This is a genomic window from Streptomyces gilvus (assembly GCF_022513565.1).
GTDB classification, from domain to species: domain Bacteria; phylum Actinomycetota; class Actinomycetes; order Streptomycetales; family Streptomycetaceae; genus Streptomyces; species Streptomyces gilvus.
Window position 1 is genome coordinate 1 of record NZ_JAKWBE010000005.1, and the last position, 56,195, is coordinate 56,195.

The window sequence follows — 56,195 nt, forward strand, 5'->3', positions numbered from 1 at the left end:
CACCACGGGGCCCTTGACGGTCTTGAGCTGTGCCTCGACGTAGGCGCTGTCGAAGGCCAGACCGCGCAGCGGGGTGTCGATCGCGTAGACCGGGTAGCCGTGCCCCCGCAGGTAGCCGATCTCGCTGTTCCAGCTGGAGGAGTCGGCGAACGCCCCGTGGACCAGGACCACCGTCGGCTTCGCGCGGTGCGCCGGCTGCGAGGTGACGGTGTGGTCGTTCGTCCGGGGCGTGACGGCGCTCGCGTTCGTCACGGCCAGTGAAGCCACGACCGCGGCACTCACCAGTCCGGCAGCCGCGAGTGTTCTGGTGCGGGCGGTGGATTTCATGGGGGTTCTTCCTCTCGAGCCGTTCTGTCGAATCTTCGTGACAACGACTCTGGCGGACGTGTCTTTCGGTCCGCCAATGCCGATCCTGCTGCCCTCCATGCCGATCCGGAATGAGGGGGCTGACCCTCGTGGTTCTTCATGCCCGATCGGCATGACGGGTGAGGGAATCGGCATTGGCGTGTCGAGTGCGGGGCCGCGATGATCTGCGGAGACGGAACTGTGCGATGTAATTTGAAGAGGTCTCAGAACATGCCGAGCACTCAGTGGCGTGAAGTACTCCTGCCGGACGAGAGCAGCCAGCACGCGGAACAGATACACGTTTTCAGTGAACTGCAGCGCAAGCGGCTGAAAAAGCATGGCCCTGGGAGAGCGCTGCACCGCAGTCAAGTGGCTGCCCTGAAGGCGGCGTTGGTGGTGGAAGAGGAGCTTCCCGATTATGCGAGGCAGGGAATCTTCGCCTCTCCGGCTGTTTTTGAGGCTCTTGTACGGCTGTCCAACGGAAACTTCTCCGTCGACCGGGCTCCTGACATCCGCGGTTTCGCGATCAAGGTGCTCGGGGCCTCCACGCCGACGTCCGCCGATGTCGAGCAGAACTTCACGCTGGTCAGTCAGGAGACCTTGAGGGTCAGCGGCAGCGCGGACGTCGTCGGAATCGTCGAACTCTCCACGAGCGGGCCGGGAGCCGCTCTCCGTAAGGCCGCGACCAATCCGCGGCTCACCCGCAGCGCTGTCGCGAACGTCCGGGACATGGTGAAGCCGTTCAGCGGATTCGCCACGCATGACTTCTTCAGCATCATGCCCATCACCTTCGGTGACCACGCGGCCCGGCTGAAGCTGTGCGCCGCCTCGACGGCGATCAACAGGCAAGCCCGCAAGGACCTGGCCGCCGACATCTACGGGCGACTCGGGGACGACGATCTGGAGTTCCGTCTCCAGGCCCAGTTCTTCGAGGACGAGAGCCGTACGCCGATCGAGGACTCCGCGGTCCGCTGGGACGCACCGTGGCTCACCGTGGCGCGGCTGCGTCTGCCCCGGCAGGCCCCGGACGAGGAACTGGCCGAGACCGTCGAGAAGAGCAGCTTCAACCCCTGGATCGCGGCAACGGAGCATCGGCCCCTCGGAGAGTTGATGCGCGCCCGCCGGGCGGCCTACGAGCTGAGCCGGCGCAACCGGGAGGGTGCTCCCTGACCTCCTGTCCGGCTGTGCGCCGCCGCTACGATGAGCCTCATGGATCTCGACTTACGCCGGGTGCGCTACTTCGTGGCCGTGGCCGAGGAGTGCAGCTTCGTGCGGGCGGCGAGCCGCCTCTACATGACCCAGCCGGCGCTCAGCCGTCAGATCCGGGCGCTGGAGGAGGACCTGGGCGTGGTCCTCTTCCTGCGGGACCGGCAGGGCACCGTACTGACGCGGGCGGGACACCAGTTGCTGGAGGACGCCCGGCCGATGCTGGCGATGTCACAGGCGGTGCAGCAGCGGGTGCGGACGGCGCACCGGGAGGTGAACCAGTTCACCATCGGCTTCATGCCGGGTGTCGTCGTCACCCCCATCGTGCGGGAGTTCGCCCGGATGGCGCCGCAGCTCGACATCGAGGTCGTGCACACGTCCATCACCGACCAGGTCGACTTCCTGATCGACGGGCGGGTCGACGTCTGCTACGTCCGGCTGCCGCTGCCCGAGGGCATGTTCGAGGTGGTTCCGCTCTTCCCGGAGCCCCGCGTGGTGGCGTTGCCCAGTGAGCATCCGCTCGCGGAACTCAAGGCGGTGCACGTCGAGGACCTGCGGGACATGGCCCTGCTGCAGGATCCGCGGGACGTACCGGAGTGGCGCGGGCGTGTCCCGCGCGATCCGCTGGCGGCGCCGGGAGAAGGCGTACGGTTCCCCGCGACGATCGAGGAATGCCTGGAGGCCGTGGCCTTCGGGTCCGGCTGCTATGTCATGCCGGCCGGCATGGCCGGGTTCTACCGTCGGGACGATGTCGTCCACCTGACGTTGGAGGGCGTCGCTCCCCGCATGGTCGCGCTGGCCTACTCCAAGCACCGGACCATGCCGGAGCTGCTCCAGTTCGCCGAGCTCTCGCGCCGCATGCTCGGCCCCGGCCCGGCCTGACGCCCGCCGTCGGCCACGACGACATCGGCCGCCGGCACCGAATCGGACCAGCTTGGTGCCGTATCGGCGTGGTGACTGGCCCCGTGCACGGCGCCGAGCTGGTGGCGCGGCTGCTCGCCCGCCCCGGCCGGGTGGTGTCGGTGGCGTGGCTCAACGCGCGCCCCCGGGCCGCGTCGAACTGGGCCGCCGCGTCGGCCGTGGTGAGCCTGGTGGTGGACAACGGGAGGTTCACCCGGTCCACGCCGTGACGACCCCGGAGAAGCTGACACGGCTCGACGGAACCGGCCGAACTGGCCAGGTGACTGCGGGCGTGAACGGCGGGGCTGGCCGGATGCGCCGGCGTGAACGGCGGGGGTAGCCAGGCGGGCGCCCGTGTGAACGGCTGGCCGGGCGGGTCCGGCGCGAACAGCGGAGGTAGGTGGGTGCCCGTGTGAACGGCGGAGGTGGCCGGGCAGGTCCCCGCGCGAATGGCGGGAGTTGGCCAGGTGGGCGCCCGCGCGAATGGCGGTGGTGCCGGGCGGGTCCGGCGCGAACAGCGGAGGTAGGTGGGTGCCCGTGTGAACGGCGGAGGTGGCCGGGCAGGTCCCCGCGCGAATGGCGGGAGTTGGCCAGGTGGGTGCCCGCGCGAATGGCGGTGGTGCCGGGCGGGTCCGGCGCGAACAGCGGAGGTAGGTGGGTGCCCGCGCGAACGGCGGGGGGTGGCCGGGCGGGTGCCCGCGCGAATGGTCGAGTTGGTCAGGTAGGTGCCCGTACAGAAGCCCGGGCCGGTCCTTTCGGGCCGGCCCGGGCTTCTGTGGGCTACCGCGGGATCAGGCGATGTCGAAGCGGTCCGCGTTCGAGACCTTCACCCAGGCCGACACGAAGTCCTGCACGAACTTCTCCTTCGCGTCGTCGCTCGCGTAGACCTCGGCGATTGCGCGCAGCTCGGAGTTCGAGCCGAAGACCAGGTCGGCGCGGCTGCCCGCCCACTTGAGCTCGCCCGTGACGTCGTCGCGGCCCTCGAAGGTGTTCTGGTCCTCCGAGGTCGCCCGCCAGGTGGTGCCCAGGTCGAGCAGGTTGACGAAGAAGTCGTTCGTCAGCGCACCCGGGGTGCCGGTGAGGACACCGAGCTGCGAGTTCTGGTAGTTCGCGCCGAGGACCCGCAGACCGCCGACGAGGACGGTCGTCTCGGGCGCGCTCAGGCCCAGCAGGTTCGCCTTGTCCAGCAGCAGGTACTCGGCCGGCAGGCGGTTGCCCTTGCCCTGGTAGTTGCGGAAGCCGTCCGCGGTGGGCTCCAGCGCCTCGAAGGACTCGGCGTCGGTGTGCTCCTCCGTGGCGTCCACCCGGCCCGGGGTGAAGGGCACCTCGATCTCGTAACCGCCGTCCTTGGCGGCCTTCTCGATCGCGGCGGCACCGCCGAGGACGATCAGGTCGGCCAGGGAGACCTTCTTCGCGCCGGAGTTCGCGTTGAACTCCTGCTGGACGCCCTCGAGGACGCGCAGCACCTGCGCCAGCTCGTTGGGGTCGTTGACCTCCCAGCCCGCCTGCGGCTGCAGACGGATCCGGGCGCCGTTGGCACCGCCGCGCTTGTCGCTGTTGCGGAAGGTGGAGGCGGAGGCCCACGCGGTGGACACGAGCTGCGCCACGGACAGACCCGAGTCGAGCAGCTTGGCCTTCAGGGCCGAGACGTCGGCGGCGTCGATGAGCTCGCCCTCGCGCTCCGGCAGCGGGTCCTGCCAGATCAGCGTCTCCGCCGGGACCTCCGGGCCGAGGTACAGCGACTTCGGGCCCATGTCACGGTGGGTCAGCTTGTACCAGGCACGGGCGAAGACGTCCGCGAACTCCGCGGGGTTCTCCAGGAAGCGGCGCGAGATCGGCCCGTAGATCGGGTCGAAGCGCAGCGACAGGTCGGTGGTGAGCATCGTCGGGCGGTGCTTCTTCGACGGGTCGTGCGCGTCCGGGACGATGGCCTCGGCGTCCTTGGCCACCCACTGCTTGGCGCCGGCGGGGGAATCGGTCAGCTCCCACTCGTAGCCGAAGAGGATCTCGAAGAACCTGTTGCTCCACTCGGTGGGCTTGTCGGTCCAGGTGACCTCCAGGCCGGAGGTGATGGTGTCCCCGCCCTTGCCGGTGCCGTAGGTGCTCTTCCAGCCCAGGCCCTGCTGCTCGATCGGGGCGGCCTCGGGGTCGGCGCCGACGTGGTCCGCCGGGCCGGCGCCGTGGGTCTTGCCGAACGTGTGACCACCGGCGATCAGCGCGACGGTCTCCTCGTCGTTCATCGCCATGCGGCGGAACGTCTCGCGGATGTCGCGGGCCGCGGCGACCGGGTCCGGGTTGCCGTTCGGGCCCTCGGGGTTGACGTAGATGAGGCCCATCTGGACCGCGCCGAGCGGGCTCTCCAGCTCACGGTCGCCGGTGTAGCGCTGGTCGTCCAGCCAGACCTTCTCGGGACCCCAGTACACGTCCTCCTCGGACTCCCAGACGTCCTCGCGGCCGCCGCCGAAGCCGAAGGTCTCGAAGCCCATGGACTCCAGGGCGACGTTGCCGGCGAGGATCATCAGGTCGGCCCAGGACAGGCTCTTGCCGTACTTCTTCTTCACGGGCCACAGCAGACGGCGGGCCTTGTCCAGGTTGCCGTTGTCCGGCCAGCTGTTGAGCGGCGCGAAGCGCTGCTGACCGGCGCCGGCGCCACCGCGGCCGTCGCTGATGCGGTAGGTGCCCGCGCTGTGCCAGGCCATACGGACCATGAACGGGCCGTAGTTGCCGAAGTCGGCCGGCCACCAGTCCTGGGACTCCGTGAGCAGTTCGGCGATGTCCTGTTTCACGGCGGCGAGGTCGAGGGCCTGGAACGCCTCGGCGTAGTCGAAGTCCTCACCGAGCGGGTTGGCCACTGCGGGGTTCTTGGCGAGGATCTTCAGGTTGAGCTTCTCCGGCCACCACTGGCGGTTTCCACCGCCCTGGGTGGGGTGCAGGGCGCGGTCGTGCGCCACCGGGCACTTCGCCTCTGCGGCGGGGGTGTTCTCGGACATGTGAATCCTTCCGGGTGTTCGGTGCTCAGGCCGTGCGTGCGGTGGAACAGTCGGGACACAGGCCCCAGTAGATGACCTCGGCCTCGTCGATCGCGAAACCGCGGTCGTCGGCCGCGGTGAGGCAGGGTGCGTGACCCACCGCGCAGTCGACGTCGAAGACCGCGCCGCAGGACCGGCACACCAGATGGTGGTGGTTGTCGCCGACCCTGCCCTCGTACCGGGCGGGGCTGCCCGGCGGTTCGATGCGGCGTACGAGGCCCGCCGTGGTGAGCGCGTTGAGGGCGTCGTACACGGCTTGCAGTGATATGTGGCCGACCCGGTCGCGCACGCCCGAGGCGATGGCCTCGGCGTCGAGATGGTCACCGTCCCGGACGGTCTCGAGCAGTGCGACGCGGGCGGCCGTCACCCGCAGGCCGGCACCGCGCAGCTCATCGGCGGTGGACGCTGGCTGGGGTGTGGTCATGGCGGCCAACCTACCCCCACAAACACGAACGCTTCAAGAAAACGAAGAGTACAAGTTTGGTGTCGCCCGGATGACCTCCGGCTCCACGCGCCGGCCGGTCTCCGCGCATCCCCGCAGATCAAGGGGTTCGCCCCACTGTTCACGCCTACGGGTGAATCCGGGAATGGATGTCCGGTCTGCGCCCGGCGTGTGCGCTGTGCTGGACCGCGTGACTGTCTTCGTTCTGTGCGCGTGGCTGCTGACGGCGGGCCTCGGCGGCTATCTGGCCTCGGTGTGGATCCGCCACGGCGGCCTGCGGCAGCGCGCGTCAGGGGTGACGCGGCTGCCGCTGTGGCTCGTCCTGGGACATGTCCTGCTCGCCGTCGGCGGTCTGGCCTCCTGGACCGCCTATGTGGCGGGCGGAGTGCGCGGCACGGCCTGGGCGGCCTGCGCCGTGGTGCTGATCGTGGCGGCCTTCGGCTTCATGATGCTGCTGCGCTGGCTGCCCAGCTCCGGCCGGCACTCCCACGGCCGCCGGACCGCCGAGCGCCACTTCCCGCTCACCGCGGTCGTCGCCCACGGCATGTGCGCGGGAGCCACGGTGCTGCTGGTCGTGCTGGTGGTCCTGGGACAGGCGTGACGTCAGCCGGCCTCGGGCTCCTCCCCGCGCGTCGCGGCCGCACGGAAGCCGACCAGGAGCAGACCGAGCACGGCGACACCGGCGACGACGCCGGTGAGCAGCAGCAGCGGGTCGAGGGGCCGAGTGGCCGACGCGGCCGTGCGCTGGGTGTCCGGGACGGGGGTGTCCGGGACGGGCGTGGCCGGGGCGGCGGACGTGGCCTGCGGCGACGCGGGGGCGGCGGCCTCCCCGGCGGCCTGCCGGGACGGGGCCATGGTCATCGACGACATGCCGGACGACTCGGCCGACGCGGTGGCCCGACGGCTGGGTACGGCCGCCGGGGCCGGGGCCGGGGGCGGGTGCCGGTGGAGGGGCGTGTGCGGGGCGGGAGCGGCGGCCGGCTGGGACGCGGGTGCGGAGGGCGAGGTGGTCCGCGAGGCCGGGATGAGCAGGCTGTCCAGCAGGCCGGTCACCGGGTGGCGACCCCGTTCAACAGCGGTCCCACCAGCCGGACCTCGCCTTCCGCGCAGGTGTCCGAGGCGGATGGAGCCGGAGCCGAGGTCGGTGTGGGTCTCGGGAGGAGGGAGCGGGCGTGGACCCCCGTCCCCCGCCGCCGGTTCCGCCCGTGTCGTGATCGTGGCCGCCTCAACGGTCGGTGTGCAGCTCGACGCAGCACATGCCCGGGCGGGGGGTGAGCACGGCCGTGGTGTCGGCGTTGCCGGAGGCGGCCAGGCAGCCGGAGAGAAAGGCGTGGTTCATCCCGCAGATCAGGTCGGGGGCCTGGGCGGCGACCGGGTGGAACGGGCAGTTGTACAGCACCGTGCGGCCGGAACCGGCGTCGGCCGGGTCGAACCCGAGGGATTCCAGGATCGCCGTGACGTCCCCGCCGCGGGTCTGCGCGCCCAGGGCCTCGCCCCGCTCCCGGGCGACCCGGAGCGACGCCTCCCGGGCGCTCTCGCCGGGCCGCTGTGCCGTCAGTGCCTCGGTCAGCAGGGAGGCCAGCAGGTCGTGGCGGCGCGGCGGGAGGCTCAGGGAGAGGGTCTCGGGGCTGGGCTCGTACACCTTCGGGGCGCGGCCGACCCGGCGCGGGCCGTGGCCTCCGTGGCGTGCCTGCAGCAGGCCCGACGCGACCAGCTTGTCCAGGTGGAAGGCGGCCAGCTTGCGGGAGATCCCCACCGCCGCGGACGCCTCTTCCCTGGTCACCGGGTGCCTGGCCCGCCGGACGTAGTCGAGCAGCCGACGCCGGGACTCGTCGCCGAGGACGGCGAGTGCGGCGGCCGTGGCATCGGGGTTCACCGCATCACCGTAACTCCGTCGAGTGGACTTGCTTGACCTCTCGCCGAATAAGACCAACACTTGTTGGTGAAATACCTCATAGGCGAGGTGGGACCATGACGGTCGACAGTGCGCTCAGGCAGGCGAAGCAGCCGGTCAGCGGTGCGTTGGCGGGGCCGTACGGGCACCCGTTCCATCCGATCCTGGTGACCGTGCCGATCGGGGCCTGGGTGTGCAGCCTGGTCTTCGACATCGCCTCCAAGACCGTCGGCCGGCCGGGTTTCCTGACCCACGGCTCGGCCTGGCTGATCGCGATCGGGGTGCTCGGGGCCCTGGCCGCGGCCTGCGTCGGCTTCCTCGACCTGTTCGCCATCCCCACCGGCACGCCCGCATTCCGTACGGGCCTGGTGCACATGGGGCTGAACCTCGCCGTGACCGCCGCCTACGCGGCCGGTTTCCTCTGGCGCCGGAGCGACGGCTACGCGGGAGGGCAGAGCGTCGGCAACGGGCAGCTGACGCTCTCCGCCGTCGCTCTGGCCATCCTCGGCGTCTCCGGCTACCTCGGCGGCAAGCTCGCCTACCGCTACGGCGTCCGCGTGGCCGCCGAGTCCGTGCAGGCCGAGGGCTACCGCAGTAGCCGTACGACCCCCTGACGAGAAACCCCACCGGAGCCGGACATGGACATCGCCGCCCTCGTCGCCTGGATCGTCACCGCCCTCGGCGGATTCGTCCTCCTCGGCCGCTGGATCTCCGGCGGCGGTCTGCGCCAGCAGCAGTCGAGGACCGCGCGCTTCCCGGCGCCGCTCGTCTTCGGGCACTTCCTGCTCGCGGCGGCCGGGCTGGTCGTCTGGATCGTCTATGTGGCCGCCGACAAGAGCGGCCTGGCGTGGACCGCCTTCGGTCTGCTCGTCGCGGTCGCGCTGCTCGGCTTCACCATGTTCGCCCGCTGGATCCCCGTCCGGGGCACAACCCCGGCGACCGCCGGCGAGCCCACCCCCGCCGAACGCCACCTCCCCGTCCCGGTGGTCGCCGCCCACGGCCTCGTCGCCGCGGCGACCCTGGTCCTCGTCCTGCTGGCGGCACTGGGCGTCGGCGGGAGTTGAACGCCCTCTCACAGTGCGGCTCGTCCCCCTGTGCGGCTCGTGTAACCGCTGATGAACCGCTCATGAGACACCCGTGTAATGGGCATTTCGTACCGTCGCGGAAGCTCCACCCGTACGGGACGATCATGAGAGGCAGGGGGTGCCCGTGGCCGCGCCGGACTCGCGGAACGCCGACACGAGGAAGGTGCGGACGGTCTGCTCGTACTGCGGTGTGGGCTGCGGTCTCGTCCTCGACGTCGGCCTCGGCCCTGACGGGCGCCGTACGGTCCTGAAGGCCTCCGGCGACAAGGAGCACCCGGCGAACCTCGGCCGGCTGTGCACCAAGGGCGCGACCACCGCCGACCTGCTCGCCGCACCGGGACGGCTCACCACGGCCCTGCTCAGGCCCGAGCGGGGAGAGGAGCCCGTGCCGACCGGGGTCGCCGCGGCCGTCACCGAGACGGCCCGGCGGCTGCGGGCGATCGTCGACGAGCACGGCCCGGACGCGGTCGCCCTCTACGTCTCGGGGCAGATGAGCCTGGAGGCGCAGTACCTGGCCAACAAGCTGGCCAAGGGGTTCGTGCGGACCAACCAGATCGAGTCCAACTCGCGGCTGTGCATGGCCAGCGCGGGCACGGGTTACAAGCTGTCGCTCGGCGCCGACGGGCCCCCGGGGTCGTACGAGGATCTCGACCGGGCCGATCTGTTCCTCGTCATCGGCTCCAACATGGCCGACTGCCACCCCATCCTCTTCCTGCGGATGATGGACCGGGTGAAGTCGGCCGGCGCCAGACTGATCGTCGTCGACCCGCGCCGCACCGCCACCGCCGACAAGGCCGACCTGTTCCTGCAGATCAAGCCCGGCACCGATCTCGCCCTGCTCAACGGCCTGCTGCACCTGCTGCACGAGAACGGGCACACGGACGCCGACTTCATCGCCCGCCACACCGAGGGCTGGGAGGAGATGCCCGCCTTCCTCGCCGACTACCCGCCCGCCACCGTCGCCGAGATCACCGGCATCCCCGAGGCGGACATCCGCGAGGCGGCCCGGCTGATCGGCGAGGCCGGGGAGTGGACCAGCTGCTGGACCATGGGACTCAACCAGTCCACGCACGGCACCTGGAACACCAACGCCCTGGTCAACCTGCATCTGGCGACGGGCGCCATCTGCCGTCCCGGCAGCGGCCCCTTCTCCCTCACCGGCCAGCCCAACGCCATGGGCGGACGCGAGATGGGGTACATGGGCCCCGGCCTGCCCGGACAGCGGTCCGTGCTCGTCGCCGAGGAGCGGGCGCTCGTCGAGGAGTTGTGGGAGCTGGAGCCCGGGACCCTGCGCGCCGACGGCGTGGGCAGGGGCACCGTCGAGATGTTCCAGAAGATGGCCGACGGCGAGATCAAGGCCTGCTGGATCATCTGCACCAACCCGGTCGCCTCCGTCGGCAACCGCAGAACCGTCATCGAGGGGCTGGAGGCCGCGGAGTTCGTCGTCACCCAGGACGTGTTCGCCGACACCGAGACCAACGCCTACGCCGACGTCGTCCTGCCGGCCGCCCTGTGGACCGAGACCGAGGGCGTCCTCGTCAACAGCGAACGCAACCTCACCCTCGCCGCTCCCGCCGCCGACCCGCCGGGCGAGGCCATGGCCGACTGGCGGATCATCGCGGCCGTCGCCCGCGAGATGGGGTACGAGGAGGGGTTCTCGTACGACAGTGCCGAGGAGGTCTTCGAGGAGATCAAGCGGTTCTGGAACCCGAAGACCGGCTGGGACCTGCGCGGGGTGACCTACGAGCGGCTGCGGGAGACGCCCGTGCAGTGGCCGGCCGGCCGCCCGGGCGGGCCCGACCGCAACCCCGTGCGGTACGTGGACGAGGACGGCTCCCTCACCTTCCCCACCTTGAGCGGCCGCGCCGTCTTCCACGCCCGTCCGCACATCCCGGCCGCCGAGATGCCCGACGACGACTACCCGTTCGTCCTCAACACCGGCCGGCTGCAGCACCAGTGGCACACCCTCACCAAGACGGCGAAGGTGCCCAAGCTGAACAAGCTCAACCCCGGACCCTTCGTGGAGCTGCATCCGCAGGACGCCGCCGGACTCGACGTCCGCGACGGCGACTCGGTGGAGGTCGCCTCGCGGCGCGGCCGGGCCGTGCTGCCGGCGGTGGTCACCGACCGTGTGCGGCAGGGGAGTTGCTTCGCGCCCTTCCACTGGAACGACCTGTTCGGCGAGTACCTCAGCGTCAACGCCGTGACCAGCGACGCCGTCGATCCGCTGTCCTTCCAGCCCGAGTTGAAGGTGTGCGCCGTGTCGTTGACCAAGGTGTCGACGCCGGTCGAGCTGCGGACTCCGGTGCCGGACAAGGCCGTTGAGGCCCTGTCTCCCACGGCCGTGGGCGTCTTGTCTCCCTCGGCCGTCGGCGGCGCCCTGTCTCCCACCGCCGTCGTGCCCGCCGCCGACCCCTTCGGTCTCGAACCCGCCCCGCCGCCGGTGCTCACCGCACAGGAACGCCAGTACCTGGTCGGATTCCTCGCCGGCATCCCGTCCGGCGCCCCGGGCGTCCCGGTGCTGCCGCCCTCGGCGCCGTTCAGCCCGGACCACGCGCTGTGGGTCAACGGCGTGCTGGCGGGCATGTACTCCCGGGGCGCCACGGCCCCGGCTCCGGCGTCCTCCGCGCCCGGCCGTGAGGTCGTCGTCCTGTGGGCCTCGCAGACCGGCAACGCCGAGGACTTCGCGGCCGCCACCGCCGAGCGGCTCAAGACGGTCGGACACGCGCCGTCCCTGCTCGGCATGGACGAGGCCGACCTCGCCACCCTGCCCGCCGGGGCCGATCTGCTGCTGATCAGCAGCACCTTCGGCGACGGCGACGCCCCGGACAACGGCGCCGGCTTCTGGGAGACCCTGCACACCCCCGACACCCCGCGCCTGGAGGGCCGGCGGTACGCGGTCCTCGCCTTCGGCGACTCGTCGTACGACGACTTCTGCGGCCACGGCCGCCGCCTGGACCAGCGCCTGGACGAGCTGGGCGCGCTGCGGCTCGCCCCGCGCACCGACTGCGAACCGGACTACGAGGACGCGGCGCACGCCTGGCTCGACCAGATCCTCACGGCCCTGTCCGACACCCCGCAACCGGCCGTGACGCCGACGACCGCCGCGCCGGCCCTCGCCGCACCGGTCACCGGGGTCACCGGAATCGCCCCCGCGCCCACCCCCCGCTCGCGCAAGCCCGCCCCCGTCACCGCCCGTCTCACCGGCAACCGTCTGCTCAGCCTGCCCGGCGCCGGCAAGGAGGTCCGGCGCTTCACCTTCGACACCCGCGACAGCGAGACCCCGCTGCTGTACGAGGCGGGCGACGCGCTAGGCGTCCAGCCGCTCAACTCCCCTGCCCTGGTGGAGGAGTGGCTGGCCGTCACCGGCCTGGACGCGGACACCGGCGTCGAGGTGACCGGCACCGGCGAAGTCCCTTTCGCCGAAGCCCTTTTGCGGCACCTCGACATCACCCGCGTCACCCCTGCCCTCCTGCGCTTCGCCGCCGAACGCGCCCGCGACCCACGCGAGTTGAAGAAGCTGCTGCGGCCCGACAACAAGGGCGAGCTGGCGAAGTGGTCCTGGGGGCGGCAGGCCGTCGACGTGGTCGCCGAGTACGCGGTGCGGGCCGGTGCGCGGGAGTGGGCCGAGGTGCTGGGACGGCTGCAGCCGCGCCTGTACTCCATATCGTCCAGCCCGCTGACCGACCCCCACCTGGTCTCGCTCACCGTCTCCGTCGTCCGGTACGAGAACCTGCGCGGGCGCCCCCGGCAGGGCGTCTGCTCCCCGTTCCTGGCCGACGCCGAGCCCGGCACCCCGGTCCCGGTGCACGTTCAGCGCGCCGCGCACTTCCGCCCGCCCGCGGACGGGGCCACCCCGATGGTCATGATCGGCCCCGGTACCGGTGTCGCCCCCTTCCTCGGCTTCCTGGAGCAGCGCCGCGCCCTCGGCCACCGCGGCCCCAACTGGCTGTTCTTCGGCGAGCAGCACCGGGCCAGCGACTTCTACTACGAGCGGGAGCTGACCGGGTTCCTCGCCGACGGCACCCTCGACCGCCTGGACACCGCCTTCTCCCGCGACCAGCGCGCCAAGGTCTACGTCCAGGACCGGATGCGCGAGCACGGCCCGCAGCTGTGGTCCTGGCTCCAGGACGGCGCCCACTTCTACGTCTGCGGCGACGCCTCCCGCATGGCCAAGGACGTCGACCGGGCGCTGAGGGACATCGCCGTGGTGCACGGGGGACTCGACGAGGCCGGGGCGGCGGCGTACGTGAAGCAGCTGGCGACGGACAAGAGGTACGTGCGGGACGTGTACTGACTACGCTGGGTGCATGCGAGACCTGGCGGACACGGCACGACAGTGGGCGGCCGAAGGCCGAGCGGCCGTACTCGCGCGGCCGCTCACCGAGCGCGGGTTCGGGGCGCGGCAGCCGGCCGACGCGATGCTGATCGACGCGGACGGGCAGTACCACGGGCGGCTGTACCGGGGCGCCTTCGACCAGCGGCTCGTCGCCGAGGCCTGTGCGGTGCCGCCCGGGCACACGGCGCGCGTGTGCGAGGTGGCCGTGCACCAGGAGGGCGTGGCGGAGGCGGGGCTGACCTGCGGGGGACAGGCCGAGATCCTGATGCAGCCGCTGGGCGCCGTACCGGCCCGCTGGTGGGAACTGCTCGGGGCGGGGGCCGATGTCGCGCTCGTCACCTGGCTGGACGAGGGGCGGACGCACGCGGTCAGCACCGTGGTGACGCCGGACGAGGCCGGGGACGGGCCGGACGTGCCGCCGCAGGCCGCCGTGCAGGCGCGTTCCCTGCTTGCCCGCTACCGGGCCGGACGCGAGGTGCACGCGGCCGACGCCGGGCTCGTCCTGATCGAGACCTGCCCCTCCGTGCCGCACCTCGTCGTCGTCGGCGGTGGCGAACTCGCCGAACTCCTCGTCGCCCAGGCCGGGTTGCTGGGCTGGCTGGCCACGGTGACGAGGACCGCGCAGGACGCCGCCGAGCTGCTCGCCGAGCATCCGGCCGCCGCCTGTCTGATCATGCTGAGCCATGAGCCCGACGTGGACGTCCCCACCCTGCGCACCGCCCTGACCTCGGGCATCCCGTACGTCGGCGCCCTCGGCTCCCGCCACACCCAGGCACGCCGCGCCGCCGCCCTGCTGGAGACGGGCCTGACCGAAGCGGCCCTGGCCCGCGTCCACGGCCCCATCGGCCTGGACATCGGCGCCCGCACCCCGGCGGAGACGGCGCTCGCGATCTGCGCCGAGGTGCTGACGGCGCTGGACGGTCCGGAGTGAGCGCGACGAGGGGCCGGCGCGGACGCCGGCCCCTGCGGGCGGTCAGCTCTTGCCGAGGAGCTTGTTCATCTCGGTGATCTCGGCGGTCTGCCCCTTGACGATGTCGCCGGCCATGGACTTCGCCGGACCGTAGGAGCCCTTGCCCTGCTCCGTCCCGGCCATCTTCACGGCGCCCTCGTGGTGCTCGACCATCATGGTCAGGAACATGGTGTCGAAGTCCTTGCCGGACGCCTTCTCCAGCATGGTCATGTCCTTGGGATCCATCATCCCGGCCATGCCGGAACCCGAGCCGTGGTCCATGCCGGGCATGGACTCCATCGAGTCCGTGGAGGCCCCGGAGGAGGGCACCTTCTCGTCCCAGGCCGTCAGCCAGCCGGACATCGTCCTGATCTCCGGGTCCTGCGCCTTCTCGATGCGCGCGGCGAGGTCCTTGACCTGCGCGGACGAGGCCCGTCCGGCGGCGAGCCGGGCCATCTCCAGGGCCTGCTGGTGGTGCGGGATCATGCCCTGCGCGAAGGAGACGTCCTGGGCGTTGTGCGCGCCGGCGCCGGCCTCGGCGCCGGCGGACGAGGAGGCGGAGGAGGACGCGGAGGCGGCCGCCTGGCCGCCGCTGTCGCTCCCGCCGTCGTTGCCGCAGGCGGCGAGGGTGACGGCCGCGGTGAGGGCGGTCACCGTCAGGGCGGTACGGCGGACGAGGGACGTACGGGTGTTGCGCATGCTGGAACTCCTGCTGATGCGTGTCGCGCTGTCGCGCGTGAGGGGATCTGGACGTGCCGGAGCGCACCGCGGGCGCGGTGCCGCGTGGTGTCTAGATCCGCAGGAGTTGGAGTTCCGCCAGGGAGGGCGGGGCGCGGGCGCCGTCCGGGGCCGTGCCGGCGTACGGGCAGGGGATGTCGGCACGTGCGGGGACGGTCACCGGGTCGGGTGCCAGGGCCGGCAGGGTCGGTCCGCCGCTCACCGCGGCCGACGCGCAGGTCTGGTCGGCGTGCTTGAGGTGGCCGCCGCCGCAGTCGTCGCCCGAGCAGCCGCCGTGCGGTCCGGCCACCGTCGTCGTGTGCCGGGCGGCGGAGTGCGTCTCCATGCCGCCGCCGGGAGCCAGGGCGTGCATGCCCAGCAGCCCCGCCAGCAGTCCGAGCACAACAAGCGCCCGCCACCCCACGGAGGGGGGCGCACCGCGTTCCTGTGCACGAGCTGTCATGGCGCCTCATGGTACGCAGACGACCCGGCCGCCGTTCACCCCGGCCCGGCCGTCCAGGTGATCCGCGGCGGCACCACCCGCGCGCACAGGGGCAGCCCCCGCTCGTCGGACAGCCCGAGCCTGCCCACCAGCAGCCCCTCGCGCACGGCGGCGTCCAGTACCTCGGCGGGCACGGCGTCCAGCATCAGCTTGGCCCGCCGGAACAGGGTGAACGTTCCGGAGCCGTCGCCCGTACCCCAGGACAGATACACGAACCTGCCCCCGGAACGACCTTGAACACAGGGCCCTTTGACATCCGTACCGGCCGCCGAGGCCACCGCGGTGCACTCCAGCGTCCAGCTCACCGACCGGGCGTCACCGGGCTGCACCCCGAGCAGTTCGGCGGGCCGGTCGCGGCGCTGCACCGCGACATGGACGTCCCGGTACGCCGTGTCGCCGCCATCGGGGCCGCAGGTGCGGCCGGGCAGGTCGAAGCCCTCGATGCGGATGCGCAGACCGGCCGCCATGCCGTCACCACCCCGGTTCATCGGCTGTGGATGTCCAGTCTGCGCCTGTGGACCGGGGGATCCACCCGTCGGAGCGTCCCCGTCGCATGGCAGGATCGGGCGCCATGACGGCGTCTGCTTCGGTACGCGCGCTGCGCGCGGCGGTGTTCGCCGCGCTGTGCGTGCTGCTCGCGGCCGGGGGACACGTCCTCGCGACCGGCATGGCGCCGCCGGTGTGGGTGCAGGCCGTCGGCTTCGTGCCCCTCTTCGGCGCCGGGTGTCTGCTGGGCGGCCGGGAGCGGTCCCTGGCCGCCATCGGCGCCGGCACGCTCACCGCGCAGGGCGGACTGCACCTCGCCTTCGGCGCGCTGCGGCCGCACCCGACGATGCTCATGCACGGCATGCACATGGGCCACACCCACGCCGTGACCCCGCACGCCACCGCCGCGCACGTCGCCGCGGCCCTCGTGCTCACCTGGTGGCTCAGGCGCGGCGAGGCCGCCCTGTGGTCGCTGCTGCGCCGGGCCGCCGCCCTGGTGCCGGGCCTGCTGGCCTGGTGGCGGGTGAGCGGCGGGGCGCCGCTGGTGCCGGACGCGCGCGCGGCCGTACGGCTGTGCGCCGACGGCCCGCGGCCGCTGCGGCGGCTCCTGCTGCGGCACGCGGTGCAGCGGCGTGGACCGCCGCCCGGGACTCCGTACCCCGAGCGACCCCAACACACCTTTCCCGTACGGAGATTCACCCACCCATGTCCCGAGTACGCATCACGCTGCGCCGCGTCGGCGCCGTCACCGCCCTGACCGCCGCCGGGCTCCTCGCCGCGGCCGGCGCCGCCTCCGCGCACGTCACCGTCCACCCCGAGAGCTACGCCAAGGGCGCCACGGACGGACTGCTGACCTTCCGGGTCCCCAACGAGGAGGACACGGCGTCCACCACCAAGGTGCAGGTCTTCCTGCCCACCGACCATCCCGTCCTGGGCGTCCTCGTCTCCCCGCAGGACGGCTGGACCCCCAAGGTCACCACCACCAAGCTGAAGACGCCGGTGAAGACCGACGACGGCACCATCACCGACGCCGTCTCGGAGATCACCTGGACCGGCGGGAAGGTCGCGCCCGGCCAGTACGAGGACTTCAACGTCGCCTTCGGGCAACTTCCGGACGACACCGACCAGTTGACCTTCAAGGCGCTGCAGACGTATTCCGACGGCAAGACGGTCCGCTGGATCGAGGCGCCGTCCTCCGGCGACGAGGAGCCGGAGAACCCGGCGCCGGTGCTGAAGCTGACCGCCAAGGGCGCGGACGAGGGTGCCGGCAGCGCGACGCCCCTGCCGGCCACCTCGAAGACCTCCACCGGCACCAAGTCGACGGCGTCGAGCAGTGACTCCACCGCACGCGGGCTGGGCATCGCCGGGCTGGTCGTCGGTGTGCTGGGGCTCGGCGCGGCGGGGTTCGCGCTGGCCCGCGGCCGTAACGGCGGAACGTCGGCCGAGTAGCGAATGCGCGGGGGCGGGGGTCCACAGGCCCCCCGCCCCACGCGCGGCTCTCTCAGCGCCGCAGCCCGCGGACCAGCCCCGCCGCGACGCCCGCGAAGCCGACCCCCGCGCCGGCCAGCGCCAGCGCCTTGCCCGCCCGGCCGGGCGCGGCCGGCCGGACGTCCTGCCCCACTCCGTACGCGCTCCCGAACGCCCCTCCGGGCAGCGCGGACGCCAGCAACTCGGCGACGTGCACCGCCTCATGGCCGCCGCTGTCGAGTTCGTGCACCTGGGTGCGGCAGCTGAAGCCGTCCGCGAGCACCACGGTGGACGCGTCCTCCTCCCGCAGCCGGGGCAGCAGCACCCGCTCGGCGCAGGCCTCGCTCACCTCCAGGTGCCCCCGCTCGAAGCCGAAGTTGCCGGCCAGCCCGCAGCACCCCGACTCCAGCTGCTCGACGTCGACCCCGGCCCGCCGCAGCAGCTCCTGGTCGGCCTCCCAGCCCAGCACCGCGTGCTGATGGCAGTGCACCTGCGCCACGGCCCGCGCCGACCGGTCCGGTACGTGCGGCGGCTCGTAGCCGGGGGAGTGCTCGGTCAGCAGCTCGGCCAGCGTCACCGTCTGGTCGCTCAGCCGCCGCACGTCGCGGTCGCCGGGGAACAGCTCGCCCATGTCGGACCGGAACACGGTGGTACAGCTCGGCTCCAGCCCGACCACCAGCCCGCCCGCCCGGACATGCCCGGCCAGATGCCGCACAGTACGGCTCAACACCCGCTCGGCGACGTCGAGTTGACCGGTGGAGATCCAGGTCAGCCCGCAGCACAGTGGTTCCTTCGGCAGCTCGACCCGCCAGCCCGCGCGCTCCAGCAGCTCCACGGCCGCCTGACCGATGTGCGGGTGGAAGAAGTTGGTGAAGGTGTCCGGCCACAGCATGACGCTGCCGCGCGCACCGTCGCCGTACGTCTCCCGGCGTCCCGCGAACCACTGCTGCAGGGTCCGGCCCGCGAACAGCGGAAGTTCGCGGTCCTCGACCCCGGCGAGCGCGACGGTCGCCTTCGACAGCGGCGGGGTGTGCGTGAGGGCGTTGACGACCGGTCCGAGCCGGGTGCGGCCGACGACCTGGGCGAGGGCCGGCAGCCAGCCCATGGAGAGATCGGAGCGCGGCCGCCGCCAGGGCCGGCCCTCGTAGTGGTGGGAGAGGAACTCCGCCTTGTAGGTGGCCATGTCGACGTCGGCCGGGCAGTCCTTCTTGCAGCCCTTGCAGGCCAGGCACAGATCGAGCGCGTCGTGCACCGCCTCCGACCGCCAGCCGTCCCGCAGCGCGCTGTCGCCGTGCCCGTCGAGCATCTCGAACAGCAGCCGCGCCCGTCCGCGCGTGGAGTGCTCCTCCTCCCGGGTGACCTGGTAGGAGGGGCACATCACCGACCCGCCCTGGTTGCTCAGCTGCCGGCACTTGCCCACGCCCACGCACCGGTTGGCGGCCTCGGCGAAGGAGTTGCCGTCGTCGGGGAAGCGGAAGTGCAGCTCCCGAGGGTCGTACGGGGCCCAGTGACTGCCCAGACGCAGGTTCTCGTCGAGCTTGTACGGCGCCACGACCTTCCCGGGGTTCATCCGGTCCAGCGGGTCGAAGACGGCCTTCAACTGCCCGAAGGCGGCGACCAGTTCGTCCCCGAACATGCGCGGCAGCAGCTCGCCCCGGCTCTGCCCGTCCCCGTGCTCACCGGAGAGCGAACCGCCGAACTCCACGACCAGGTCGGCCGCCCGCTCCATGAACCGGCGGTAGGCGGCCACCCCGTCCGCGGTGTACAGGTCGAAGGGGATACGGGTGTGCACGCAGCCCTGCCCGAAGTGCCCGTACAGACTGGGTCCGACGTCGCTGAGGTAGCCGAACTCGTCGAACAGGCGCCGCAGTCGGCGCAGGTACTCACCGAGCCGGTCCGTCGGCACCGCCGAGTCCTCCCAGCCCTCGAAGGTGTCGGGGTGCTCGGGGACGTGCGCCGTGGCACCGAGTCCGGCCTCGCGCACCTGCCACAACTGGTCCTCGTGCGTGGGGTCGTCGAGGAAGGCGACGTCTGCGTCGTGCTCGGACTCGTGCAGCCCGTCCAGCATCCGGTGTGCCTGCTCGTCGGCCTCCTCATGGGTGTCGGCGCCGAACTGCACCATCAAGTAGGCGTTGCCCTGGGGGAGTTCGGCGAGGGCCTTCTGGTTGAGGCCCTTGATCCGCTCGTCCTTGATCAGCCGCGCGTCGACACCCTCCAGCGCGATCGGCTCGTACGGCAGGATCGCCGGGACGGCGTCGGCGGCCACGGAGATCTCCGGGAACCCGAGCACCACCAGCGTGCGTTCCTTCACCACGGGCACCAGTTCCAGCTCTGCCCGCAGGACGGTGACCAGGGTCGACTCGCTGCCGACGAGCAGGCCGGCGACGTCGAAGCCGTACTCGGGCAGCAGCGAGTCCAGGTTGTAGCCGGAGACCCGGCGCGGGATGTCCGGGAAGCGTCGGCGGATCTCGTCGCCGTAGCGGTCGCGCAGCGCGCGCAGCTGCCGGTAGACCGCGGCCCGCAGATCGCCCTGCCGCTCGATCTCGGCGTACTCCTCGTCACTGGTCTCGCCGCACCAGAAGCGGGTGCCGTCGTAGAGCAGCACCTCCAGACGGGCGATGTTGTCGACGACCTTGCCGTGCGCCTGCGCGGTGGCGCCGCAGGAGTTGTTGCCGATCATGCCGCCGAGGGTGCAGTTGGCGTGGGTGGCGGGCTCGGGGCCGTAGCGCAGGCCGGTCGGGGCGAGTTGCCGGTTGAGCTCGTCGAGGACGATGCCGGGCTGGACGACACAGGTGCGGGCGTCCGCGTCGACGGACTCCAGACGGTTGCAGTACTTTGTCCAGTCGATCACCACGGCCGTGTTGGTGCACTGCCCGGCGAGGCTCGTCCCGCCGCCGCGCGACAGCACGGGCGCGTCGTGCTCGCGCGCCACGGCCACCGCCTCGGCGGCCGCCTCGGGGGTACGGGGCACCACCACGCCGATCGGGGTCTGCCGGAAGTTGGAGGCGTCGGTGGCGTAGGCGGCGCGGCTGCCGGCGTCGAAGCGGACCTCTCCGTCGACCCGCTCTCGCAGCGCGGCCTCGAGCTTCGGCGCGTCGACCGGCGGTGCCGCGCCTGAGCGACGTACGACAGGTTCGGGCAGGTCCAACGCGGCCATGGAGCCCTCCTTCGCTCGGCCCGGCGGCAGGTGACGGGACCGCCGGGTACCCAGGCGGTGGCGCGGTCACCCGCGTGCGGGACGATCCGGAAGGCGCTTTTACGGTGTCTTGGGCTCCTCGGCGAGTTCCGGCATCAGCCCGCACATCGCGTCCCGCTGGTCCGGGCCCATGACGTGGGTGAGGGCCCGGGCGACCGTCGAGGCGAGCACGCCGGAAGCGTCCTCCAGCAGACCGCGCGCCTTCTCGGTGAGGGCCACCTCGATGCCCCGCTTGTCGCCGCAGACCGAGTTGCGGGTGACCAGTCCGGCGTGCTGGAGGCAGGCGATCTGGTAGGTGAGCCGGGTCTTGGGGCGGCCCAGGAGCTCCGCGACGCGGGTCATGCGCAGACCGGTCCGGGGGTGCTCGGCGAGCAGGCACAGGATCAGGAACTCGTCGTGGGAGACGTCGAGCCGGTCCTTCACGACGGACCGCAGTTCCTGCTCCACCGCCCCCATGGCCGCCAGCATCACCATCCAGGCGCGCAGCTCCCTGGGCAGCAGTCCGCCGCCCTGCGTGGACGGGCATTCGGGCAGGGCGGCGGAGTGCTCCTCGGGGTCGGCCATGTCCCCGAGTCTACCTGTCGTTCAATTTTGGACGTGATGGTTGTCCAGATTTGGATGATGGGCTAGCCTGTGGTCATCCAATTTTGAATCACCCTCGTTGTGAGTCAGTCCCCCGCTCCCTGGAGAAGATCATGACCGTCGCCGTCGGAACCGGACTGTGGCAGCTGGACGCCGCCGCCTCCACCGTCGCCCTGCGCCACAAGACGATGTGGAACCTCGTCACCGTGAAGGGCACCTTCGCCGGTGTCGGCGGACAGGGCGAGGTGAAGGCCGACGGCTCCGCCACCGGCACCATCACCCTGGACGCCGCCTCCCTCGACACCAAGAACAAGAAGCGCGACGAGCACCTGCGCTCCGCCGACTTCTTCGACGTCGACCACCACCCCGAGATCACCTTCGCCGTCCGCAGCGCCGAACTGCGCTCCGGTGACACGGTCGAGGTCACCGGCCAGCTGACCGTGCGCGGCATCAGCCGCCCGCAGACCGTCACCGCCCGCCTGGTCGGCAAGGACGCCGACGCGCTCACGCTGGACGCGGAGTTCACCGTGGACCGCGCCGAGTTCAGCCTCGGCTGGAACCAGATGGGCATGATCCGCGGGCTGACCACGGTCAACGCCACGCTCCGCTTCGTGCGCGCGGGAGCCTGACGACAGTCAGCCCTTCCTGCCGGTCCGCGGGGAGACGCTCTTCGCCGCCAGCCGCACGTCCATGCTGGACAGCGTCTGCGGCGTGGGCGTGAAGACCCGCACACGCACCCGGGTGTGGCGCCCCGGTACGGTGAACTTCCCCTCGGGCGGGCGGAGTTCGTACCGTGCCGTGGCGTGCGCCGACAGCGTGGCCGGCCCGCTCGTGATCGACCAGAACTGGCGCATGCCCTGGCCGGTGGTCAGCATGAAGTGCGGCACGAGAGTGCTGTCGTCGGTGTTGGTGACCCGCAGCGACAGCCGGGTGACCACCTTCGCGGACGCCCGGCGCACCGAGGTGACCTCCATCCGCAGCGGCGGCTGCCCGGTGACCGCCACGATCGCGGACACCAGCGCCGGAGTGACGGCCAGCGCCGCCGCCACACCCAGCGCCGTACGCCGGTTCGGACCGGTGAGCGGACGCGGACGCGGCTGCCACGCGCCGGCGAACTCGGCCGGCGGCGCGGTGACGGCGGCCGCGAGCCACAGCGGCGTCATCATCAGGTAGTAGCCGTCCTGGGACCGGGTCGCCAGGAAGAAAGCGCACCACGGCAGCACGGTCGCCGCGGGCCCCAGCCGGCGCGGGAACAGCACCAGCAGCGCGAGCAGTCCGGCCGCCAGCAGCAGACTCGCGTACCCGTACCAGTCGAGCCTGTCGCTGCCGTTCGTGAAGTACAGCGAGACGTCCACTAGCCCCTGCCCGTGCAGGGTCGCCCCTTGGATCAGCGGCAGCGCGATGCCCTTGATCCAGGTGCCGGGCTCGCTCACGGCGAAGTACGTGTTGATCAGCAGCCACACGAGCGCGGCGATGCCCGTGATCCGCAGCACCACCAGCGCCGCCGCCCGCCCGCCCAGCTCACCCCGGCGCACCGCGTAGATCCCGGCCAGCAGGAACGGCGCGAGGAACCACGGCAGCTGCTGGGTCGCGCAGGCGGCACCCAGGCAGACGGCCCGGGCCACCCCGGGCGTCCCGAGCCGGCCGCCCCGTCCGATCCGCGGCCAGCGCACCACCACCGGGATCAGCAGGGCCAGCGCGGTGATCGCCGGGTAGCCGAGGCGGCCGTAGTTCGGCAGCAGCCCGAAACCGAGGCACACCATGGTCGCCGCCGGCCGCCACTGCGCGGGCAGCATCCGCCACAGGGCGACCGTGCCGAGGATCAGCGCGCCCGTGCTCAGCGCCGTCGCCGGGGCGCCGCCGTGGCCCAGGAACAGCAGGGGCGCGGTCAGCAGCGGGCCCAGCGGGGGATAGCCGTAGGTGAAGTCGTAGCCGCCGGTGACCGTCGTGGTGAGGGCGACGCCATGGGTGAAGAGCCAGGGCCAGGGCTGTCCGTAGACCGGGTGCCCGGCGACCAGTTCCCTGGCGGCCTGCGCGGTCAGCACCGCCTCGTCGCTGCCGCCGTGGTCCATGACCCAGGCGCACAGGGCGAGCGTCACCGCGGTCGCCAGCACCACCAGGTCCAGCCGGGCGAGCGAACGCGTCCGGCGCACGACCAGCGCCAGCACCCCGCAGACCAGGATCGACGCGTAGCACGCCGATATCACCGCGGCCACGAAGGGACGATGGCTCGCCGCCGACGTCCAGACGCCGCGGGTGCCGATGAAGAGGCTGATGTCGGCGAGGAGGGTCAGGACCCGGTGCCACTGCGCGGGGGGTTCCGGTGCGGCGGACACCGCCGACTGCGTCCGCCGGCCGGGTGTCACCTGTCGTGTTTCTGCCAAGTGCACGTCGGGGACGGTAGTGGCGCCGAGTGAGCGGTACGTGGCCGGACGTGAAGAGTTCGGTGTGAGGGGGGTAAGGCACAGGTTTGACCGTCTCGATGTGACCCATGTGACGGTCGCGGACCGTGTCGCTGTTCGGCCGAACGGGTGACTTGCCGTAAGAATTGGCCAGTGCGATCTGTGAAGGCGAGTCAGTTCGGGGGGAGCCGGTGAACAGTCACGACGTCACCGATGAGCAGTGGGAAGGGCTCGCCCAGGTGGTGCCGTTGCGGGGACGCGACGCCTGGCCGTCCTCGGTCGGGCACCGGGCGCTGCCCGACGCGGTGACGGAGACCCGGCGCCGCTTCGTCGTCCTGCGCGTCAACGTCTTCGCCGACGCACGCGACGTCGCCGAGACCCTGATGGCCGGTGTCCCCGTCCTCCTCGACCTCAGCAGCGCCGAGAGCGAGGTCGCCAAACGGGTCCTCGACTTCAGCACCGGAGTCGTCTTCGGCCTGGCCAGCGGAATGCACCGGGTCGACCGCAACGTCTTCCTGCTGACACCGTCGGGCACCGAGGTGACGGGCCTGATGGAGGGGGCGGGAGTGTCGGGCGGCTGAGCGTGTGGGAGCCCGTCGGACCGCCGCGGTCACCTCACGTCACGACGGTCCCCCGATCGTAGGAAGCCCCTCACGGCGGAACGGTTCGCCTGCGGAGCGGAGTCCTACGGTCCGGACATGAGCGTGTCATCGCCCCCATCGCCCACGACCACGTCTCCCGAACCCCCCACCGCGATCCGCCCCTGCGTCACCGAGCTGCGGCTGTCCGCGTTCGCCGGGCATCGGCGGGCCGGGTTCGCGCTCGGCCCCGTCACCCTGCTCGCCGGGCCCAGCGGGGCCGGGAAGACGACCGCGTTACGGGCGTACGAGGCACTCGCCCGGCTCGGCGGCGGTGCCGCGGTCGACGAGGTCTTCCTCGACGCGAGTGCCTGCGTGCCCGACCGCGCCCGGCCCGACGCCCAGCGCCGCAGGGGCTTCCGCATCGGCTGCACGGCCGACGGCCCCGAGGGCCCGGTCCGGCTCGACGTCGCCGTCCAGGCCGAGCCCGAACTGCGCATCGTGGGCGAACGGTTGACGTCCGCAGGGCTGGTGCTGCTGGAGACCGCGCTGCGCGATCCCGCCCGCCGCTGCGTGCAGGCCGCCTGGCACACGGCCGGTTCGGCGCCGGTGACCCGCGCCCCGCTGCCCGACGACCGGCTCGGCACCACGCTGCTCCCGCTGCGGGTGGCCGGCAAGACCGACGGACAGCGCCGGGTGCTCGCCGCCGCCGAACAGATGGTGGTCGCCCTCCGCTCCGTCTTCGCCTGCGACCCGCGCCCCGGCCGTATGCGGTCCCCGGTGCCGATGGGCTCCGGCCGGCTCCTCGGCGGCTGCGACAACCTCGCCGACGTCCTGTGGCGCACCCGCACCGAGTGCGGCCGCCGTCACGCCCTGCTCGTCGCGGCGACGGGCGCGGGCTGCGCCGGGCCGGTGACCGACGTGCTCGCCGAACCGCTCGGCGACGGCACGGTCCGGGGCCTGCTGGACCGGGGCGACGGATTCCGGACGCCCTTCGCCCGCCTCGGTGACGGCGAGCTGCGTTACCTCGCCCACGCGCTGGTCCTGCTGACCGGTCCCGGTGTGCTGGAGGTGGACCCGGCCGGCGAGGTGCCCGCCGCGATGCAGACGCTCACCGTGCTGGCCGACGCCTTCGACCGGTCCCTGGACCCGCGCCAGCGCCGCGCGCTGACGGACCTCGCGGTGCGCATGGGCGCCCGTGGTCACATCCGCTTCGTGGCCGCGGTCGCCGACGCGTCCTGGGCGGAGGGGACCGACGGGGTCACGGTGGTACACCTGGACCCGTGAACGAACCTCTTGATGTGGCGGGACTGCAGCGCAGACTGGCCGAGTTCGCGGCGGCGCGGGGCTGGGAGCCCTACCACACCCCGAAGAACCTCGTCACCGCGCTCAGTGTCGAGGCCTCCGAACTGGTCGAGATCTTCCAGTGGTTGACGCCCGAGGAGTCCGCGCGTGTGATGGACGACCCGGACACGGCGCACCGGGTGCGGGACGAAGTGGCCGACGTGCTCGCCTACTTGCTCCAGCTGTGCGAGGTCCTCGGCGTCGACCCGCTCGCCGCGCTGGACGCGAAGATCGACCGCAACGAGCGGAGGTTCCCGGCACCGTAAGGAGTCGTACGCTCCGTTTTCACTCTCCGGAGTCGAAATCCGCTTCGAAACCGATTCGTTGTCCACAGATTTCCGCCTTCCTCTGGCTTTTCGTCCCGGGCGCCTTCACTCTGGGTAGTGGACAACGGAGTTCGGGCAGACGCGTGGGCAGCGCGTGGAGACGGACGGGGGCAGCGCATGGACGCTGTGCGGCTCATCGTGACGAGCAGGCGGGCGCTGGCGGTGGGCGGAGACGCGCCCGAGATCCTGACGGAGGTATGGCAGGCGCAGGCCCTCGCCCAGGCGATCGGCAGCCGCCTCGCGGTCGCCGGACCACCCGAACTGCGCGGCGAGGCACTGGGGTTGACGGAGCTGGCGGGCCGCGGCTGCGGGGTGCTGGACGAGCCCCGGCTGGCCCCCGGCGACCTCCGCGCGGCCCAGCTGACCGAACTGGGCGACGCCCGCCAGGCCCTCAGCTACCTCGGCGGTCTGCTCGGTGAGGTGGGCATCGCCCTGGTGGGCCTCGCCTGCGCGGTGAACGACGAGGGCACGTACTGGCAGTGCATGGAGGCCATCGACGCCGCGGACGAGTCCAGAGACCGCGTCCGCGAGATGCTCCGCAAACTGACGGACGCGGAGCAGCGTTTACCGGAGAGAGAGGCCGGCTAGATCAGCTCCGGGCGATCAGGTGTGCCGCGCAGGTGTGCAGTCACAGCTGATCCACGAATAAACGAAGGCGCCGGTCGGCCCCCTGTGCGAAGGTGAGACCGTCGTCCTGCCGAGCCCCCAGGATCACCCTTCCTGGGGGCTCTCGTGCGCACGGCACCCGAACCGTCCACCCGTCGGAGAGTCTCCGCATGTTCCTGACCATCACCACCACCGGCACCCCCGAACGCCCCGCGACCGACCTCGGCTACCTGCTGCACAAGCACCCCGACAAATCGCAGGCGTTCTCCACCTCCTACGGCACGGCGCACGTCCTCTACCCCGAGGCCGACACGCGGCGCTGCACGGCGGCCCTGCTGCTGGAGGTGGACGCGGTGGCCCTGGTCCGGCGGGGCAAGGGCAAGGGGCGCGGCGGAGCTCCCGACGCGGCACTCGCGCAGTACGTCAACGACCGCCCCTACGCGGCCTCCTCACTGCTCGCCGTGGCGCTCAGCGGAGTCTTCTCCAGCGCGATGAAGGGCACCTGCCACGCCCGCCCCGAACTGCCGGACCAGGCAAGGCCGTTGCGCATCGAGATACCCGCACTGCCCGCCCGCGGCGGTCCCGGCCTCGTACAGCGTCTCTTCGAGCCCCTCGGCTGGACCGTCACGGCCGAACCGGTCGTGCTGGACAGCGAGTTCCCCGAGTGGGGCGACTCGCGGTACGTGCGGCTCGTCCTGGAGTCCGAGGCGCTGACCCTCGCCGAGGCGCTGCGTCACCTCTATGTCCTGCTCCCCGTCCTCGACGACGCCAAGCACTACTGGGTGTCCTCGGACGAGGTCGACAAGCTGCTGCGGGCCGGCGAGGGCTGGCTGCCCGGGCACCCGGAGCAGAAGCTGATCACCAGCCGTTACCTGTCCCGCCGCTGGTCGCTGACCCGGCAGGCGATGGAGCGGCTGGAGCTGGTGCGGCTCGCGGAGGCCGACGACAGCGAGGTCGAGGACATCGACAACGCGGTCGGGGAGGAGACCGAGGCGGAGGAGAAGCCGACGCCGCTGGCGGTGCGGCGAAGGGACGCGATCGTCGAGGCGCTGCACACGTCCGGCGCCGCGCGCGTGCTCGATCTCGGCTGCGGACAGGGCCAGTTGGTTCAGGCGCTGCTCAAGGACGCGCGCTTCACCGAGATCGTCGGTGTCGACGTGTCGATGCGCGCCCTGACCATCGCCTCCCGGCGGCTGAAGCTGGACCGCATGGGGGAGCGGCAGGCCTCGCGCGTCAAGCTCTTCCAGGGCTCGCTCGCCTACACCGACAAGCGGCTCAAGGGGTACGACGCCGCCGTGCTCAGCGAGGTCATCGAGCACCTCGACCTGCCGCGGCTGCCCGCCCTGGAGTACGCGGTGTTCGGCGCGGCCCGTCCCCGCACGGTCCTCGTGACCACCCCGAACGTCGAGTACAACGTCCGCTGGGAGTCCCTCCCCGCGGGCCATGTGCGCCACGGCGACCACCGCTTCGAGTGGACCCGCGAGGAGTTTGGCGCCTGGGCGGGCGCGGTGGCCGAACGGCACGGCTACGACGTGGAGTTCGTGCCGGTCGGCCCGGACGACCCGGAGGTCGGGCCGCCCACCCAGATGGCCGTGTTCAGGATGACCACCGAGAAGGAGGCGAAGGCGGCATGACCGAGACGGCACCCAACAGGGGACGGGTCCTCCCCGTCACCGACCTCTCCCTCGTCGTCCTCGTCGGCGCCTCCGGCTCCGGCAAGTCGACCTTCGCCCGCCGGCACTTCAAGCCGACCGAGGTGATCTCCTCCGACTTCTGCCGCGGCCTGGTCTCCGACGACGAGAACGACCAGAGCGCGACCAGGGACGCCTTCGACGTCCTGCACTACATCGCCGGCAAGCGCCTGGCCGCCGGCCGCCGTACGGTCGTCGACGCGACCAGCGTGCAGCAGGACGCCCGGCGCCAGCTGATCGACCTGGCCAGGCAGTACGACGTGCTGCCCATCGCCATCGTCCTGGACGTCCCCGAGGAGGTCTGCGCCGAGCGCAACGCGGCCCGCACCGACCGGGCCGACATGCCGCGCCGGGTCATCCAGCGCCACATCCGCGAACTGCGCCGCTCCGTACGGCACCTGGAGCGCGAGGGCTTCCGCAAGGTGCACGTGCTGCGCGGTGTGGAGGACGTCGAGAACGCCACCGTCGTCACCGAGAAGCGCTTCAACGACCTGACCCACCTCACCGGCCCCTTCGACATCATCGGCGACATCCACGGCTGCTCCTCCGAACTGGATTCGCTGCTGGGCAAGTTGGGCTACACCGACGGCGTCCACCCGGAGGGCCGTACGGCCGTCTTCGTCGGCGACCTCGTCGACCGCGGCCCGGACAGCCCGGGCGTGCTGCGCCGGGTGATGGCGATGGTGAAGTCGGGCAACGCCCTGTGCGTGCCGGGCAACCACGAGAACAAGTACGGCCGTTATCTCAAGGGCCGCAAGGTCCAGCACACGCACGGCCTCGCCGAGACCGTCGAGCAGATGGCGGGCCGGAGCGAGGAGTTCGTCGCCGAGGTAAGGGAGTTCATCGACTCCCTGGTCAGTCACTACGTCCTCGACGGCGGCCGGCTGGTCGTCTGCCACGCGGGTCTGCCGGAGAAGTACCACGGCCGCACCTCCGGCCGGGTCCGCTCGCACGCGCTGTACGGCGACACCACCGGCGAGACCGACGAGTTCGGGCTGCCGGTGCGCTACCCGTGGGCGGAGGACTACCGGGGCCGCGCGGCCGTCGTCTACGGTCACACGCCGGTTCCGGAGGCCACCTGGCTCAACAACACCATCTGCCTGGACACCGGCGCGGTCTTCGGCGGCAAGCTCACCGCGCTGCGCTGGCCGGAGCGCGAGCTGGTCGACGTACCGGCCGAGCGGGTCTGGTACGAGCCGGCGCGACCGCTGCGGTCCGAGGCACCCGGCGGGCACGACGGCCGGCCGCTCGACCTCGGCGACGTGCACGGCCGCCGGATCGTGGAGACCCGGCACTCGGGGCGGGTCTCGGTCCGTGAGGAGAACGCGGCCGCGGCCCTGGAGGTCATGAGCCGGTTCGCGGTGGACCCGCGTCTGCTGCCGTACCTGCCGCCGACCATGGCACCGACGGCCACCAGTCACGTGGACGGCTATCTGGAGCACCCGGCCGAGGCGTTCGCGCAGTATGCGGCGGACGGCGTCGAGCGGGTCGTGTGCGAGGAGAAGCACATGGGCTCGCGCGCGGTGGCGCTGGTGTGCCGGGACGCGGAGGCGGCGCGCAAGCGGTTCGGCGTCGACGGTCCGACGGGTTCGCTGTACACCCGTACCGGACGGCCCTTCTTCGACGACCCGTCGGTGACGGAGGAGATCCTGGGCCGTGTCCGCGCGGCCGTCACCGAGGCCGGCCTCTGGGACGAACTCGACACGGACTGGCTTCTGTTGGACGCCGAGCTCATGCCGTGGTCGCTGAAGGCGTCCGGTCTGCTGCGCTCGCAGTACGCCGCCGTCGGCGCCGCGTCCGGCGCGGTGTTCCCGGGGGCGCTGGCCGCCCTGGAGGGCGCGGCGGCGCGGGGCGTGGACGTGGCCGGCCTGCTGGACCGCCAGCGGGAACGCGCCTCGAACGCGGCCGCGTTCACGGAGGCGTACCGGCGCTACTGCTGGACCACCGACGGCCTGGACGGCGTACGCCTGGCTCCCTTCCAGATCCTCGCCGTCCAGGGCCGCAGCCTCGCCGCGCTCCCGCACGACGGGCAACTGGCCCTGCTGGACCGGCTGGTGGAGCACGACGGCACCGGTCTGCTGCAGACCACCCGGCGGCTCTACGTCGACACCGGTGACCCCGAGTCGGTAGGGGCCGGTGTCGACTGGTGGCTGGAGATGACGGGCCGCGGCGGCGAGGGCATGGTCGTCAAGCCGCTGGGCGCGCTGGTGCGCGGCGGCGAGGGCCGGCTGGTGCAGCCCGGCATCAAGTGCCGGGGCCGCGAGTACCTGCGGATCATCTACGGCCCGGAGTACACGCGTCCCGACAACCTCGCCCGTCTGCGCACCCGCTTCCTCAACCACAAGCGGTCGCTGGCGATCCGTGAGTACGCCCTGGGCCTGGAGGCCCTGGACCGCCTCGCGGAGGGCGAGCCGCTGTGGCGGGTGCACGAGGCGGTGTTCGGGGTGCTGGCCCTGGAGTCTGAGCCGGTGGACCCGCGCCTGTGAGTACGCCCGGCCCCGGCACCCCGCGAACAGGGGTGCCGGGGCCGGCCGGTCCCAGCCGACTGGAAGCCGGACGTAGGGGCGTGGAAGGTCATCGCCGACTCCCGGTCGTCGACCGGCACTTCGGACAGGGCCGCGGTCAGCGCGCGGTACCGGAAGCTGAGCCCCGGTCCGTCGTGCAGCAGCCTGCCGCCCCTGTGGTGCCGGATGTGCGCCGTCGGCGCGCCCCGGAGATGGCGCCGGCCAGGTGCCGGGTGATGTCGGCCATCGGACCCCCTTCTTTTCGTCTCTTGGACGACAATGCCGGGAGCTGGTTATCGTCAAGGGGACGAGAACAAGTAGCCGAAGAAACCGCCGAGCCACGGGTCAAGACGCCGCCCGATGGTCAGGATGGAGGCATGGGATTCCATGTCGACTCCGAGGCCGGGCGGCTGCGCCGCGTCATCCTGCACCGGCCGGATCTGGAGCTCAAAAGGCTCACCCCCAGCAACAAGGACGCCCTCCTGTTCGACGACGTGCTGTGGGTGCGCCGGGCGCGCGCCGAACACGACGGCTTCGCCGACGTGCTGCGCGACCGCGGGGTCACCGTCCATCTCTTCGGCGACCTGCTCACCGAGGCCCTTCAGGTCCCGGCGGCCCGCACCCTCGTCCTGGACCGGGTCTTCGACGAGAAGGAGTACGGCGTCCTCGCCACCGACCACCTCAGGGCCGCCTTCGAGACCCTCCCCGCGCCGGAACTCGCCGAGGCCCTGGTCGGCGGCATGACCAAGCGCGAGTTCCTGGACGCGCACCCGGAGCCGACCTCGGTCCGCTTCCACGTCATGGACCTCGACGAGTTCCTGCTGGCGCCGCTGCCCAACCACCTCTTCACCCGCGACACCTCCGCCTGGATCTACGACGGCGTCGCCGTCAACGCCATGCGCTGGCCGGCCCGGCAGCGGGAGACGATCCACTTCGAGGCGATCTACCGCCACCACCCCCTCTTCTGTGACGAAACGTTCCGCGTCTGGTCCGAGGGGCAGGCCGACTACCCGTCCACCATCGAGGGCGGGGACGTCCTGGTGATCGGCAACGGCGCCGTCCTGATCGGTATGAGCGAGCGGACCACCCCGCAGGCCGTGGAGATGCTCGCGCACAAGCTGTTCGCGGCCGGCTCCGCGCAGACGATCGTGGCCCTCGACATGCCGAAGCGGCGTGCCTTCATGCACCTCGACACCGTGATGACGATGGTCGACGGCGACACCTTCACCCAGTACGCGGGCCTCGGCATGCTCCGCTCGTACACCATCGAACCGGGCGTCGGCGACAAGGAGCTCAAGGTCACCGACCATCCGCCGGAGCACATGCACCGCGCGATCGCCGCCGCCCTGGGCCTCAGCGAGATCCGCGTGCTGACCGCCACCCAGGACGTGCACGCCGCCGAGCGCGAGCAGTGGGACGACGGCTGCAACGTCCTCGCCGTCGAGCCCGGTGTCGTCGTCGCCTACGAGCGCAACGCCACCACCAACACCCATCTGCGCAAGCAGGGCATCGAGGTCATCGAGATCCCGGGCAGCGAACTCGGCCGGGGCCGGGGCGGGCCGCGCTGCATGAGCTGTCCGGTCGAACGGGCGGCCGTGTAGACGCACACGTATGTGCATAGAAATGCTGAAGCTCGTATAGACTTCCAGAGTCCGTTGTTCCCGTATCTCTGGAGCGCCCCATGGCGACCGTCCCGACCGCCCTCGCCGGGCGCCACTTCCTCAAGGAGCTCGACTTCACGAGGGAGGAGTTCCTCGGCCTGATCGAGCTGGCCGCCGAGCTGAAGGCCGCGAAGAAGGCCGGGACCGAGCAGCGGTATCTGAGCGGCAGGAACATCGCGCTGATCTTCGAGAAGACCTCGACGCGCACCCGCTGCGCGTTCGAGGTCGCCGCCGCCGACCAGGGCGCCTCGACCACCTACCTCGACCCATCCGGCTCGCAGATCGGGCACAAGGAGTCGGTCAGGGACACCGCGCGCGTGCTCGGCAGGATGTACGACGGGATCGAGTACCGCGGCGACAGCCAGCAGAAGGTCGAGGAGCTCGCCGCTCACGCCGGCGTCCCCGTCTTCAACGGTCTCACCGACGACTGGCACCCCACCCAGATGCTGGCCGACGTGCTGACCATGACCGAGCACTCCGCCAAGCCGGTCGAGCGGATCTCCTTCGCCTACCTCGGCGACGCCCGCTTCAACATGGGCAACTCCTACCTGGTCACCGGCGCCCTGCTCGGCATGGACGTGCGGATCGTCGCCCCCAAGGCGTACTGGCCGGCCCAGGAGATCGTCGACCGCGCGCACGAGCTGGCCGGGACCAGCGGGGCGAGGATCACGCTCACCGAATCCGTGACCGAGGGCGTGCTGGGCGCCGACTTCGTCGCCACCGACGTCTGGGTCTCCATGGGCGAGCCCAAGGAGGTCTGGGACGAGCGGATCACCGCCCTCGGCCCCTACGCGGTGACGATGGACGTCCTGCGTGCCACCGGCAACCCGGACGTCCGGTTCCTGCACTGCCTCCCGGCCTTCCACGACCTGGGCACCAAGGTCGGCCGGGAGATACACGAGACCCACGGCCTCGACTCGCTGGAGGTCACCGACGAGGTGTTCGAGTCCGCCCACTCGGTCGTCTTCGACGAGGCGGAGAACCGTCTGCACACCATCAAGGCGATCCTGGTGGCCACGCTGGCCTGAGGACGGTCAGACCGGGCGCCGCTGCGGGGGCACCGACGGCAGCCGGAACCACACGGCCTTCCCGGAGTCCGTCGCGCGGTGCCCGCAGGACGAGCTGAGCGCGCGGATGAGCAGCAGCCCGCGCCCGTGTTCCTGCCAGGGATCGGGCTCGCCCCCGTTCGGCCTGGTCAGATCGCCCGGCGGCGCCGGGTCCGGGTCGTGCACCTCGACCTGGCAGCCGCCCGGCAGCAGCTCCACCACGAGCTCTATGGGGGAGTCCCCGGCGGTGTGCTCCACCGCGTTCGCGACCAGCTCCGCCGTCAGCAGCTCCGCGGTGTCGCTGTCGGCCCCGTGCTCCAGCTCGGCCAGCGCCGTGCGCACCAGGGCGCGGGCCACGGGCACGGCCGCGGCGGAGTGCGGCAGCGCGACGCGCCAGGAGGCGGCGGAGGCCGAGGGGGGTTCGTACAAGGCGGGTCCGTTCATGAGCAGGCTGTCCTGCTTTCAACTTTATGAATGGTACGGCGCCGCCGTCAGGGACGTCCGTCGGGCACCGTGCGGGACCGTCGACCCCGCTGACGGGCGGCTTACCCCTGGAAACGGCTTGCCGCGCGCGGGTGCTCCCGCTGTTACCGCTCTATTGACGAGCGGTGACGAGTGGTGACAGAGATGTATTGCATCCGTGACGACAGTCACGAATGGGTGATAACTTCGAGATGTGTCCGCGCCACCGTCCAAGGAGGCCGCACCGCATGAGTCCCTTCACCGGCTCCGCCGCCCGCACCGCCGACTGGCGGCACCTGCGCGTCGAGCTCACCGACGGGGTCGCGACCGTCACCCTGGCCCGCCCCGAGAAACTCAACGCGCTCACCTTCGGCGCCTACGCCGACCTGCGCGACCTGCTCGCCGAGCTGTCCCGTGAGCGCTCCGTCCGCGCCCTGGTCCTGGCCGGTCAGGGCCGCGGCTTCTGCTCCGGCGGCGACGTCGACGACATCATCGGCGCCACGCTCGCCATGGACACGGCCCAGCTGCTGGACTTCAACCGCATGACGGGCCAGGTCGTGCGGGCCGTACGGGAATGTCCCTTCCCCGTGATCGCGGCGCTGCACGGAGTGGCGGCGGGCGCCGGCGCGGTCCTGGCCCTGGCGGCGGACTTCCGGGTGGCCGACCCCACCACCCGGTTCGCGTTCCTCTTCACCCGGGTCGGGCTTTCCGGCGGTGACATGGGGGCGGCCTATCTGCTGCCCAGGGTCGTCGGACTCGGCCACGCGACCCGGCTGCTGATGCTGGGCGACCCGGTACGGGCCCCGGAGGCCGAGCGCATCGGCCTGATCAGCGAACTGGTGGAGGAGGGCGCGGCGGACGACGCGGCACAGTCCCTGGCCCGCCGCCTGGCCGACGGCCCTGCCCTGGCGCACGCCCAGACGAAGGCGCTGCTGACCGCGGAGCTGGACATGCCGCTCGCGGCCGCGGTCGAACTGGACGCGTCCACCCAGGCCCTCCTGATGAACGGCGAGGACTACGCGGAGTTCCACGCGGCCTTCACGGAGAAGAGGCCGCCGAAGTGGCAGGGGAGGTGAGGTCGCGATGCGTGTCGCGATCATCGGGGGCGGACCCGGCGGACTCTACGCCGCCGCCCTGCTGAAGCGGCTCGATCCCGCCCGCGAGGTGACCGTCTGGGAGCGCAACGCCCCCGACGACACCTTCGGCTTCGGAGTCGTCCTCTCCGACGAGACCCTCGGCGGCATCGAACACGCCGACCGGGCCGTGTACGAGGCGATGCAGGGGGAGTTCGTCCGCTGGGACGACATCGACATCGTGCGCCGGGGCGAACGGCACACCTCCTCGGGCCACGGCTTCGCCGCCCTCGGCCGCAAACGCCTCCTGGAGATCCTGCACACCCGCTGCCGGAACCTCGGTGTGGACCTCCGCTTCCGCTCCGAGGCCCCCTACCCCGACCGGCTGTCCGGCACCCACGACCTCGTCGTCGCCGCCGACGGGGTCAACAGCACCACCCGCGAGGCCTACGCCCATGTGTTCCGCCCCCGGGTGGCCGGCCACCGCTGCCGCTACATCTGGCTGGCCACCGACTTCCCCTTCGACGCCTTCCGCTTCGAGATCGCCGAGACCGAACACGGCGTGATGCAGCTGCACGGCTACCCCTACTCCGGCGACTCCTCCACCGTGATCGTCGAGATGCACGAGGACGTCTGGCGCGCGGCGGGCTTCGAGGAACTCGACACGGCCCAGTCCGTCGACCGCTGCGCCAAGATCTTCGCGGAGGCGCTCCGCGGTCGCCCCCTGCGCTCCAACAAGTCGGCCTGGACGACCTTCCGCACGGTCACCAACGAGCGCTGGTCCCACGGCAACGTCGTCCTGCTCGGCGACGCCGCCCACACCGCCCACTTCTCCATCGGCTCCGGCACCAAACTCGCCGTCGAGGACGCCCTCGCCCTCGCCGCCTGCCTGGAGGAACAGCCGTCCCTCGACAAGGCGCTGACCGCCTACGAGGAGGAGCGCAAACCCGTCGTCGCCTCCACCCAGCGCGCCGCCCGCGCCAGCCTGGAGTGGTTCGAGAACCTCGGCCTCTACCTCGACCAGCCGCCCCGCCAGTTCGCCTTCAACCTCCTCACCCGCAGCCGCCGCGTCACCCACGACAACCTCAGGATGCGCGACGCCCGGTTCACCGGTTCCGTGGAGGACGAGTTCGGCTGCCCGCCCGGCACCCCGCCGATGTTCACCCCGTTCCGGCTGCGCGGACTGACCCTGCGCAACCGGGTCGTCGTCTCGCCCATGGACATGTACTCCGCGGTCGACGGCGTCCCCGGCGACTTCCACCTCGTCCACCTCGGCGCCCGCGCCCTCGGCGGCGCCGGGCTCGTGATGACCGAGATGGTCTGCGTCAGCGCGGAGGGCAGGATCACCCCCGGCTGCACCGGCCTCTACACCGGCAAGCAGGCCGACTCCTGGCGGCGGATCACCGACTTCGTGCATACCCAGTCCCCCGGCACCGCGATCGGCGTGCAGCTCGGCCACTCCGGCCGCAAGGGCTCGACCAGGCTGATGTGGGAGGGCATGGACGAACCGCTGCCCGAGGGCAACTGGCCCCTCGTGGCCCCCTCCCCGCTGCCGTACAAGCCGGACAGCCAGACCCCGCGCGAGCTGAGCCGCGCCCAACTCACCGACATCCGCGAGCAGTTCACCTCCGCCGCCTGGCGTGCCGCGCGGGCCGGCTTCGACCTCCTCGAACTGCACTGCGCCCACGGCTACTTGCTGTCCGGCTTCCTCTCCCCGCTCACCAACCGCCGCACCGACGGCTACGGCGGCTCGCTGGAGAAACGACTGCGCTTCCCGCTGGAGGTCTTCGACGCGATCCGGGGCGTGTGGCCGCAGGAGAAGCCCATGACGGTCCGCGTCTCCGCCACCGACTGGGCCGACGGCGGGACGACCGCCGAGGACGCCGTCGAGATCGCCCGCGCCTTCGCCGCGCACGGCGCCGACGCCATCGACGTGTCGACCGGCCAGGTCGTCGCCGAGGAGCGGCCGGAGTTCGGGCGGTCGTACCAGACGCCGTACGCGGACCGGATCCGGCGCACCACGGGTGTCCCCGTGATCGCGGTCGGCGCGATCTCCTCCTGGGACGACGTCAACTCCCTGATCCTGGCCGGGCGTGCGGACCTGTGCGCCCTCGCCCGCCCGCACCTCTACGACCCGCACTGGACCCTGCACGCGGCCGCCGAGCAGGGCTACGACGGCCCGGGCGTCGTCTGGCCGGCCCCGTACCGAGCAGGCAGCCGCCGCCCGCAGACCGGACGCACGGACGCCCCCAAACCCCGTCTCACTCTGGGGAGTTGACGTCCATCACGCCGACGCACGGGCGGTTCGTTCAGGGCCGCTGTCCGCCCGCGAACACCGCCCCCGCGTCCCTGAGCCGCTCGTGCAGCTCCCGGAAGACCGCGGCCGAGCGGACGCCCGGCCAGTCCTCGGGGAGGAGACGGGCGGGCAGTCCGGGGTCGGTGTAGGGGAGGTGGCGCCAGGAGTCGAGGGCGAGGAGATAGTCGCGGTAGGCCTCCTCGGGCGGGGTGTCCCCGCGCTCGCGCCAGCTGTGCAGCACGGGTGCGTGCCGGTCGAGGAACGCCTCGTGCTCCTTGGCGATCGCGGCCAGGTCCCACCAGCGGGCGACGGCCTCCACGGTCGCGGCGAAGCCCAGGTGCTCGCCGCGGAAGAGGTCGACGTACGGGTCCAGGTGCAGCCGGCGCAGCGTGTGCCGGGTCTCCTCGTGCAGCCGGGCCGGGGCGATCCACACACCCGGCGCCGCCGTGCCGAAGCCGAGCCCGGCCAGCCGTGAGCGCAGCACATGCCGCTTCTGTCGCTCCGACTCCGGCACCGAGAACACCGCGAGCACCCAGCCCTCGTCCTCGGGCGGCGCGGTGGCGTAGATGCGCCGGTCGCCGTCCTCGAGCAACTGGCGGGCGTCCGGCGAGAGTTCGTACCCGGCGGCGCCCTCGGCCGTGCGGGCCGGAAGCAGCAGTCCACGGCGTTTGAGACGGGACACCGAGGAACGGACCGAGGGGGCGTCCACGCCGACCGCGGCCAGCAGCCGGATCAGCTCCGCGACGGGCACCGGGCCCGGCACGAAGCGGCCGTAGGCGCCGTAGAGCGTGACGATGAGAGACCGTGGTGCATGCTGGTCGGACACGTTGATCATCTTAGGTCTTCGTGATCACTGCTGGTCACCATCGGTGCGCAGCCGGAACCGCTGGAGCTTCCCGGTCGCCGTGCGCGGCAGCGCGTCCAGGAAGACGATCTCGCGCGGGCACTTGTACGGCGCGAGCTCCGCCTTGACGAAGGCGCGCAGGGCCTCCGCGTCCCGTACGGCGCCCTCCCTGAGGACCACATGGGCCACGACCACCTGTCCGCGGGCCTCGTCGGGCCGCCCCACCACCGCCGCCTCCATCACGTCCGGGTGACGCAGCAACGCGTCCTCGACCTCCGGTCCCGCGATGTTGTACCCGGCCGAGATGATCATGTCGTCGGCCCGGGCGACATAACGGAAGTAGCCGTCCGGCTCCCGGACATAGGTGTCGCCGGTGACGTTCCAGCCGTCACGCACGTAGTCGTGCTGGCGCGGATCGGCGAGGTAGCGGCAGCCGACCGGACCGCGCACGGCCAGCAGCCCCGGCTCCCCGTCGGGCACGGGCCGCCCGTCCGCGTCCTGCACGCGCGCCTCCCAGCCCGGCACGGGCACCCCGGTCGTCCCGGGCCGGATGTCGTCGTCGGCCGCGGAGATGAAGATGTGCAGCAGCTCGGTCGCGCCGATGCCGTTGATGATCCGCAGGCCGGTCCGCTCGTACCAGGCCCGCCAGGTGGCGGCGGGGAGGTTCTCGCCGGCGGAGACGCAGCGGCGCAGCGAGGTGACGTCGTGGGCGTCGAGGTCGTCCAGCATCGCCCGGTAGGCGGTCGGGGCGGTGAACAGGACGGAGACGCGGTGCTCGGCGACGGCGGGCAGCAGCTGCCTGGGGTGCGCCTGTTCGAGCAGCAGCGCGCTCGCGCCGGCCCGCATCGGGAAGACCACCAGTCCGCCGAGGCCGAAGGTGAAGCCGAGCGGCGGACTGCCCGTGAAGACGTCGTCCGCCTGTGGTTTGAGCACGTGCTTCGAGAAGGTGTCCGCTATGGCGAGCACGTCCCGGTGGAAGTGCATGCACCCTTTCGGGCGACCCGTGGTGCCCGAGGTGAACGCGATCAGCGCGATGTCGTCGGCCGCGGTGTCCACGGCCGGGTAGGGCGTGTCGGGCGCCGGGCGGCGCAGCAGGTCGTCGGGGGCGTCGCCGCCGTAGGTGGTGATGCGCAGGCCGGGTATCTCGGCCTTGGCGAGGTCGTCGACGGAGCGGATGTCGCAGAGGGCATGCCGGACCAGTGCCATGTCACATATCACTGCCAGCTCGTGCGGCCGCTGCTGCGCCAGCACGGTCACCGCCACCGCCCCCGCCTTCAGCACCGCCAGCCAGCACGCCGCGAGCCACGGCGTGGTGGGCCCGCGCAGCAGCACGCGCTGGCCGGCTATGACCCCCAGCTCGTCGGTGAGGACGTGCGCCAGCCGGTCGACGCGGGCGCGCAGCTCGCCGTACGTCCAGGTGGGGCCGTCCGGTGTGTGGAACACCGGGCGCTCGTCGGGTGGGCCGGCGAGGAGCTCGGCGGCGCAGTTCAGCCGATCGGGGTACCGCAGCCCGGGCAGCTCGAAGCGGAGGTCGGGCCACTGGTCGGGGGGCGGGAGGTGGTCGCGCGCGAAGGTGTCGACGTGGGCCGAGACGATCATGGCGGTTCGCCCCCTTGCCTTGTGGGCCGCCGTAGGTGGGCGTCGTGGTGGGCTCGCGGCAACGAGCGTATCGCGTTGGTGACGGCAGTCAACAGAGCGCGATAACGTCGGAGGAGACGCGGCGGAGAGGAGACCGGCGATGCCCGCATTCTCGCTCGAACCGGAACAGATCGCCTGGTGTGCGCGGCTGCGTACGCTGGCGGCGGAGCGGCTGCGCCCGCTCGCCGAGAAGGGCGAGCCCGGCCACGTCAACCGCCCGCTGATCGAGGAACTGGGCCGACTCGGCCTGCTGGGCCGTCTGTTCACCTCCGGCGCGCTCGACCTGTGCCTGATGCGGGAGTCCCTCGCCTACGCCTGCACGGAGGCGGAGACGGCCCTCGCCCTCCAGGGCCTGGGCGCGCATCCCGTGCACGCCCACGGCAGCCCCGCCCAACGCGAGCACTGGCTGCCGAGGGTGAGCGTGGGCGCCGCGGTGGCCGCGTTCGCGCTGAGCGAGCCGAACGCCGGCTCGGACGCGGCGGCGCTGGCGCTGCGGGCGGAGCCCGACGGAGCGGCCCGCTGGCGCCTGACCGGGGAGAAGTGCTGGATCTCCAACGCCCCCGAGGCCGACTTCTACACCGTCTTCGCGCGCACCACCCACGGCGCCGGCGCCCGCGGGGTGACCGCCTTCCTGGTCCCCGCCGACCGCCCCGGACTCACCGGGACCGCGCTCGACATGCTCTCGCCGCACCCCATCGGCGCCCTCGGCCTCGACGCCGTACCCGTGACCGCGGACGACGTGCTCGGCGAGGTCGACCGCGGCTTCCGCGTGGCGATGGGCACCCTCAACCTCTTCCGGCCCAGCGTCGGGGCCTTCGCCGTCGGCATGGCCCAGGCCGCCCTGGACGCGACCCTCGCGCACACCGCCCGACGGGACGCGTTCGGCGGCAAGCTGCGGGATCTGCAGACCGTCGCGCACCAGGTCGCCGAGCTGGCCCTGCGCACCGAGGCGGCCCGCCTCATGGTGTACGCGGCGGCGACGGCGTACGACGAGGGCGCCCCGGACGACCCCAAACGCGCGGCGATGGCGAAGCTGCTGGCCACCGAGACCGCGCAGCAAGTCGTCGACACGGCCGTCCAGTTGCACGGCGCCCGGGCGCTGCGCCGCGGACATCTGCTGGAACACCTGTACCGCGAGGTTCGCGCCCCGCGCATCTACGAGGGCGCGAGCGAGGTCCAACGCGGCATCATCGCCAAGGAGTTGTACAGGGAGCTGTACAGGGAGTCGGGCACGGAGCCGGACGCGGAGACGGAAACCCCGGAGGCAGGCCAGTGAGCACCGAACGCGTCAACCCGCCCGAACTCTCCCCGCCCACCGGCTTCTCGCACGCGGTCGTCGCCACCGGCACCCGCGTGGTGTTCCTGGCCGGCCAGACCGCCCTGGACACCGAGGGCAAGGTCACCGGCGACACGCTCCCCGCCCAGTTCGCGAAGGCGCTCACCAATCTGCTGACCGCGCTCACCGCGGCCGGCGGCACCCCCGCCGACCTGGCCCGCGTCACCGTCTACGCCACCGACGTCGCCGCCTACCGCGTCCACGCGCCCGAACTCGGGCGGATCTGGCGGCGGTTGGCGGGACGGGACTACCCGGCGATGGCGGTCGTGGAGGTCGTACGCCTCTGGGACGACCAGGCACAGGTGGAGCTCGACGGTTTCGCCGTGCTGCCCTGACCCGAGTCGGTCAGGCGGCGACGGCCGGTCGCTCGGCGGGCAGCCGGTGCGGCGCGACGACGCGGCCGTCGGCGGTCAGCTCACCGCTGTCGTCGAACACGATCCCGCCGTCGCACAGCAGCGCCCAGCCCTGCTCCGGGTGGGCGGCGACGATGTGCGGGGCGTGGCCGTCGGAGGCAGGGCACGAGGGCCGGCGTGAACACATGGCGCACCTCCAGGTCGGTCGGGACCCCTCGCTCCGGGTCCCTGTGAACAAGACCATGCTCCCCTCGCGAACTCATCGGAACGGCTGGACGAGAAGCGTGACAACACGCGGACAACACCCGGACGGTTCCACGACCGTCGATGCGGACTCGCCACCGATGGGGTGACGGTCACGGCAACACACGCGCGCGCCCGGTACCAGTGGAAGCCCCACCTTCAGGAGGTTCCGATGCCCGCGCTCTCCCTGCGCCCCACCCTCGCCCTCGCCGCCGCGGCGGCCGCGCTGCTCCCGCTCGCCGCCACCGCCGCGCCGGCGAGCGCGGACCCGCAGGAGACCGTGACCGTCGACCCGACCGGCACCATCGCCGCGGACGGCACCGTCACGCTCTCCGGCACCTACAGCTGTCTCGGCAACACCGGCCCGGTCTTCGTCAGCTCGTCCCTGGCCCAGGGCTCCTCGAACGTCCGCCACGGCATCGGCGGCACCCGTGCCGTCTGCGACGGCGTGACACACGCCTGGGCGAACACCGGCAAGGTCTCCTCGGACCCGGTGCAGCCGGGCGCGGCCGACGTCGAGGCCACGGTCATGGAACTGCGCCCCGTCGGCGGCCTGCCCCTGCCCCGCTTCCACGCCCTGCGGCGCCAGGACATCACCCTGACCCGGAGCTGACCGCCGCCCCCTCGTGCCCGCGGAACCACGGCCCGCGGGCACGACGCCCCCCCCACACTCCACAGATGCGTTGCGTGCCGACAGAATAGTGTGTAGAGAGCACGCGACCGGCGGGGAGGAGAGTGCTCCTTGGCGCCGGTCAGCACCACGGCCCGGACTTCCGGGTGCTCGAAGCGCAGCCGCTGCACGGCGTCGTACAACTCGATGTCGACACCGAGGTCGTAGGAGTTCAGCTTCAGCTCGTAGCCCGGGACCAGCCCGCCGCCCTCGTCGACGTCCCGCTCCAGCCAGGCGACCGGCCCGTCCGTACGCAGCCTCCAGTGCCGGTACGACTGCGGGCTCCGGTCGAAGGACGCCTCCACCATGCCGAGCGCCTCCTCGCGCCGGTGCGGGTACCGATATCCCGATGGTCTACAGAAGCTCGGTAGCGCATCAAGGTTCTGTAGAACAAGAAGGAGACGGCGTTCCGTGGTCGAGAAGGGGCGGAAGCGGCAACACGCCGGTGGCGCGCCGCCCCGAGGGGCAGCGCGCCACCAGTCAGCCAGCCGGATTCACGCCGGCGTGCCGGGTCGGTCAGGCGCGGCGGTCGCCGTCGTGCCGTCCGTCGCGGTCGTGGTGGCCGCCGTCGCGGTCGTGACGGCGGTCCCCGTCGCGCCCACCGTCGCGGTCGTGACGGCCGTCCCCGGCACGCCCGCCGTCCCGGTCGTGACGGCCGTCCCCGTCGTGGCGGCGGTCCCCGTCGCGCCCGCCGTCGCGGTCGTGGCGGCCCCAGGAGGTCTCGTCGACCAGGCGGCCGCGCTCGTCACGCAGGGTCGCGGTGTCGGAGTTCCTGTCCCACACGAACCCGCGACGGTCCTGGTAGACGTCGCTCGTGGTGTCCCGGCCCAGACCGGTGTGGACGCGCACGGTCGAACGGCCCTGGAGCAGGACGTGATGGAAGGTGTAGGTGTGGCCCTCCCGGTCGGACAGCGTCCAGTGGTCCAGGTTCACCGCCCGGCGGGAGTTGTTGGTGATGTCCGCCCACTCCGCGTTCAGTGACCGGTTGCCCCGGCCGTCACGCCACGGGGAGGCGGAGTGCACGGCGCTGATGAACACCGAACCGTGGTGCGGGCGGCCGGGCTGGTGGTCGGCGGCCGCGGCGGGGAGCGCGGCGGCACCGACGACGGCGGCGGCGACCGCGGCGGCGGCGGTCAGGCGACGGACGGAAGCAGAAACGGACACGAGTGTCCCCCTTCGCAAGGGTGGAACACCCCGGCCACGGCGATGAAACCGCAGGTCGGCGGGGTGTGTTGTGCGGGTGGCGACCGGTCGGCCGCACATCCACACCCTGCACCGAATCCCCACGTCCGGTGGGGTGAATGCGTGCCTCATTACAGATCCAACAGATATCTATGACTCTCGCCTGTAATGACCATTTACCGGCCGAATGCACCGAGTTGACGGCATATAGGGAAGTCCGCCCTTGGAAACACTGGAATGCGGCATGAGTCCGCCACCCCCCGCCACCCCACCTGCGAGAACGCCGTCACCCGAAAGTGAGTAACGGCCCATGCAACCGGCCTACTCGCGGCTGCGCCTGCGTCCCTTGGGGCGGCGGGGGTAGGGGAAGAGGCGTGGGCGGCGTTTGGCTGCTACGTCCTCGATCCAGCCGAAGAGGATGATGGCCGTGCAGATCAGGGGGGCGGCGAGGAGCAGGGGGGTCCACTGGCTTGAAAGGAGCCACTGGGCGTGGTCGTAGAAGAAGGTGTTGCTCCACAGGGGGTCGATCAGGGGCTCGGTCAGGACCAGGGCGAAGGAGTGCCACAGGTAGACCGTGACCGCGCGGGAGTTGAGGAGGCTGATGACGCCGTTGAAGCGTTCCAGCGGCTTGGGCCACTGTTCCCAGGAGGGGCTCAGGTGGAGCAGGAGCAGCACCGCGCCGAAGGACCAGATCGCCTGGGCGACGGGTATCGCCTCCAGGTCGTGTCCGATCCGCGGGTTGTCCACCGGTGACCGCAGCAGCCACCACATGCCGAACATGAGTATCAGCGGAGCGACGGACGGCACGATGTACTGCGGGATCTTGCGGAGCAGCCCCTCCTGGTGGGCCATGCCGAGCAGCCAGCAGGAGCCGAACGTGGTGAAGTCGGTGGCGGCCTCCATCAGCCGGCCGGACTGGTCGACCAGGCCGGAGTTGATGAAGAACGCGAGCGCGAGCGGCACCAGGAGGGTGACCCAGGGCAGCTTCCGCATCGCCTTGAGCAGGAGCGGCGAGAGCAGTACGTACCAGAGATAGGCGCGCAGATACCACAGCGGTACGGAGATCTGCTCGGCCCAGGAGGCGGGCAGGTGGCCGCCGAAGGTGTGCAGCGAGGCCCCGAACGGCGGCTCGCTGAGCGGCAGGACCCAGAAGGCCATCTCGGCCCACCACCAGTGAGGGTGGTGGTTGTAGTGCGGGCCCCAGCCCTGAAGGATCATCAGCGGTACCACGACCGCGCCGAACAGCCACATCGGCGGCAGCAGTCGGCGTAGCCGGCCGCGGATCACGTTCAGCGCCGGTCGGTTGAGGGACCGCGCCATCAGTGACCCGGCGAGCGCGAACATGACTCCCATGGAGGGGAAGACGATCGGCAGCCAGGTCCAGCTGAAGTTGTGGTAGATCACCACGCGGACCAGGGCGAGCGCCCGCAGCAGGTCGAGGTAGCGGTCGCGGCCGGGCCTGCGCGCGGGCGCCGGAGCCTCCTCCGGTTCCGTGTCGCGCTGCTCCGTGAACACGCTGGGGACCAGGATTCGTAGGGCCAGGGTCTCGGAGGGATCCTGGACGCCGTGGGCAGCCCGTTCCGACGTACTCATGAAGTCATCTCTCCCGTCGCGACTTCGAGTCCCACCTCGCCGGTGCGCTTGAGCTTCTGCCAGCGCAGCCGTCCCCCGGTCATCGCGGTGATGGCGGACTGCAGCAGCACCATGTACATGAGCACCCGGTAGACCACCTGCTGGGCCGGCAGCGTGATGAGATGCCACGCCTTCTCTCTGTCCAGGTGGAAGGACCACCAGGCGCAGACGGCCTGCAGGGCCATCACCGCGAACCATGCCGCCAGGGTCTTGTAGGCGTCGACGAAGACCACGCCGTAGACCATGCCGATGTCGAAGGCGGGGGCGAGCAGCGGGGTGACCACCATGAACAGGGCGACGAACGGCAGTCCCACCCGGCCGAAGTGGCCGGCCGGGCCCCGCTCCAGCAGCGCGTGCCGGTGCTTCCACATCGCCTGCATGGTGCCGTAGCTCCAGCGGTACCGCTGCGACCACAGCTGCTTCATGCTGACGGGCGCCTCGGTCCAGGCGCGGGCGTCCTCGGCGTAGACGACCTTCCAGCCGGCCCGGTGCAGGGCCATGGTCACGTCGGTGTCCTCGGCGAGCGTGTCGTCGCTCATGCCCCCCGCCTCCTGAAGCGCGGTACGGCGGAAGGCGCCGATGGCGCCGGGGATGGTCGGCATGCAGTCGAGCACGTCGTACATGCGGCGGTCGAGGTTGAAGCCCATCACGTACTCGAGGTGCTGCCAGGCGCCGATCAGTGTGTCGCGGTTGCCGACCTTGGCGTTGCCGGCCACCGCGCCGACGCGGGGGTCGGCGAAGGGCTGGACCAGTTCCCGGACGGTGGCGGGTTCGAAGACCGTGTCGCCGTCCATCATGACGATGAGGGCGTGCGAGGCGGCGGCCACACCGGTGTTGAGGGCGGCGGGCTTTCCGCTGTTCCGCTGGCGGATCAGCCGGACCATCGGCAGGCCGAGCTCCTCCACGATGGCGGCCGTGTCGTCGCTCGATCCGTCGTCGACCACGATCACTTCGATGGGGTGGTCGCTTCTGGCCAGGGAGAGCAGGGTGTTGGTGATGCACTCCTGCTCGTTGTACGCGGGTACCACCACGGTGACCGGTTCGGTGACCGGGGCGCCCCAGGAGAAACCTTTCTTGCGCACGCGCCGCACATGGATGGTGGAGAGCACCAGCATCAGCGCGAACCGCGCCATGACCAGCGCGCCGACGACCGCGAGCACGCCGATCAGCCATGGCATCAGGCGTACCGAGAAGGTGGTGCACCACAGGAACGCCGTGCCGAGCCACAGGCTGTAGCCGCTGACCTTGGTGTTGGCGGATCCGGAGCCGATCGCCTCGCCGGTGGTCCTGAACGTGTAGCCCTGGGCCCTGAGCTTGTCGATGATGACCGGCAGCGCTGCCAGCGTCTGCGAGCGGTTGCCGCCCGCGTCGTGCAGCAGGACCATCTCGCCCTGGCCCGGGAGGTCGGGCATGGCGGCCTTGACGATGGAGTCGACGCCGGGGCGCTTCCAGTCGTCGGTGTCCTTGTTGATGAAGGCGGTCAGGTACCCCTCCGACCCGGCCTGCTGGGTCACCGGCCACGACCAGTCGTCGAGCGCGTCGGTGGTGGAGGAGTAGGGCGGGCGGAACAGGGCGGAGTGGATGCCCGCGACACCGGCCAGCGCGAGCTGGGTCTCACCCAGTTCCCAGGTCAGCCGGGAGCCGGAGTGCAGTGCGAGGTCGGGGTGGGTGAAGGTGTGCACGCCGATCTCGTGACCGTCGGCCACGATCCGGCGGATCAGCGCCGGGTTGCGGGTGACCATCGAGCCGGTGACGAAGAAGTCCGCGTGGACGTTCTTCTCCTTCAGCACCTTGAGGATCTTCGGCGTCCACTGGGGGGACGGCCCGTCGTCGAAGGAGAGGACGACCGTCTTGTCCGGGATCGTGTAGCTGACCGGCTTGCTGTTCTTGTCGCCGCGTGCGTCGACGACCGGGCCGCCCTCCAGCACGCTGGTGGGGACGGTGCCCTTGTCCACCGAGACAGCGATGCGCTCGTCATGGAAGACCTCGTTGTTCGCCATGCCCCGGAGCACCATCAACGCGAGCAGGGTCGCCAGCAGAGTGAGCGGCAGGAAGAAACGCAGAGGGGGCGCGGCGAGTCGGCGCGGCCGCGCCAGGGACTGCCGTGAACGGTGACGGCGGGAGCGGGACATGGTCTTCCTGGTCGGTCGCGTCTGGCTACTGCGCGGCGGCGGTCACGGGGCTCGACGCCGCCGTGCCGTCCGCCGGCGTCGCGATGACCGACGCGGTGGCGTCGGGGGAGGCCGCCGGGGTGGTGGCGGTGGTGCTGTCGGCGGACCCGGCGACGCCGGGAGCCGCGGGCACCGGCGCGTTCAGGTACTGGCTGGGCGGTGTGGTGTCCGCGGTGTCCGGGACATGGAGCGCGGGTGCCTGCGACTGGGTTCCGACCAGGCCGGAGATCATCGCCAGCACGAATCCCGTGCAGACGACGCCGACCAGCCAGCCGAGACCGCGCAGACGGCGGCCTCGCTGACCGGTCCGGTCCACAAAGACGGGAGCCGGCTCGACCTCCGTGGAGGTACTGGTCATCGGAAGCCTCGAGCCTTCTTCATGGGCCAACTGCCGGTTCGGCGCTACCGAAAGCAGTAAGTAGTGCGGAAAACCAATAAATGCGGCACGTAAGGGACATGATCCGATCCGGCCCGATCAACCGTAGAGTAATATGCAGATTCCGTGAATGTCACGCGGGTCCCGTGGGAGTCCGGCGACTCAGCTTGCTTCCTGCCCGATGGGACCTGACGCATGGTCATACCTCGCCGTCGCGGCCGCCTTTGGGTCGCCGTGGCCCTCATGGCCGCCGTCGCCTTCCTGGCGGGCGCCTGCGGCGGAGCGGGAAACGAAGGCGACACCACGGCGGATACGGCCACCGCCCCGGCCGCGCGCTTCAAGGTCTCGTCCATGCTCAAGCCGTCCGGCCGTGCACTGGGCGTCGTCGACAACAAGACCCCCTGGCAGTACGGAATCGTCACAAAGTTCACCAAAGAGGCGGGGCGGGCGCCCGACATCCGCGAGTACTACAGCAACTGGGGCGACGACTTCGACACGGAGGGCAACGCCTTCCTGTGGCAGCACGACCGGCTGCCCATGATGGCGCTGGTGCCCTCCGACACCGCGCTCGCCGACATCGCCGCAGGCAAGGACGACGCCTACATCCGCCGCCTCGCCCAGCAGACAGCCGCCTACGACGGACCGCTGATCCTCTCCTTCGCCGGCGAGATGAACGGCCCATGGAACTCCTGGGGTCCCGAGCACGCCAAGCCCGCCGACTTCGTCGCCGCCTGGCGGCACGTGCACGACATGTTCGCCGCACAGGGCGTCACCAACGTGATCTGGACGTGGACTCCGCACGTGATCGACTCGGGCACCACCGCGAAACTGCGGCCCTACTACCCGGGAAACTCCTACGTCGACTGGGTCGGCCTCATCGGCTACTACGGGCCCCTCGACGGTGTCGCGTTCTCCAGTCTGTTCACTCCGACCCTGCGCGAGATCGCGAACTTCTCCGACAAACCGGTGCTGATCGCGGAGACCGGGGTGGCGCAGAGCAAGAGCAAGGAGGCGCACATCCGTGACCTGTTCCAGGGCGCCGCGAAGGCCGGCGTCATCGGGATCGTCTGGTACGACCAGCGCAAGGACTGGCCGGGCAGCAAGCAGCTGATGGACTGGCGGATCAGCTCCTCGCTGGGTGCGCTGGCCGCGTTCAAGGTGGAGTCGTCCCGGAGCGGCTTCGGCCACTCGTTCAAGGACGGTTGATCCCGCGTCGTTGTGGGAGTTCGGGCCGCGGCCCGCGACAGACAGCACTGATCAGGGCGCATCATCGCGGCAGACGCCCGTGGCTGCCCGAGCGGAAGAGAGCACGGAGATGACGACGCACTCGTCGCCGGGACAGGGCGCTCCGCAGGAGGGGCACGACTGGGCGTTCCGGCCCCGTGTGCCGGACGCCCAACCGCAGCCGTACGGGGATCAGCGGCGGCAGGCGGAGACCGACTCGCCGAGGGAGGGCCGGCCGGCCGCCGGTCAGGCCCACCGCGCCGACTCCGGCCCCCGGTTCGACGCCACCATGCCGCTGCGGGTCTCCGAGCCCCGCTCCGCCGCCCACGAGGCCGTGCGCGGGCCGGGTGGCCGCACAGCCCCGTACACCCGGCCCGGCGGCGAACCCGCCGACCGGGAGCGCCGGCACCGCTCGGCAGAGGCCGCAGTCCTCGGACGGGAGTCCCCCCGTTCCTCCGAGCCGGTCACCGCGCAGCCCGCCACGGGCGGGCGCGGCAAAAGGCCCGGGAAGACCAGGCAGGCGGGCCGGATCGCGCTCGTTCTCGCCGTCCTCGCCGCCGCAGGCGGCTCCGCCGCCGTCCTGCTCAAGCGGGAACAGGCCGCCGCCGTCGCCTCCAAGAACCTGAGGCAGGTGTGGCAGATACCGGCGCCCGCCCACGACGACACACTCATCGGCAGCTGGCTCACCGACAAGCTGCTCGTCGTGGCGGGCACCCGGGGCGGCCTGCGGGCCTACGACATCGCCGACGGAAGCCGGCTGTGGAGCACCGTCTCCTCCGCGACCGCCGCCAAGCGCGGCACGGTCCCCTGCGCCATGTCACCGACGCTGAGCGCCGAGGGCGTCGGCACGGTCGCCTTCGGCAAGGACGGCAGCACCTGCACCTGGCTGGCCGGCGTCAAGGCGTCCACCGGGAGGATCCTCTGGTCCATGCCGTTGACCAGCACCAGGCACCCGTCGACAGTGACCGCCTCGACCTATGTGCAGGACGATGTCGCCACGATCGTCAGCGAGAACTTCCTCGGCGGCGTGAACACCCGTACCGGCGGCCGCGTCTGGGGCTACAAGCCCCGCGGCCGCTACTGCAACGCCTACGGCTGGGGCACCGATGGCACGGTGCTGGTGGACGACTACTGCCTCGACAAGAAGACCAGGTTCACCCTCACCGCGTACGACGCGAAGACCGGGAAGGTGATCTGGCGCAAGGCCGAGAGCGCCCACTCGGATGTCACACACATCCTGTCCGGCTCACCGCTGGTTGCCGCAGTCCACACGGCCCGCCAGGACGCGGTACGGGTTTTCGACGCCCATGGCGACGGCCGCAAGCTGGCCGTCGGCAACGAAGAGCTCACCAGCGGCAACACCACCGAGGCCGACCACTCCGCCCGGCTCTACGGCACCGTCCTGGCCACCTCGGCCACGGCCGTCGGCGGCACCGCCGTCGACGGCTTCGACACCACCACCGGCGCCAAGCTCTGGACCCGCCCCTCCACCGCGCTCGCCGTCCCGCCGCCCGGTGAGGACAAGACGGTGTACGCCGTCACCACCTCCGGCTCCCCGCAGCTCATCACCATCGACCGGCGCACCGGGCGCACCACTCCGGTCGCGGGCTTGCCGACGGGGAGCGGCACATGGAGCTTCACGGCCGGGACGGTGTACGTCACGCCGGACGGCGGCGTGCTCGAACTCAGCGCCCTCGGGTCCAACGGCGGCGTGCGCCGCTACCGCTAGCTCGACTCTGTCGCGGACCTTGTTCCGGTGAGCTCGTCCGCCTCTGACCGTGCCGGTCGCGCGGGCGAGAAGGAGGTCGTTCACGCTTCCCAAGGGCCGCAAGGTCAGGGGCGTGCCGCTGCGGTCAAGCGTGGCGCAGGCCATCCGGCACCGACGGCCGAGGACCTACGACCTCCTGGTGTCCGGGCGCGAGCGGAAGGCCGTCAACCGGAACTGCTTCAACTCCTACGGGTGCAAGCCCGCACCGGCCACGGCGGGCGTGATCGCCTTTCTGGAGGATCGCGGCGCCGACGGCGCTCGCGTGTGGCGCGAGCCCAAAGTCCCAGAGAAATCCCAGAGAAGTCCCAGAGACGCCGCCGCACCCCGTCCTGGCCCGCTAAGCAGCAGGTCAGACAGGGTGCGGCGGCATCGTCGTATCAAATGTCGCGGAAGATCTCGATCTGCGCCCCGACCGAGTTCAGGCGCTCGGCCAGGTCCTCGTAACCGCGGTTGATGACGTACACGTTGCGCAGGACGGACGTGCCCTCGGCGGCCATCATCGCCAGGAGGACGACCACGGCGGGGCGCAGGGCCGGCGGGCACATCATCTCGGCCGCCCGCCAGCGGGTCGGGCCCTCGACCAGGACGCGGTGCGGGTCGAGGAGTTGGAGACGGCCGCCGAGACGGTTCAGGTCGGTCAGGTAGATCGCGCGGTTGTCGTAGACCCAGTCGTGGATGAGGGTCTTGCCCTGGGCCACGGCCGCGATGGCGGCGAAGAACGGGACGTTGTCGATGTTCAGGCCGGGGAAGGGCATCGGGTGGATCTTGTCGATCGGCGCCTCCAGCTTGGAGGGCCGGACCGTGAGGTCCACCAGCCGGGTGCGGCCGTTGTCCGCGACGTACTCCGGGGTGCGGTCGTTCTCGAGGCCCATCTCCTCCAGGACCGCGAGCTCGATCTCCAGGAACTCGATCGGCACCCGGCGCACCGTCAGCTCCGACTCGGTGACGACGGCCGCGGCCAGCAGGCTCATCGCCTCGACCGGGTCCTCGGAGGGGGAGTAGTCGACGTCGGTGTCGATCTCCGGCACGCCGTGCACGGTGAGCGTCGTGCTGCCGATGCCCTCGACCCTGACGCCGAGCGCCTCCAGGAAGAAGCACAGGTCCTGGACCATGTAGTTGGAGGAGGCGTTGCGGATGACGGTGACGCCGTCGTGCCGGGCGGCGGCCAGCAGCGCGTTCTCGGTGACGGTGTCCCCGCGCTCGGTCAGCACGATCGGACGGTCGGGGCGGACCGTCCGGTCCACCTCGGCGTGGTACTGGCCCTCGGTGGCGGCGATGTCCAGCCCGAACCGCCGGAGCGCGATCATGTGCGGCTCGATGGTGCGGGTGCCCAGGTCGCAGCCGCCGGCGTAGGGCAGCTTGAAGCGGTCCATACGGTGCAGCAGCGGGCCGAAGAACATGATGATGGACCGGGTGCGCACCGCCGCGTCGGCGTCGATCGCCGCCATGTCGAGCTCGGCCGGCGGCACGATCTCCAGGTCCACCCCGTCGTTGATCCAACGGGTGCGCACACCGATGGAGTTGAGGACCTCCAGGAGGCGGTAGACCTCCTCGATCCGGGCGACGCGGCGCAGCACGGTGCGCCCCTTGTTGAGCAGGGACGCGCACAGCAGCGCCACGCACGCGTTCTTGCTCGTCTTGACGTCGATGGCCCCCGAGAGCCGGCGGCCGCCGACCACCCGCAGATGCATCGGTCCCGCGTAGCCCAGTGAGACGATTTCGCTCTCGAGCGCTTCACCGATTCGAGCGATCATCTCAAGGCTGATGTTCTGGTTGCCCCGCTCGATGCGGTTGACGGCACTCTGACTTGTGCCCAGCGCCTCCGCCAGCTGGGCCTGTGACCAGCCTCGGTGTTGCCGGGCGTCACGGATGAGCTTGCCGATGCGTACGAGGTAGTCGTCTGCCATGGGGTTGAGGCTATCTCAGATATGAGATGGGGCATCTCGGGGGGTCCGTTCGGGTGATGCCCCGTCAGTGTCGCTTGGCGGTGTGGGTCTTCCGCCACCCGAAAGGTCCGGGCAAATCCATCGATGTCGTACGACGTCCGGTGCTGCTGTGGGTGTGCCGCGGACCGTTCCTGCCGCCGGTGGTGATGGACCAGGAGTGCCGGTTGATGTTCAGGCGCACACCCGGCAGGATCCGGAAACTCTTACGGAACGTGAGGGGCATCGTGCCTCCTTCCGAGCGGTCTGTTTCCTGTCCGGTTACCCCGACTTGGCGCGACGATGGCCGATCCCGTCGATCGCCCGGCAAGCGGTCAGGATTCGAGAAGCGCCGACCTGCGGCCCCCGCATAGCGTTGGATCGAGCCAGGCCGCCCGAGAGGTTGGAGAGACGATGAGCCACGCCGCCGACAGCCATGACCTGATCCGCGTGCACGGCGCGCGTGAGAACAACCTCAAGGACGTCAGCATCGAGATCCCCAAGCGCCGGCTGACGGTCTTCACCGGTGTCTCCGGATCGGGCAAGAGCTCGCTCGTCTTCGACACCATCGCCGCCGAGTCGCAGCGGCTCATCAACGAGACCTACAGCGCCTTCGTGCAGGGCTTCATGCCGACCCTCGCCCGGCCCGAGGTGGACGTCCTGGACGGTCTGACCACCGCGATCATCGTCGACCAGCAGCGTCTGGGCGCCGACCCGCGCTCCACCGTCGGCACCGCCACCGACGCCAACGCGATGCTGCGGATCCTCTTCAGCCGGCTCGGCCGACCGCACATCGGCCCGCCGAGCGCGTACGCCTTCAACGTCCCCTCGGTGCGCGCGGCCGGCGCCATCACCGTCCAGAAGGGCGCGAGGAAAGCGGTGAAGGCGACCTTCGAGCGGACCGGCGGCATGTGCCCCCGCTGCGAGGGCCGCGGCAACGTCACCGATCTCGACCTCGCCCAGCTCTACGACGAGTCCCTGTCGCTGAACGAGGGCGCCATCACCGTCCCCGGCTACAAGGGCGGCGGCTGGAACTCGCGTCTCTACATCGAGTCCGGTTTCTTCGACCCGGACAAGCCGATCAGCAAGTACACCAAGCGCGAACTGCACGACTTCCTGCACCGCGAGCCCACCCGCATGAAGATCGTCGGCATCAACATGACGTACGAGGGTCTGATCCCGCGGATCCAGAAGTCGATGCTCTCCAAGGACAAGGAGGCGATGCAGCCGCACATCCGGGAGTTCGTGGAACGGGCCGTCACCTTCACCACCTGCCCCGAGTGCGACGGCACCCGGCTCGCCGAGGGCGCCCGCGCCTCGAAGATCAAGGGAATCAGCATCGCCGACGCGTGCGCGATGCAGATCACGGACCTGGCGGAGTGGGTGCGCGGCCTGCGGGAGCCGTCCGTCGCCCCGCTGCTGACCGCGCTGCAGCAGTCCCTCGACTCCTTCGCCGAGATCGGCCTCGGCTATCTCGCGCTGGACCGCCCCTCGGGCACGCTGTCCGGCGGTGAGGCGCAGCGCGTCAAGATGATCCGCCACCTCGGCTCCTCGCTCACCGATGTGACGTACGTCTTCGACGAGCCGACCACCGGCCTGCACCCGCACGACATCCAGCGGATGAACGAACTGCTGCTGCGGCTGCGGGACAAGGGCAACACGGTGCTCGTCGTCGAGCACAAGCCGCAGACCATCGCCATCGCCGACCACGTCGTCGACCTCGGCCCCGGCGCCGGAACGGCGGGCGGCACCGTCTGCTTCGAGGGCACCGTCGAGGGCCTGCGCTCCGGCGACACCGTCACCGGCCGTCATCTCGCCGACCGGGCGGGCCTGAAGGACACCGTGCGCAAGCCGGCCGGACAGCTGGAGATCCGGGGCGCGAACGCCCACAACCTCCAGGATGTCGACGTCGACATCCCGCTCGGGGTGCTCTGCGTGGTCACCGGTGTGGCGGGCTCCGGCAAGAGCTCCCTCGTCCACGGCTCGATCCCGCGTGGCGCGAACGTCGTCTCGGTCGACCAGGGCGCCATCAGGGGCTCAAGGCGCAGCAACCCGGCGACGTACACCGGCCTGCTCGACCCGATCCGCAAGGCGTTCGCCTCGGCCAACGGGGTGAAACCGGCCCTGTTCAGCGCCAACTCCGAGGGCGCCTGCCCGACCTGCAACGGCGCCGGTGTCGTCTACACCGACCTCGCGATGATGGCGGGTGTCGCCAGCACCTGTGAGGACTGCGAGGGCAAGCGGTACCAGGCCTCGGTGCTGGAGTACCGGCTCGGCGGGCGGGACATCAGCGAGGTGCTGGCGATGCCGGTGACGGAGGCGCTGGAGTTCTTCGGCGCCGGGGAGGCGGCGACCCCGGCCGCGCACCGCGTCCTGACCCGCCTGGCCGAGGTCGGCCTCGGCTACCTCACCCTCGGCCAGCCGCTCACCACCCTCTCCGGCGGCGAGCGCCAGCGCCTGAAGCTGGCCACGCACATGGCGGACAAGGGCGGCATCTACGTCCTCGACGAGCCGACCGCGGGCCTCCACCTCGCCGACGTCGAGCAACTCCTGGGCCTCCTCGACCGCCTGGTCGACTCGGGCAAGTCCGTCATCGTGGTCGAGCACCACCTGGCGGTCATGGCACACGCCGACTGGATCATCGACCTCGGCCCCGGCGCGGGCCACGACGGCGGCCGCGTCGTCTTCGAGGGCACCCCGACCGACCTGGTCACCTCCCGCTCCACCCTCACCGGCGAACACCTGGCGGAGTACGTGGCGGGTTAGCCCGGTGCGTCCGGCAAAGTACGCGCGCGTGGAGCGAGAGAGACGTTTCCTCCTGGAAAGTCCTCCCGCTCCCGCGTCGGTCACCGCCACCCGCGTGATCACCGACCGCTATCTTCCGGGGACCCGGCTGCGGCTACGGCGGTCCGAGCGCCGGGACGGCGGCGAACCGGAACTCAAACTCACCCAGAAGATCCCCGCGGCGCGGCCCGGCGCCGTGCAGGGCCTCATCACCACCGTGTACCTCTCCCCGGCCGAGCACGACCTGTTCGCCTCGCTGCCGGCGGCGTTACTGACCAAGACGCGGCTGAGTGTGCCCCCGTTGGGAGTCGACGTCTTCGGCGGGCCGCTCGCGGGCCTGGTTCTGGCGGAGGCCGAATTCGAAAGCGACGAGGCGGCCCTGGCTTTCGTGCCGCCGGCCTGGTGTGCGGCGGAGGTCACCGAGGACGTCCGGTTCACGGGCGGGAGTCTGGTCGCTGTCTCCCGGGAGGTGCTGGCGGGATGGCTGGGGGAGTACGGGATTCGGCTCGGGTGAGACGGCGGCCGTCATTCGTCCCCCTCGCCCCGCGACGCCACGTGCGAGGCCGGGCATGACCATCCAGCGCCCATGTACTAGAGTTATCTCGACATCGAGATATCTGCCGAGGCGCACCGTGGCCGCCACTCCAGTAAGGCATGCCTAACTTAGCCTGACCTAACCGGACCGGCCAAGTCGGCGTGGCGGCACGATGGACGGTGGTACGCGCACATCAATGAAGGAGACTGTCGTGTCGGCGAACAGCTTCGACGCCCGCAGCACGCTGCAGGTGGGCGACGAGTCGTACGAGATCTTCCGGCTGGACAAGGTGGAGGGCTCGGCCCGACTGCCGTACAGCCTCAAGGTCCTGCTGGAGAACCTGCTCCGCACCGAGGACGGCGCGAACATCACCGCCGACCACATCCGCG

General features: G+C 71.4%; 50 protein-coding genes and 1 pseudogene (1 of these 51 running past the window's edge). 29 read left to right on the forward strand and 22 right to left on the reverse strand.

Features of this window, described 5'->3' with window-relative positions; all coding sequences use genetic code 11:
* Positions 1–327 (reverse strand): alpha/beta fold hydrolase (locus tag MKW14_RS10150; RefSeq protein ID WP_240861316.1); only part of this gene is annotated, 327 nt, incomplete at its 3' end.
* 387 nt (positions 328–714) lie between these two features.
* Here MKW14_RS10150 and MKW14_RS10155 point away from each other — a divergent pair.
* From MKW14_RS10155 to MKW14_RS10170, 3 genes are all read left to right on the forward strand, one after another.
* Positions 715–1,515, forward strand: a complete 801-nt coding sequence (locus MKW14_RS10155) for a catalase family protein (RefSeq protein WP_240861318.1) — start codon at positions 715–717, stop codon at positions 1,513–1,515.
* 39 nt (positions 1,516–1,554) lie between these two features.
* Positions 1,555–2,433 (forward strand): LysR family transcriptional regulator, encoded by an 879-nt coding sequence (locus MKW14_RS40865; RefSeq protein ID WP_276619126.1) that lies wholly within the window; start codon positions 1,555–1,557, stop codon positions 2,431–2,433.
* Between the two features lie 68 nt (positions 2,434–2,501).
* Complete coding sequence (locus tag MKW14_RS10170) at positions 2,502–2,681, forward strand: hypothetical protein (protein WP_240861320.1); 180 nt, start codon at positions 2,502–2,504, stop codon at positions 2,679–2,681.
* A gap of 561 nt (positions 2,682–3,242) precedes the next feature.
* Here the strand turns inward: MKW14_RS10170 and katG are convergent.
* Positions 3,243–5,441 carry a catalase/peroxidase HPI gene (gene katG, locus MKW14_RS10175; protein WP_240861321.1) on the reverse strand — a complete coding sequence of 733 codons (2,199 nt, stop codon included), beginning with the start codon at positions 5,439–5,441 and terminating at the stop codon, positions 3,243–3,245.
* A gap of 25 nt (positions 5,442–5,466) precedes the next feature.
* Positions 5,467–5,904, reverse strand: coding sequence for a Fur family transcriptional regulator (locus tag MKW14_RS10180; protein WP_240861323.1), 438 nt, complete (start codon positions 5,902–5,904; stop codon positions 5,467–5,469).
* A 208-nt stretch (positions 5,905–6,112) separates the two neighbouring features.
* Between MKW14_RS10180 and MKW14_RS10185 the strand changes: the two genes are divergently transcribed.
* Positions 6,113–6,523: a hypothetical protein gene (locus MKW14_RS10185; protein WP_240861325.1), complete on the forward strand. Its 411-nt coding sequence runs from the start codon at positions 6,113–6,115 to the stop codon at positions 6,521–6,523.
* Positions 6,524–6,525: 2 nt separating this feature from the next.
* On the opposite strand, the gene MKW14_RS10190 is transcribed toward MKW14_RS10185, so the two are convergent.
* A complete protein-coding gene (locus tag MKW14_RS10190) occupies positions 6,526–6,975 on the reverse strand; it encodes a hypothetical protein (RefSeq protein ID WP_240861327.1) in 450 nt (149 codons plus the stop codon).
* 172 nt (positions 6,976–7,147) lie between these two features.
* The gene (locus MKW14_RS10195; protein ID WP_240861329.1) at positions 7,148–7,798 is read right to left on the reverse strand and encodes a helix-turn-helix transcriptional regulator; all 651 of its coding nucleotides are present in this window, start codon (positions 7,796–7,798) and stop codon (positions 7,148–7,150) included.
* Positions 7,799–7,893: 95 nt separating this feature from the next.
* Between MKW14_RS10195 and MKW14_RS10200 the strand changes: the two genes are divergently transcribed.
* The 4 genes from MKW14_RS10200 (at position 7,894) to MKW14_RS10215 (ending at position 14,171) form a co-directional block, all read left to right on the forward strand.
* Positions 7,894–8,430: a DUF2231 domain-containing protein gene (locus MKW14_RS10200; RefSeq protein WP_240861331.1), complete on the forward strand. Its 537-nt coding sequence runs from the start codon at positions 7,894–7,896 to the stop codon at positions 8,428–8,430.
* Positions 8,431–8,454: 24 nt separating this feature from the next.
* Positions 8,455–8,880 carry a hypothetical protein gene (locus MKW14_RS10205; protein ID WP_240861332.1) on the forward strand — a complete coding sequence of 142 codons (426 nt, stop codon included), beginning with the start codon at positions 8,455–8,457 and terminating at the stop codon, positions 8,878–8,880.
* A gap of 145 nt (positions 8,881–9,025) precedes the next feature.
* Entirely contained in the window at positions 9,026–13,198 is a 4,173-nt protein-coding gene (locus MKW14_RS10210) for a bifunctional nitrate reductase/sulfite reductase flavoprotein subunit alpha (RefSeq protein ID WP_240861334.1), read from the forward strand.
* Positions 13,199–13,211: 13 nt separating this feature from the next.
* Positions 13,212–14,171: an XdhC family protein gene (locus MKW14_RS10215; RefSeq protein ID WP_240861336.1), complete on the forward strand. Its 960-nt coding sequence runs from the start codon at positions 13,212–13,214 to the stop codon at positions 14,169–14,171.
* Between the two features lie 42 nt (positions 14,172–14,213).
* Here the strand turns inward: MKW14_RS10215 and MKW14_RS10220 are convergent, their stop codons facing one another.
* The 3 genes from MKW14_RS10220 to MKW14_RS10230 all read right to left on the reverse strand — a co-directional run bounded on the left by MKW14_RS10220 (position 14,214) and on the right by MKW14_RS10230 (position 15,875).
* Positions 14,214–14,888, reverse strand: a complete 675-nt coding sequence (locus tag MKW14_RS10220; protein ID WP_240861339.1) for a DUF305 domain-containing protein — start codon at positions 14,886–14,888, stop codon at positions 14,214–14,216.
* Positions 14,889–14,979: 91 nt separating this feature from the next.
* A complete protein-coding gene (locus MKW14_RS10225; protein WP_240861340.1) occupies positions 14,980–15,369 on the reverse strand; it encodes a DUF6153 family protein in 390 nt (129 codons plus the stop codon).
* 35 nt (positions 15,370–15,404) lie between these two features.
* Positions 15,405–15,875, reverse strand: coding sequence for a DUF5990 family protein (locus MKW14_RS10230; RefSeq protein ID WP_240861819.1), 471 nt, complete (start codon positions 15,873–15,875; stop codon positions 15,405–15,407).
* Positions 15,876–15,979: 104 nt separating this feature from the next.
* Here MKW14_RS10230 and MKW14_RS10235 point away from each other — a divergent pair, with 104 nt between their 5' ends.
* Both MKW14_RS10235 and MKW14_RS10240 read left to right on the forward strand, forming a co-directional pair.
* Entirely contained in the window at positions 15,980–16,651 is a 672-nt protein-coding gene (locus MKW14_RS10235; RefSeq protein WP_308314589.1) for a hypothetical protein, read from the forward strand.
* Entirely contained in the window at positions 16,600–17,343 is a 744-nt protein-coding gene (locus MKW14_RS10240) for a YcnI family copper-binding membrane protein (RefSeq protein ID WP_240861343.1), read from the forward strand. Before MKW14_RS10235 ends, MKW14_RS10240 begins: the two co-directional genes overlap by 52 nt.
* A gap of 52 nt (positions 17,344–17,395) precedes the next feature.
* On the opposite strand, the gene MKW14_RS10245 is transcribed toward MKW14_RS10240, so the two are convergent.
* Together MKW14_RS10245 and MKW14_RS10250 are read right to left on the reverse strand one after the other, a co-directional pair.
* The gene (locus tag MKW14_RS10245; RefSeq protein WP_240861345.1) at positions 17,396–20,518 is read right to left on the reverse strand and encodes an FAD-binding and (Fe-S)-binding domain-containing protein; all 3,123 of its coding nucleotides are present in this window, start codon (positions 20,516–20,518) and stop codon (positions 17,396–17,398) included.
* Between the two features lie 99 nt (positions 20,519–20,617).
* Entirely contained in the window at positions 20,618–21,121 is a 504-nt protein-coding gene (locus MKW14_RS10250; RefSeq protein ID WP_240861347.1) for a MarR family winged helix-turn-helix transcriptional regulator, read from the reverse strand.
* Between the two features lie 131 nt (positions 21,122–21,252).
* On the opposite strand from MKW14_RS10250, the gene MKW14_RS10255 reads away from it, so the two are divergent.
* Positions 21,253–21,768, forward strand: coding sequence for a YceI family protein (locus MKW14_RS10255; RefSeq protein ID WP_240861350.1), 516 nt, complete (start codon positions 21,253–21,255; stop codon positions 21,766–21,768).
* Between the two features lie 6 nt (positions 21,769–21,774).
* Here the strand turns inward: MKW14_RS10255 and MKW14_RS10260 are convergent, their stop codons facing one another.
* Complete coding sequence (locus MKW14_RS10260) at positions 21,775–23,529, reverse strand: hypothetical protein (protein WP_240861352.1); 1,755 nt, start codon at positions 23,527–23,529, stop codon at positions 21,775–21,777.
* 203 nt (positions 23,530–23,732) lie between these two features.
* Between MKW14_RS10260 and MKW14_RS10265 the strand changes: the two genes are divergently transcribed.
* From MKW14_RS10265 to MKW14_RS10290, 6 genes are all read left to right on the forward strand, one after another.
* Positions 23,733–24,122: a cell division protein SepF gene (locus MKW14_RS10265; RefSeq protein ID WP_240861353.1), complete on the forward strand. Its 390-nt coding sequence runs from the start codon at positions 23,733–23,735 to the stop codon at positions 24,120–24,122.
* A gap of 117 nt (positions 24,123–24,239) precedes the next feature.
* Complete coding sequence (locus tag MKW14_RS10270) at positions 24,240–25,406, forward strand: AAA family ATPase (protein ID WP_240861357.1); 1,167 nt, start codon at positions 24,240–24,242, stop codon at positions 25,404–25,406.
* Complete coding sequence (locus MKW14_RS10275; protein ID WP_240861359.1) at positions 25,403–25,729, forward strand: nucleotide pyrophosphohydrolase; 327 nt, start codon at positions 25,403–25,405, stop codon at positions 25,727–25,729. Before MKW14_RS10270 ends, MKW14_RS10275 begins: the two co-directional genes overlap by 4 nt.
* Before the next feature lie 177 nt (positions 25,730–25,906).
* Entirely contained in the window at positions 25,907–26,377 is a 471-nt protein-coding gene (locus tag MKW14_RS10280) for a DUF6099 family protein (protein ID WP_240861361.1), read from the forward strand.
* A 188-nt stretch (positions 26,378–26,565) separates the two neighbouring features.
* The gene (locus MKW14_RS10285) at positions 26,566–28,029 is read left to right on the forward strand and encodes a 3' terminal RNA ribose 2'-O-methyltransferase Hen1 (RefSeq protein WP_240861363.1); all 1,464 of its coding nucleotides are present in this window, start codon (positions 26,566–26,568) and stop codon (positions 28,027–28,029) included.
* Positions 28,026–30,572 carry a polynucleotide kinase-phosphatase gene (locus tag MKW14_RS10290; RefSeq protein ID WP_240861366.1) on the forward strand — a complete coding sequence of 849 codons (2,547 nt, stop codon included), beginning with the start codon at positions 28,026–28,028 and terminating at the stop codon, positions 30,570–30,572. The genes MKW14_RS10285 and MKW14_RS10290 overlap by 4 nt, the downstream gene beginning before the upstream one ends.
* Positions 30,573–30,631: 59 nt before the next feature.
* Here MKW14_RS10290 and MKW14_RS10295 read toward each other — a convergent pair.
* Positions 30,632–30,837: pseudogene (locus tag MKW14_RS10295) on the reverse strand (SPFH domain-containing protein); the annotation flags it as partial.
* Between the two features lie 130 nt (positions 30,838–30,967).
* Here MKW14_RS10295 and MKW14_RS10300 point away from each other — a divergent pair.
* Complete coding sequence (locus MKW14_RS10300; protein ID WP_240861369.1) at positions 30,968–32,191, forward strand: arginine deiminase; 1,224 nt, start codon at positions 30,968–30,970, stop codon at positions 32,189–32,191.
* Positions 32,192–32,271: 80 nt separating this feature from the next.
* Positions 32,272–33,279 carry an ornithine carbamoyltransferase gene (gene argF, locus MKW14_RS10305; RefSeq protein ID WP_240861371.1) on the forward strand — a complete coding sequence of 336 codons (1,008 nt, stop codon included), beginning with the start codon at positions 32,272–32,274 and terminating at the stop codon, positions 33,277–33,279.
* Positions 33,280–33,285: 6 nt separating this feature from the next.
* Here argF and MKW14_RS10310 read toward each other — a convergent pair whose 3' ends face one another.
* A complete protein-coding gene (locus MKW14_RS10310; RefSeq protein ID WP_240861373.1) occupies positions 33,286–33,741 on the reverse strand; it encodes an ATP-binding protein in 456 nt (151 codons plus the stop codon).
* Positions 33,742–34,007: 266 nt separating this feature from the next.
* On the opposite strand from MKW14_RS10310, the gene MKW14_RS10315 reads away from it, so the two are divergent.
* Both MKW14_RS10315 and MKW14_RS10320 read left to right on the forward strand, forming a co-directional pair.
* Complete coding sequence (locus MKW14_RS10315) at positions 34,008–34,835, forward strand: enoyl-CoA hydratase family protein (protein ID WP_240861376.1); 828 nt, start codon at positions 34,008–34,010, stop codon at positions 34,833–34,835.
* Between the two features lie 7 nt (positions 34,836–34,842).
* Positions 34,843–37,110, forward strand: a complete 2,268-nt coding sequence (locus tag MKW14_RS10320) for a bifunctional salicylyl-CoA 5-hydroxylase/oxidoreductase (RefSeq protein WP_240861377.1) — start codon at positions 34,843–34,845, stop codon at positions 37,108–37,110.
* A gap of 31 nt (positions 37,111–37,141) precedes the next feature.
* On the opposite strand, the gene MKW14_RS10325 is transcribed toward MKW14_RS10320, so the two are convergent.
* Both MKW14_RS10325 and MKW14_RS10330 read right to left on the reverse strand, forming a co-directional pair.
* Positions 37,142–37,963, reverse strand: a complete 822-nt coding sequence (locus MKW14_RS10325) for a PaaX family transcriptional regulator (RefSeq protein ID WP_240861379.1) — start codon at positions 37,961–37,963, stop codon at positions 37,142–37,144.
* A gap of 15 nt (positions 37,964–37,978) precedes the next feature.
* Positions 37,979–39,571 carry an AMP-binding protein gene (locus MKW14_RS10330; protein ID WP_240861382.1) on the reverse strand — a complete coding sequence of 531 codons (1,593 nt, stop codon included), beginning with the start codon at positions 39,569–39,571 and terminating at the stop codon, positions 37,979–37,981.
* 139 nt (positions 39,572–39,710) lie between these two features.
* Between MKW14_RS10330 and MKW14_RS10335 the strand changes: the two genes are divergently transcribed.
* Positions 39,711–40,886 (forward strand): acyl-CoA dehydrogenase family protein, encoded by a 1,176-nt coding sequence (locus MKW14_RS10335; protein WP_240861385.1) that lies wholly within the window; start codon positions 39,711–39,713, stop codon positions 40,884–40,886.
* Positions 40,883–41,281, forward strand: coding sequence for a RidA family protein (locus MKW14_RS10340; RefSeq protein ID WP_240861387.1), 399 nt, complete (start codon positions 40,883–40,885; stop codon positions 41,279–41,281). Before MKW14_RS10335 ends, MKW14_RS10340 begins: the two co-directional genes overlap by 4 nt.
* 10 nt (positions 41,282–41,291) lie before the next feature.
* On the opposite strand, the gene MKW14_RS10345 is transcribed toward MKW14_RS10340, so the two are convergent.
* The gene (locus MKW14_RS10345) at positions 41,292–41,486 is read right to left on the reverse strand and encodes a DUF5999 family protein (RefSeq protein WP_240861389.1); all 195 of its coding nucleotides are present in this window, start codon (positions 41,484–41,486) and stop codon (positions 41,292–41,294) included.
* Between the two features lie 228 nt (positions 41,487–41,714).
* Here MKW14_RS10345 and MKW14_RS10350 point away from each other — a divergent pair, with 228 nt between their 5' ends.
* Positions 41,715–42,155, forward strand: coding sequence for a DUF6299 family protein (locus MKW14_RS10350; RefSeq protein WP_240861391.1), 441 nt, complete (start codon positions 41,715–41,717; stop codon positions 42,153–42,155).
* Positions 42,156–42,728: 573 nt separating this feature from the next.
* Here the strand turns inward: MKW14_RS10350 and MKW14_RS10355 are convergent.
* From MKW14_RS10355 to MKW14_RS10370, 4 genes are all read right to left on the reverse strand, one after another.
* On the reverse strand, positions 42,729–43,376 hold the full coding sequence (locus MKW14_RS10355) for a lamin tail domain-containing protein (protein ID WP_240861395.1): 648 nt from the start codon (positions 43,374–43,376) through the stop codon (positions 42,729–42,731).
* A 339-nt stretch (positions 43,377–43,715) separates the two neighbouring features.
* Entirely contained in the window at positions 43,716–44,987 is a 1,272-nt protein-coding gene (locus tag MKW14_RS10360; protein WP_240861397.1) for an acyltransferase family protein, read from the reverse strand.
* Positions 44,984–47,158, reverse strand: a complete 2,175-nt coding sequence (locus MKW14_RS10365; protein WP_240861400.1) for a bifunctional polysaccharide deacetylase/glycosyltransferase family 2 protein — start codon at positions 47,156–47,158, stop codon at positions 44,984–44,986. The genes MKW14_RS10360 and MKW14_RS10365 overlap by 4 nt, the downstream gene beginning before the upstream one ends.
* A 25-nt stretch (positions 47,159–47,183) precedes the next feature.
* Positions 47,184–47,555: a hypothetical protein gene (locus MKW14_RS10370; protein WP_240861403.1), complete on the reverse strand. Its 372-nt coding sequence runs from the start codon at positions 47,553–47,555 to the stop codon at positions 47,184–47,186.
* Positions 47,556–47,816: 261 nt separating this feature from the next.
* Between MKW14_RS10370 and MKW14_RS10375 the strand changes: the two genes are divergently transcribed.
* On the forward strand, positions 47,817–48,779 hold the full coding sequence (locus MKW14_RS10375; protein WP_240861404.1) for a glycoside hydrolase family 26 protein: 963 nt from the start codon (positions 47,817–47,819) through the stop codon (positions 48,777–48,779).
* Positions 48,780–48,888: 109 nt separating this feature from the next.
* A complete protein-coding gene (locus MKW14_RS10380) occupies positions 48,889–50,526 on the forward strand; it encodes an outer membrane protein assembly factor BamB family protein (RefSeq protein ID WP_240861407.1) in 1,638 nt (545 codons plus the stop codon).
* A gap of 416 nt (positions 50,527–50,942) precedes the next feature.
* On the opposite strand, the gene MKW14_RS10385 is transcribed toward MKW14_RS10380, so the two are convergent.
* Both MKW14_RS10385 and MKW14_RS10390 read right to left on the reverse strand, forming a co-directional pair.
* Positions 50,943–52,472 (reverse strand): helix-turn-helix domain-containing protein, encoded by a 1,530-nt coding sequence (locus MKW14_RS10385; protein WP_240861409.1) that lies wholly within the window; start codon positions 52,470–52,472, stop codon positions 50,943–50,945.
* Between the two features lie 64 nt (positions 52,473–52,536).
* Positions 52,537–52,734, reverse strand: coding sequence for a DUF4236 domain-containing protein (locus tag MKW14_RS10390; RefSeq protein ID WP_240861410.1), 198 nt, complete (start codon positions 52,732–52,734; stop codon positions 52,537–52,539).
* Positions 52,735–52,901: 167 nt separating this feature from the next.
* On the opposite strand from MKW14_RS10390, the gene MKW14_RS10395 reads away from it, so the two are divergent.
* From MKW14_RS10395 to acnA, 3 genes are all read left to right on the forward strand, one after another.
* Positions 52,902–55,253: an ATP-binding cassette domain-containing protein gene (locus MKW14_RS10395; RefSeq protein ID WP_240861412.1), complete on the forward strand. Its 2,352-nt coding sequence runs from the start codon at positions 52,902–52,904 to the stop codon at positions 55,251–55,253.
* A 28-nt stretch (positions 55,254–55,281) separates the two neighbouring features.
* On the forward strand, positions 55,282–55,785 hold the full coding sequence (locus tag MKW14_RS10400; RefSeq protein WP_240861414.1) for a CYTH domain-containing protein: 504 nt from the start codon (positions 55,282–55,284) through the stop codon (positions 55,783–55,785).
* A 232-nt stretch (positions 55,786–56,017) separates the two neighbouring features.
* Positions 56,018–56,195: the start of an aconitate hydratase AcnA gene (gene acnA, locus MKW14_RS10405; protein ID WP_308314590.1), read on the forward strand. The gene runs 2,540 nt beyond the window's last position; 178 of the gene's 2,718 nt are visible here — the first part of the coding sequence; it begins with the start codon at positions 56,018–56,020; the stop codon falls past the right edge of the window.

What these genes read in the sequence shown, in the direction of transcription:
- MKW14_RS10205 (WP_240861332.1), top strand. Translation starts at nt 8,455, where the DNA reads ATGGACATCGCCGCCCTCGTCGCCTGGATCGTCACCGCCCTCGGCGGA.
- MKW14_RS10225 (WP_240861340.1), bottom strand. Translation starts at nt 15,369, where the DNA reads ATGACAGCTCGTGCACAGGAACGCGGTGCGCCCCCCTCCGTGGGGTGG.
- argF (WP_240861371.1), top strand. Translation starts at nt 32,272, where the DNA reads ATGGCGACCGTCCCGACCGCCCTCGCCGGGCGCCACTTCCTCAAGGAG.
- MKW14_RS10300 (WP_240861369.1), top strand. Translation starts at nt 30,968, where the DNA reads ATGGGATTCCATGTCGACTCCGAGGCCGGGCGGCTGCGCCGCGTCATC.
- MKW14_RS10320 (WP_240861377.1), top strand. Translation starts at nt 34,843, where the DNA reads ATGCGTGTCGCGATCATCGGGGGCGGACCCGGCGGACTCTACGCCGCC.
- MKW14_RS10240 (WP_240861343.1), top strand. Translation starts at nt 16,600, where the DNA reads ATGTCCCGAGTACGCATCACGCTGCGCCGCGTCGGCGCCGTCACCGCC.
- MKW14_RS10230 (WP_240861819.1), bottom strand. Translation starts at nt 15,875, where the DNA reads ATGGCGGCCGGTCTGCGCATCCGCATCGAGGGCTTCGACCTGCCCGGC.
- MKW14_RS10365 (WP_240861400.1), bottom strand. Translation starts at nt 47,158, where the DNA reads ATGTCCCGCTCCCGCCGTCACCGTTCACGGCAGTCCCTGGCGCGGCCG.
- MKW14_RS10335 (WP_240861385.1), top strand. Translation starts at nt 39,711, where the DNA reads ATGCCCGCATTCTCGCTCGAACCGGAACAGATCGCCTGGTGTGCGCGG.
- MKW14_RS10290 (WP_240861366.1), top strand. Translation starts at nt 28,026, where the DNA reads ATGACCGAGACGGCACCCAACAGGGGACGGGTCCTCCCCGTCACCGAC.
- MKW14_RS10220 (WP_240861339.1), bottom strand. Translation starts at nt 14,888, where the DNA reads ATGCGCAACACCCGTACGTCCCTCGTCCGCCGTACCGCCCTGACGGTG.
- MKW14_RS10280 (WP_240861361.1), top strand. Translation starts at nt 25,907, where the DNA reads ATGGACGCTGTGCGGCTCATCGTGACGAGCAGGCGGGCGCTGGCGGTG.
- MKW14_RS10385 (WP_240861409.1), bottom strand. Translation starts at nt 52,472, where the DNA reads ATGGCAGACGACTACCTCGTACGCATCGGCAAGCTCATCCGTGACGCC.
- MKW14_RS10325 (WP_240861379.1), bottom strand. Translation starts at nt 37,963, where the DNA reads ATGATCAACGTGTCCGACCAGCATGCACCACGGTCTCTCATCGTCACG.
- MKW14_RS10370 (WP_240861403.1), bottom strand. Translation starts at nt 47,555, where the DNA reads ATGACCAGTACCTCCACGGAGGTCGAGCCGGCTCCCGTCTTTGTGGAC.
- MKW14_RS10350 (WP_240861391.1), top strand. Translation starts at nt 41,715, where the DNA reads ATGCCCGCGCTCTCCCTGCGCCCCACCCTCGCCCTCGCCGCCGCGGCG.
- MKW14_RS10245 (WP_240861345.1), bottom strand. Translation starts at nt 20,518, where the DNA reads ATGGCCGCGTTGGACCTGCCCGAACCTGTCGTACGTCGCTCAGGCGCG.
- MKW14_RS10380 (WP_240861407.1), top strand. Translation starts at nt 48,889, where the DNA reads ATGACGACGCACTCGTCGCCGGGACAGGGCGCTCCGCAGGAGGGGCAC.
- MKW14_RS10250 (WP_240861347.1), bottom strand. Translation starts at nt 21,121, where the DNA reads ATGGCCGACCCCGAGGAGCACTCCGCCGCCCTGCCCGAATGCCCGTCC.
- MKW14_RS10285 (WP_240861363.1), top strand. Translation starts at nt 26,566, where the DNA reads ATGTTCCTGACCATCACCACCACCGGCACCCCCGAACGCCCCGCGACC.
- katG (WP_240861321.1), bottom strand. Translation starts at nt 5,441, where the DNA reads ATGTCCGAGAACACCCCCGCCGCAGAGGCGAAGTGCCCGGTGGCGCAC.
- MKW14_RS10215 (WP_240861336.1), top strand. Translation starts at nt 13,212, where the DNA reads ATGCGAGACCTGGCGGACACGGCACGACAGTGGGCGGCCGAAGGCCGA.
- MKW14_RS10200 (WP_240861331.1), top strand. Translation starts at nt 7,894, where the DNA reads ATGACGGTCGACAGTGCGCTCAGGCAGGCGAAGCAGCCGGTCAGCGGT.
- MKW14_RS10235 (WP_308314589.1), top strand. Translation starts at nt 15,980, where the DNA reads ATGACGGCGTCTGCTTCGGTACGCGCGCTGCGCGCGGCGGTGTTCGCC.
- MKW14_RS10390 (WP_240861410.1), bottom strand. Translation starts at nt 52,734, where the DNA reads ATGCCCCTCACGTTCCGTAAGAGTTTCCGGATCCTGCCGGGTGTGCGC.
- MKW14_RS10310 (WP_240861373.1), bottom strand. Translation starts at nt 33,741, where the DNA reads ATGAACGGACCCGCCTTGTACGAACCCCCCTCGGCCTCCGCCGCCTCC.
- MKW14_RS10270 (WP_240861357.1), top strand. Translation starts at nt 24,240, where the DNA reads ATGAGCGTGTCATCGCCCCCATCGCCCACGACCACGTCTCCCGAACCC.
- MKW14_RS10180 (WP_240861323.1), bottom strand. Translation starts at nt 5,904, where the DNA reads ATGACCACACCCCAGCCAGCGTCCACCGCCGATGAGCTGCGCGGTGCC.
- MKW14_RS10345 (WP_240861389.1), bottom strand. Translation starts at nt 41,486, where the DNA reads ATGTGTTCACGCCGGCCCTCGTGCCCTGCCTCCGACGGCCACGCCCCG.
- MKW14_RS10255 (WP_240861350.1), top strand. Translation starts at nt 21,253, where the DNA reads ATGACCGTCGCCGTCGGAACCGGACTGTGGCAGCTGGACGCCGCCGCC.
- MKW14_RS10315 (WP_240861376.1), top strand. Translation starts at nt 34,008, where the DNA reads ATGAGTCCCTTCACCGGCTCCGCCGCCCGCACCGCCGACTGGCGGCAC.
- MKW14_RS10395 (WP_240861412.1), top strand. Translation starts at nt 52,902, where the DNA reads ATGAGCCACGCCGCCGACAGCCATGACCTGATCCGCGTGCACGGCGCG.
- MKW14_RS10330 (WP_240861382.1), bottom strand. Translation starts at nt 39,571, where the DNA reads ATGATCGTCTCGGCCCACGTCGACACCTTCGCGCGCGACCACCTCCCG.
- MKW14_RS40865 (WP_276619126.1), top strand. Translation starts at nt 1,555, where the DNA reads ATGGATCTCGACTTACGCCGGGTGCGCTACTTCGTGGCCGTGGCCGAG.
- MKW14_RS10360 (WP_240861397.1), bottom strand. Translation starts at nt 44,987, where the DNA reads ATGAGTACGTCGGAACGGGCTGCCCACGGCGTCCAGGATCCCTCCGAG.
- MKW14_RS10375 (WP_240861404.1), top strand. Translation starts at nt 47,817, where the DNA reads ATGGCCGCCGTCGCCTTCCTGGCGGGCGCCTGCGGCGGAGCGGGAAAC.